This window comes from Pseudomonas sp. URIL14HWK12:I6, from assembly GCF_000514195.1.
Taxonomy (GTDB): Bacteria; Pseudomonadota; Gammaproteobacteria; order Pseudomonadales; family Pseudomonadaceae; genus Aquipseudomonas; species Aquipseudomonas putida_A.
Genome location: NZ_AZVL01000020.1, coordinates 57,672 through 106,558 on the forward strand (window position 1 = coordinate 57,672; position 48,887 = coordinate 106,558).

32 protein-coding genes and 1 riboswitch (1 of these 33 only partly in view) are annotated in these 48,887 nt (G+C 60.9%); of the genes, 17 read left to right on the forward strand and 15 right to left on the reverse strand.

The window, feature by feature from the left end; all coding sequences use genetic code 11:
* From H043_RS0122100 to H043_RS0122115, 4 genes are all read right to left on the reverse strand, one after another.
* Nucleotides 1-517: the start of an SMP-30/gluconolactonase/LRE family protein gene (locus H043_RS0122100; RefSeq protein ID WP_027613687.1), read on the reverse strand. It extends 554 nt beyond the left edge of the window; only the first 517 of its 1,071 coding nucleotides appear in the window; its start codon is at nucleotides 515-517; the stop codon falls past the left edge of the window.
* Entirely contained in the window at nucleotides 514-1,659 is a 1,146-nt protein-coding gene (locus H043_RS0122105) for an SRPBCC family protein (RefSeq protein ID WP_027613688.1), read from the reverse strand. The genes H043_RS0122100 and H043_RS0122105 overlap by 4 nt, the downstream gene beginning before the upstream one ends.
* Nucleotides 1,660-1,771: 112 nt before the next feature.
* On the reverse strand, nucleotides 1,772-2,635 hold the full coding sequence (locus tag H043_RS0122110; RefSeq protein ID WP_027613689.1) for a LysR family transcriptional regulator: 864 nt from the start codon (nucleotides 2,633-2,635) through the stop codon (nucleotides 1,772-1,774).
* Nucleotides 2,636-2,944: 309 nt separating this feature from the next.
* Nucleotides 2,945-4,663 carry a hydrogenase maturation protein gene (locus H043_RS0122115; RefSeq protein ID WP_027613690.1) on the reverse strand — a complete coding sequence of 573 codons (1,719 nt, stop codon included), beginning with the start codon at nucleotides 4,661-4,663 and terminating at the stop codon, nucleotides 2,945-2,947.
* Nucleotides 4,664-4,958: 295 nt separating this feature from the next.
* Here H043_RS0122115 and H043_RS0122120 point away from each other — a divergent pair, with 295 nt between their 5' ends.
* The 10 genes from H043_RS0122120 (at nucleotide 4,959) to H043_RS0122165 (ending at nucleotide 19,154) form a co-directional block, all read left to right on the forward strand.
* Entirely contained in the window at nucleotides 4,959-5,468 is a 510-nt protein-coding gene (locus tag H043_RS0122120) for a sigma-70 family RNA polymerase sigma factor (protein WP_027613691.1), read from the forward strand.
* Nucleotides 5,465-6,412 carry a FecR domain-containing protein gene (locus tag H043_RS0122125; protein WP_027613692.1) on the forward strand — a complete coding sequence of 316 codons (948 nt, stop codon included), beginning with the start codon at nucleotides 5,465-5,467 and terminating at the stop codon, nucleotides 6,410-6,412. The genes H043_RS0122120 and H043_RS0122125 overlap by 4 nt, the downstream gene beginning before the upstream one ends.
* A 90-nt stretch (nucleotides 6,413-6,502) precedes the next feature.
* The gene (locus H043_RS0122130) at nucleotides 6,503-9,424 is read left to right on the forward strand and encodes a TonB-dependent receptor (RefSeq protein ID WP_027613693.1); all 2,922 of its coding nucleotides are present in this window, start codon (nucleotides 6,503-6,505) and stop codon (nucleotides 9,422-9,424) included.
* A gap of 269 nt (nucleotides 9,425-9,693) precedes the next feature.
* Nucleotides 9,694-10,170: an MbcA/ParS/Xre antitoxin family protein gene (locus tag H043_RS0122135; protein ID WP_027613694.1), complete on the forward strand. Its 477-nt coding sequence runs from the start codon at nucleotides 9,694-9,696 to the stop codon at nucleotides 10,168-10,170.
* A complete protein-coding gene (locus H043_RS0122140; protein ID WP_027613695.1) occupies nucleotides 10,167-10,670 on the forward strand; it encodes an RES family NAD+ phosphorylase in 504 nt (167 codons plus the stop codon). Before H043_RS0122135 ends, H043_RS0122140 begins: the two co-directional genes overlap by 4 nt.
* Before the next feature lie 116 nt (nucleotides 10,671-10,786).
* Nucleotides 10,787-13,429, forward strand: coding sequence for a TonB-dependent receptor (locus H043_RS0122145; protein ID WP_027613696.1), 2,643 nt, complete (start codon nucleotides 10,787-10,789; stop codon nucleotides 13,427-13,429).
* A gap of 225 nt (nucleotides 13,430-13,654) precedes the next feature.
* A complete protein-coding gene (locus H043_RS0122150; protein WP_027613697.1) occupies nucleotides 13,655-15,505 on the forward strand; it encodes an extracellular solute-binding protein in 1,851 nt (616 codons plus the stop codon).
* Nucleotides 15,492-16,556: a microcin C ABC transporter permease YejB gene (locus tag H043_RS0122155; protein ID WP_027613698.1), complete on the forward strand. Its 1,065-nt coding sequence runs from the start codon at nucleotides 15,492-15,494 to the stop codon at nucleotides 16,554-16,556. The genes H043_RS0122150 and H043_RS0122155 overlap by 14 nt, the downstream gene beginning before the upstream one ends.
* Entirely contained in the window at nucleotides 16,556-17,578 is a 1,023-nt protein-coding gene (locus H043_RS0122160) for an ABC transporter permease (RefSeq protein ID WP_027613699.1), read from the forward strand. The genes H043_RS0122155 and H043_RS0122160 overlap by 1 nt, the downstream gene beginning before the upstream one ends.
* Nucleotide 17,579: 1 nt before the next feature.
* Complete coding sequence (locus tag H043_RS0122165) at nucleotides 17,580-19,154, forward strand: ABC transporter ATP-binding protein (protein WP_027613700.1); 1,575 nt, start codon at nucleotides 17,580-17,582, stop codon at nucleotides 19,152-19,154.
* Between the two features lie 233 nt (nucleotides 19,155-19,387).
* Here H043_RS0122165 and H043_RS0122170 read toward each other — a convergent pair whose 3' ends face one another.
* Both H043_RS0122170 and H043_RS0122175 read right to left on the reverse strand, forming a co-directional pair.
* A complete protein-coding gene (locus tag H043_RS0122170) occupies nucleotides 19,388-19,705 on the reverse strand; it encodes an SCP2 sterol-binding domain-containing protein (RefSeq protein WP_027613701.1) in 318 nt (105 codons plus the stop codon).
* Between the two features lie 64 nt (nucleotides 19,706-19,769).
* Nucleotides 19,770-20,480 carry a histidine phosphatase family protein gene (locus H043_RS0122175; RefSeq protein ID WP_027613702.1) on the reverse strand — a complete coding sequence of 237 codons (711 nt, stop codon included), beginning with the start codon at nucleotides 20,478-20,480 and terminating at the stop codon, nucleotides 19,770-19,772.
* 204 nt (nucleotides 20,481-20,684) lie between these two features.
* On the opposite strand from H043_RS0122175, the gene sohB reads away from it, so the two are divergent.
* Together sohB and H043_RS0122185 are read left to right on the forward strand one after the other, a co-directional pair.
* Nucleotides 20,685-21,716, forward strand: a complete 1,032-nt coding sequence (sohB, locus tag H043_RS0122180; RefSeq protein WP_027613703.1) for a protease SohB — start codon at nucleotides 20,685-20,687, stop codon at nucleotides 21,714-21,716.
* A 187-nt stretch (nucleotides 21,717-21,903) separates the two neighbouring features.
* Nucleotides 21,904-26,634, forward strand: coding sequence for a DUF6543 domain-containing protein (locus H043_RS0122185; protein WP_027613704.1), 4,731 nt, complete (start codon nucleotides 21,904-21,906; stop codon nucleotides 26,632-26,634).
* A 24-nt stretch (nucleotides 26,635-26,658) separates the two neighbouring features.
* Here H043_RS0122185 and H043_RS0122190 read toward each other — a convergent pair whose 3' ends face one another.
* Both H043_RS0122190 and H043_RS0122195 read right to left on the reverse strand, forming a co-directional pair.
* The gene (locus H043_RS0122190) at nucleotides 26,659-27,153 is read right to left on the reverse strand and encodes a DUF934 domain-containing protein (protein WP_027613705.1); all 495 of its coding nucleotides are present in this window, start codon (nucleotides 27,151-27,153) and stop codon (nucleotides 26,659-26,661) included.
* Nucleotides 27,137-28,795: a nitrite/sulfite reductase gene (locus H043_RS0122195; protein WP_027613706.1), complete on the reverse strand. Its 1,659-nt coding sequence runs from the start codon at nucleotides 28,793-28,795 to the stop codon at nucleotides 27,137-27,139. The genes H043_RS0122190 and H043_RS0122195 overlap by 17 nt, the downstream gene beginning before the upstream one ends.
* A gap of 524 nt (nucleotides 28,796-29,319) precedes the next feature.
* Between H043_RS0122195 and H043_RS0122205 the strand changes: the two genes are divergently transcribed.
* Complete coding sequence (locus H043_RS0122205) at nucleotides 29,320-30,393, forward strand: ABC transporter substrate-binding protein (RefSeq protein ID WP_027613707.1); 1,074 nt, start codon at nucleotides 29,320-29,322, stop codon at nucleotides 30,391-30,393.
* Between the two features lie 6 nt (nucleotides 30,394-30,399).
* Here H043_RS0122205 and H043_RS0122210 read toward each other — a convergent pair whose 3' ends face one another.
* Nucleotides 30,400-30,618, reverse strand: a complete 219-nt coding sequence (locus H043_RS0122210; protein ID WP_007967863.1) for a DUF2970 domain-containing protein — start codon at nucleotides 30,616-30,618, stop codon at nucleotides 30,400-30,402.
* A gap of 177 nt (nucleotides 30,619-30,795) precedes the next feature.
* Here H043_RS0122210 and H043_RS0122215 point away from each other — a divergent pair, with 177 nt between their 5' ends.
* Nucleotides 30,796-37,812 carry an NEL-type E3 ubiquitin ligase domain-containing protein gene (locus tag H043_RS0122215; RefSeq protein WP_027613708.1) on the forward strand — a complete coding sequence of 2,339 codons (7,017 nt, stop codon included), beginning with the start codon at nucleotides 30,796-30,798 and terminating at the stop codon, nucleotides 37,810-37,812.
* A 50-nt stretch (nucleotides 37,813-37,862) separates the two neighbouring features.
* On the opposite strand, the gene metH is transcribed toward H043_RS0122215, so the two are convergent.
* Nucleotides 37,863-41,573 carry a methionine synthase gene (metH, locus tag H043_RS0122220; RefSeq protein WP_027613709.1) on the reverse strand — a complete coding sequence of 1,237 codons (3,711 nt, stop codon included), beginning with the start codon at nucleotides 41,571-41,573 and terminating at the stop codon, nucleotides 37,863-37,865.
* 5 nt (nucleotides 41,574-41,578) lie between these two features.
* On the reverse strand, nucleotides 41,579-41,830 hold the full coding sequence (locus H043_RS30495; RefSeq protein ID WP_177325655.1) for a hypothetical protein: 252 nt from the start codon (nucleotides 41,828-41,830) through the stop codon (nucleotides 41,579-41,581).
* Here H043_RS30495 and H043_RS0122225 point away from each other — a divergent pair.
* From H043_RS0122225 to nfuA, 3 genes are all read left to right on the forward strand, one after another.
* Nucleotides 41,730-44,024 carry a fatty acid cis/trans isomerase gene (locus H043_RS0122225; protein ID WP_027613710.1) on the forward strand — a complete coding sequence of 765 codons (2,295 nt, stop codon included), beginning with the start codon at nucleotides 41,730-41,732 and terminating at the stop codon, nucleotides 44,022-44,024. The genes H043_RS30495 and H043_RS0122225 overlap by 101 nt on opposite strands.
* 182 nt (nucleotides 44,025-44,206) lie before the next feature.
* Nucleotides 44,207-45,232, forward strand: a complete 1,026-nt coding sequence (locus H043_RS0122230) for an acyltransferase (RefSeq protein ID WP_027613711.1) — start codon at nucleotides 44,207-44,209, stop codon at nucleotides 45,230-45,232.
* Nucleotides 45,233-45,289: 57 nt separating this feature from the next.
* Nucleotides 45,290-45,874: a Fe-S biogenesis protein NfuA gene (nfuA, locus tag H043_RS0122235; protein ID WP_003225494.1), complete on the forward strand. Its 585-nt coding sequence runs from the start codon at nucleotides 45,290-45,292 to the stop codon at nucleotides 45,872-45,874.
* Nucleotides 45,875-46,021: 147 nt separating this feature from the next.
* Here the strand turns inward: nfuA and cobM are convergent, their stop codons facing one another.
* The 4 genes from cobM to H043_RS0122255 all read right to left on the reverse strand — a co-directional run bounded on the left by cobM (nucleotide 46,022) and on the right by H043_RS0122255 (nucleotide 48,167).
* Entirely contained in the window at nucleotides 46,022-46,768 is a 747-nt protein-coding gene (cobM, locus tag H043_RS0122240; RefSeq protein WP_027613712.1) for a precorrin-4 C(11)-methyltransferase, read from the reverse strand.
* A gap of 81 nt (nucleotides 46,769-46,849) precedes the next feature.
* Complete coding sequence (locus H043_RS0122245) at nucleotides 46,850-47,263, reverse strand: cobalamin biosynthesis protein (RefSeq protein ID WP_027613713.1); 414 nt, start codon at nucleotides 47,261-47,263, stop codon at nucleotides 46,850-46,852.
* Complete coding sequence (locus tag H043_RS0122250; protein WP_027613714.1) at nucleotides 47,260-47,958, reverse strand: CbtA family protein; 699 nt, start codon at nucleotides 47,956-47,958, stop codon at nucleotides 47,260-47,262. The genes H043_RS0122245 and H043_RS0122250 overlap by 4 nt, the downstream gene beginning before the upstream one ends.
* Before the next feature lie 11 nt (nucleotides 47,959-47,969).
* On the reverse strand, nucleotides 47,970-48,167 hold the full coding sequence (locus H043_RS0122255) for a CbtB domain-containing protein (RefSeq protein ID WP_003225486.1): 198 nt from the start codon (nucleotides 48,165-48,167) through the stop codon (nucleotides 47,970-47,972).
* Between the two features lie 122 nt (nucleotides 48,168-48,289).
* Nucleotides 48,290-48,512: riboswitch (cobalamin riboswitch) on the reverse strand.
* Nucleotides 48,513-48,887: the final 375 nt, after the last annotated feature.

A 48,887-nucleotide genomic window follows, 5' to 3' on the forward strand; every position in this document is an offset into this window, starting at 1 on the left:
CCTCACCGTCATGGCCGTAGCCCCAGCGGCTGCTGGCATCGCTGAAATAGGCGTAGTGCCCGGACTTGTCGATCGCCACGTCGTCGGTAAAACCGAAAGGCAGGCCATTGGCCTCGGTGGTCAGAGGAATCAACTGACCCTGGGCGTCGAGCGACAGCAGACCCTTGACCCCGTCGGCAATCACCAGCAAACCATTGGGATGCCGCGCCAAGCCCAGCGGCCGGCCGCCAGTGTCGCTCAGCACCTTGCGCTCCTTGCCATCGAGGCTCGTGCGGATCAGTCGCCCGTCATGCAGGCCAGTGATCAGGTAATCGCCCTCCAGCAGCAGTGCTTCGGGGCCGTCGATGTCGCTCGGGCCAACCTGTTCGACGGCCTTGAGCCGCTGGTTTTCCGCGTAGACCCCTTCGTTCAGTGACGGCGCCGCTGGCGGTTTCCACGCCACCGGCTGCACCTTGGTCGGCATCAGCAGCAGAAACGCGATGACGAGGATCACCAGCAATAACAGCAGACGCTTCATGAAAGGTGCCCCGTCAGCGTCAGGTGCCTGAGCGCCATGTCGCGCAGGGCCTGCATCGAGGTCGCCGATTCCCGCTCGATACGGCGCTTGAGCAGCAGCAGATTGGCCAGGCGCATGCCAAGGCCATCGAACCGGTAATCCAGAGTGCGCACGAACCGCGTGCCGTCGCCTTGCGCCGCGCACTCGTAGGTCAGCAACAGCGACAAGCCATGATCGCCCCGCGCCTTGGCGCACCAGCGGCGACCGGGCAGATACTCGGTGACCTCCCAGCGCAAATGGCCGGCGCGCCCGCCGGCATGAATGTCTTCTTCGAAACGCGCGCCGGCATGCAGCGGGCCTTGCGGGCCGTCGATTTTCAGCGACGACGGGTGCCACTCGGGCCAGTGGTTGACGCTGGCGGCGTAGCGGAGCACGGCGATCGGTTCGCCGGCGATATCGATCTGGTGCTGCATGCGGGTCATGGGCGATCTCGAATAGCGCAACGGGGCGGGTGGCGGTTCCCAGTACAGGGTGCCGAACAGGTAATCCATCAGCGGAAAAACGATATTGAAATTACGCTCCTGCATGCGCTCGCGACGGTGATGCAGTTCGTGCAGATGACGCATCTGGCGGATCCACGGCAGGTGGGTCAGCGGATTATTCGGCGGTAGATGCTCGCAGGCGTGAAACACTTCGTAGGTCAGATAACCCAGCACCATGCAGCCGCCGAACAGCCCGGCGACATTGGTGTTGAACTGCGCGAGCAGCCACCACAGCGGCAGGGTGAAAACCAGTGTATGCACGACGATCAGCCAGGCTGGAAACAGAATCACCCGCCAGTCGCGGGCGCCGTCGTACGTCATGTGGCCGGGGGTGAAAAAGCTGTGATGGTCGCCGGCATGTCGGGCATAGAACAGCTTGGCGAAAGTCTTTTTGTGATGGCCGAGATGGCGATGGACCATGTACACGCCAAAGTTGAACAGCAGCAGGGTCAGCGGCACGCTCAGCCATTCCAGCGGCTGCACCTGATGCGCGCTGCTCCAGAAAGCGCCGATCGCCAGCACGCCGAACAGAAGCACGAAGGCGCCGTGCAGCCACGGGTTGTACAACGGATGAATGGCCGCACGATAGCGGCTGCGAAATGCCTCGGTGGTCTGCCTCACTGCGTTCACCTGTGGGTATTGTTGTTATACCCGGCAGATTAGCCGATCCGGCCGTTTGTGCAGGCCGCACCTTGAGGTCAGTTGCGCCATGCTCCGGTGTAAAGCGGCCGACTCAGCTCAGCGGGTTCCAGCGTTGCGACCAGTCGTCATCGGTGGCGATTACCTGGCGCAGCAGATCGAACGCCTGTTGCAGCGTCGCCGAGTCGCGCTCGCGTGCATACACCAGATAGGTTGGATAGCCGAATTCCGGGGCTTTGGTGACCGCTTCCAGGGCGCCGGTTTCCAGATAGCTGCGCACCACACGGGTACGGAAGTAGCCACTGCCGCCATGTTCGAGGATGTATTGCAGGGCCAGCGGGCCGAGGTTGAAACTCAGCGCGGCTTTGGCCTTGTCTGGCAGGGCGGCGTCGTGCTGGCGACGGAAGTCCGGCCCCCAGTCGATGTAGACATAGGGATCCGGGCGGTTCGGCGCACGCACCAGAATCAGTTTCTCTTCCAGCACCTGCTCGACTTGCAGGCCGGGCCAGTATTCCGGCTGATAGACCAGCGCGGCATCGAGCACGCCGAGTTCGAGTTGGCGCAGCAGGTTTTCGCCGTCGCGGATTTCCATGCGCAGGGCGTGGCCGGGGATCTTATCGCGCAGTTCGGCGGCCCAACTGAGCATCAACGGGTTGCACAGGCTGACTTCGCCGCCTATGTGCAGCACGTTGTGATAGCCGTCCAGCAGCGGCAGGTCGCGCCGTGCGGCTTCCCATGTCTGCACCAGTTGATTGGCGTAGACCACGAACGCTTCGCCATTGGCGGTCAGTTTCGCCCCGGCGCGGTTGCGCACGAACAGCGTACTGCCCAGCTGACTTTCGAGTTTCTGCACCCGGGCGGTGATCGCTGTCTGCGTGACGAACAGCTTCTGCGCCGCCGCCGCGAGGCTGCCGTGACGTACGATTTCCAGAAAGGTGCGGGCGAGGTCGATGTCCATGGGCGGGCCGGTGTCTGAGGTGCGGGCATTGTAAGTGCCGGCTCGCCACCGCGTCATCGTTCATCGCGAGCGGGCTCACTCCCACAGGGTCCTGCGCTGGCCCATCGATTTCGCGAACGACCCGAAATCCTGTGGGAGCGAGCCTGCTCGCGAATGCGGTCTGCCTGCCAAACCAGCAATGCCTGACCCACCGCCATCGCTGGCAAGCCAGCTCCCACAGGTTTTATGTCGTTCACAAGTTCTGTGAGCGCCGCAGTAACCTGTGGGAGTCTGGCTTGCCAGCGATGGGGCCGTAGTGGGCGGTGAAGCTCAACCCGCCAACTCAACTTTGCGCACCCGCGCCCAGTCTTCCACCAATCGCGCCGGTGTGCCGCAGGCCTTGCGCTTGTAGACGAAGTGGCTGCACTTCTCGGCAAACTGGTTGCGGTTGTAGAGCATGTCTTCCTGCATCTCTTGCAGTTCGCTTTCCCGACATTGCTGGATCAGCACCTGATCAACCCGCAACTTGCGCTCGCGCACGGCAGCGTAGGTCGGGTCGGTCAGCGCCGCGTTGGCCCGTTGCAGCAACCACAAGGAAAACTCATCCGGGCAGCGCGGGCCGATTTCCTGGACCATGCCCAGTTGCAGCGCCTGCGTGGCACTGACCGGCAGGCAGGCCTGGGTCAGTTGCTCGGCCATCGCCGGGCCGACGGCGCGCGGCAGGCTGTAGGTCCAGTATTCCGAGCCATACAGGCCCATGCTCTTGTAGTGCGGATTGAGCACGATGTCCGCGCGGGCAAATACGATGTCGGCGGCGAGCGCCAGCATCACGCCGCCGGCCCCGGCATTGCCGGTCACGCCGCTGACCACCAGTTGCCGCGCGCTGAGCAGTTCGGCGCAGACATCGTCGATTGCCTGAATATTCGCCCAGGCTTCAGCGCCCGGGTCCTGCGCCGCCTGGATCACGTTCAGGTGCACGCCGTTGGAGAAGCTGCCGCGCCCGCCCTTGATCAACAGCACGCGAGTGTCCCGAGACTTGGCCCAGCGCAGCGCTTCAACCATGCGCTGGCACTGTTCGGTGCTCATCGCACCGTTGTAGAACTCGAAAGTCAGCTCGCCGACATGCCCGGATTCGCGGTAGCGGATCGGCTGATACGCCTCGTCGTTGAACGGCTCGCTGGCGATCGACCAGTCGAGGGTCGGCACGCCGTCCAGTTGCCCGGCCAGCACATGCCGCGCCGGTTGCTTGAAGGTCTCTTCGCCGGGCAGTGGTTTGCGCCGCAGCGAGCCGATCCACAGGCTGTGATCGCCGGTCGCCACCAGCACCGCGTCGTCATGCACCGCGAGGATTTTGCCGGGAATGCCAGTGCGCTGATCGAGGTGCGCGTCGTACACGTAATACTGCCCGCCGGCCAGGCTTGCCAAGACCCCGGGCTGGCCGTCAGCGGCGTCAATGCAGCGTTTGATGAACCGCGAGCAGTCGTGCCAGCTGAAGGTGCGGTCGTCCTGCTTCATGTTTGGCTGCAAGCGCCCCCGGACTTTTGGGTCGGTGTAATCCAGTGCGACCGGAACGAAGCCGTCGATGAACTTCTCGACCACTTCGCGAATGCAGCGAATCGCCGCATCGCTGACCCGCCCGTTGTACAGCTCGGACTTGCGCAAGCCCGACGGCAGATTGAATTCGCAGGTGGCCCAGACCGGGCCGGCGTCCATTTCTTCTACCGCTTGCAGCGCGGTCACGCCCCAGCGCGTCAGTTCATTGGTGATCGCCCAGTCCAGCGCGCTGGCGCCACGATCGCCGACGATGCCCGGGTGGATGATCACCACCGGGCGCCGCGCATTGCTCCACAGCGCCTGCGGTACGCGGTCCTTGAGGAACGGGCAGATCACCAGATCGGCGCCGCTGTGTTCGATCTGTTCGCACACCGACGCCTCGTCGGTGAACACCACGACGCTGGGCGAGTGCCCGGCCTGACGCAGTTCCAGCCAGGCGCGTTGAGTCAGGCCGTTGAAGGCCGATGACAGCAGAATAATCTTCAGTGATCGCATGGTTTTCTTCCTTGAAGGGATAGCCGCGGGCTCCCGGTGAGCCGTCCTTGGCGTTCGATGAAGCGCGCAGATTAGAGAGTGGCTGCGCGCTGGCAACTGATCAGGGTCAACGTTGTGTCAGTCAATATTTCTGCGGCGACGGAACGTCTTATTCTCAAAGGTTTGCTTGTCCTGATTTTTAATTACTTCAAATGTCCGCAACGCTATTGCACAGTCGCGCCTGATCAAGAGCCGGACGATCCCGGCAGAACGATGGTTTTTCGCAGCGGGTGGGACCCGTTTCAGGGAGCAAGGCATGGGTGATGTTCAAAACCCGCATTACCGGATGATTGGGCACATGTTCCAAAAGGACTATCGCTGGCTGTGCGCTGCCGTTGGCCGCACGCTGGGTTGCCCGCACAGCGCACAGGACATCGCCTCGGAAACCTTTTTACGGGTGCTGGCCCTGCCGGACCCGAGCGCCATTCGTGAACCCCGGGCGTTGCTGACCACCATCGCCCGGCGGCTGGTCTATGAAGGCTGGCGCCGCCAGGATCTGGAGCGCGCCTATCTGGAGAGCCTGGCGCTGGCGCCGGAACCGGTGCATCCATCACCGGAAGAACGCGCGTTGGTGATCGAGGCGTTACTGGCGGTCGATCGCTTGCTCAATGGCTTGTCGGCCAAGGCCAAAGCCGCGTTTCTCTACCATCAGCTCGACGGTTTGACCTACAGCGAAATCGGCGAACGGCTGGGGGTTTCCACCAGCCGGGTGCAGCAGTACATGGTCGAGGCCTTCAAGCGTTGCTATCAGGCGATGCAGGCATGAGGCCGGACGAAGCGGTGATCGACGAGGCGGCGCAGTGGATGGCGCTGTTGCAGTCCGGCGAGGCCAGCGCTGGCGAGCGTGCGGCGTTCGAAGCGTGGCGCGCGGCTGACCCGAGGCACCAGCGGATCATCGAGCAAATGGGCGGCGGCCTTAACCTGCTGCGTAATCCGACCTTGCGCGGGCTGCCGCGCAACAGTCTGCTGCACAGCCTGAATGCGCCGTCGAGCCGGCGGCGCTTTGTCAGTGGCAGCTTGAGCGTGCTCGGCATCGCGGTGCTGGCCGGTCTGCTCGGGCGCCGCTATGGCTGGCTGCCGGAAGTGGGGGAGTTGGCGACCGGCACCGGCGAGCGGCGCGATTTCACCCTGGAGGATGGCAGTGCGCTGAGCCTGAATGCGCGGACGCGGGTGGTGGCGCGATTCGATGCGACTCAACGCTTGCTGGCGTTGCGCTCGGGTGAGTTGCTGGTGGACGTCGCCAAGGATCCCGCGCGGCCGTTCGTGGTCGAGACCGAACATGGGCGGATGCGGGCGCTAGGGACGAAATTTCTGGTGCAACAGGGCGACGATTCTACGCGGCTGGTGATGCTGCATTCGCAGGTCGAAGCGGTCACTGCCGGCGGTGCGCGGCAAGTGGTGGAGGCGGGGGAAAGTCTGCTGTTCAACGCCCAGGACATTCTCGCCCTCGAACGCAGCAACGGTCAGGAAAGCGCATGGGTGCAAGGTCGTCTGGAAGTGCGCGACCGGCCGCTGAGTGAAGTGATCGACAGCCTGCGCCGCTACCGCCGGGGCATTCTGCACCTGAGTCCCGAAGTGGCCGATCTGCGCCTGAGCGGCCTCTATCCGCTCGATGACAGTGACCGCACCCTGCAACTGCTGGAGCGCTCGCTGCCGATCCGCGTCACTTGGCACAACCCCTATTGGGTCAGCATCGGCGCGCGGTTATAGCGTCATAACTTCTTGGCCTAATCGCCGCCCTATAAAAAGCGCCGGCCCGCTGCTCATTCCCTGCAGACGCCTTCAACAGGGAAGCCCTTGATGATTTCATTCAAACAACAATTACCGCGCCTGACCCTCGCCGCCGCACTGGCGATGGGGCTGGGGCCGATCGCGGTGTATGCGCAGGATTCTGCGGCCCAGGTCTACACCTTCGACATCGCCAGCGGCCCGCTGGATGAGGTCTTGCTGGATATCTCACGCCAGACCGGCGTGCCGATTTCCTTCAGTCAGAATCTGGTGCAAGGCAAGCGCAGCAGTGCGGTGCGCGGTGCGTTGGGCGGGCGTCAGGCCGTCGAGAAGGCCTTGCGCGGCAGCGGCTTGCACGTCGAGCAAAGTGCCCAGGGCCTGAGCGTGCGCGAAGGCGAGGCGAGTACGCCGGTGGCGGCCAAAGTCAGCGCTGTGGCCCCAGCCACCAGCGCCGATTACCGCATGGAAAAAGTCACCGTCACCGGCTCGCGAATCGCCCGTGCGCAGAGTGATGGCGCGACCCCGGTCAACGTCATCACCCATGAAGAAATGGAAGCGCGCGGCTACAAGAACGTCTACGACGCCTTGGCAACGCAGACGCAAAACACCGGCATGACCCAGGGCGAGGACTACGGCAACACCTGGCAGCCAGCAGCCAGCGCAATCAACTTGCGTGGCCTCGGCCCCAATCACACGCTGGTGCTGATCAACGGCCGGCGCGTCGCCGATTACCCGACGCCATACGATGGCAAGGTCAACTTCACCAACCTGGCGAATATTCCCTCGGCAGTCATCGACCGTATCGAAATTCTCAGCAGCGGCGCCTCGGCGATCTACGGTTCGGACGCGATTGCCGGGGTGGTCAACATCATCCTCAAGAAGCAGATCAATGGCATCGACGTCAATCTCAAGGGCGGCACGAGCGAGCGCGGCGGTGGCGACAATCAGCGTCTGCAAATCAGCGGCGGTGGCAGCTGGGGCGACTTCGACGGCTTGTTCGGCCTGGAGCTGACCAACCGCGATCCGATCTGGGCCGATGATCGCGGCTTCATGCAGAGCGGCCCGCTGGCGGATGTCGGTTACCGTCGCGACCTGAGCAACAACCGCTACCTCGGCCCCGGTTGCGGCGCCTATCAAGGCACCTTCGACAACAAGCTGTTGAACAACGCGGGTCGTTGCCGCACCGATCAGATGTACAACGATTACTGGACGATCCAGACGCAAAAGGAAAACTACGACGGCTACACCCGCGGCACCTGGCACTTCAGCGACAGCGGTCAGGTGTTTGCCGACTTGATGTATGGCCTCGATCACATCCAGAACAACACCCGTGGCCCGACTTTTACTTCGCCGGACTTCATCAACCAGAACAGCGGCAATCTCGAGCGCTGGTATCGCCGTTACGGTGAAGAGGAAATCGGTGGTCGCACCAGCAACAACAGCAAGTGGACCGACACTTCATGGACCGGCACCCTCGGCCTCTCGGACAAGATCGCCGACACCGGCTGGAGCTACGATCTGGCGGCCAACCGTTCGGAATATCGCAGCGTCAGAACCACGCGCTACACGCCGCTGTCATCGATTCAGGATTTCTACCTCGGCCCGCAATTGGGCGTGAGTGGCGGTTATCCGGTGTTCGCCCCGGACGCCTCGCGCCTCGATCGCCCGCTGACGCCACAAGAGTGGGAGCAGTTTCGCAGCAACCTGACCCAGCGCAGCAAGTCGGTTTCCACCAGCTACAACGCCTCGATCAATGGCGACTTGTTTGACCTGCCGGCCGGCCCGGTCGGATTCGCCGGCGTGCTGGAAGCGGGCAAGCAGGAATATCGCGTCGACCCGGATGACGCTCTGAATAACGGCACCTTTTATGGCGTGAGCCCGGCGCAAAGCTCCGGCGGTTCGCGCAAGCGCTACGCGGCGGGCGGCGAGTTCAGTATTCCGGTCACCGACACCGTGCTGGCCACCGCCGCCGGGCGTTGGGACCAATACAAATTCAGCGGCCGCAGCGAGCAGCAGAAAACCTATAACCTCGGCCTCGAATGGCGCCCGATCACCAGTCTTTTGCTGCGCGGCAGTTACGGCACCAGTTTCCGCGCGCCGGACCTGAACTACATCTACCAGTCCGACAGCAACGGTTACTACCCGGCGCAGATCGACTACTACGGTTGCAGCCAGGGCGTGCAGGGTGCGTGTGATCGCGGGCGGGTCGACTACACCCAGAGCGGCACCCCGGATCTTGAGTCCGAACGCGGCAAATCCTGGACCTATGGTTTTGTCTGGTCGCCCTCGCGCAACTTCGATTTCTCCACCGATTTCTGGCGTGTAGAGATCGACGATCTGCTGACTACCGTCGACGAAAACCGCCTGTTGCAGCAAGAGAACGAATGCCGCAACGGCACCCAGGACATCAACTCGGCCAACTGCCAGTCGACCCTGGCGCGCATCGACCGCAATCCGGGGAATGCCGCCATCGATCCGAATCAGTTGCAACGAGTGCGGGTCAATGCGATTAACGCCGCCAGCGAGCGGGTCAGCGGTCTGGACTTCAAGAGCAACATCCGCTGGGGCGCCGGGCAGTACGGCGCGTTCAGTTCGGCGCTGGGCTATACCCTGGTGCTTTCGCATTTCTACAAGGAATCCGACGAAGCTCCGACTCAGGACTGGCGCACCTCACGCACCAACTACGACTGGCGCAGCAAGGTCAACGCCAGTCTGACCTGGGATTACCAGAAGGCCACGGCGACGCTGATGGGCATTCGCTACGGTTCCGTGACCAACGGCGCGGGTGACGGGCGTCTGTCGCCATGGACGGTGTTCAACGCCAGCGCGCGCTACAAGCTCAACGACCGCGCCAGCGTCGGCCTGACCGTGAACAACGTGCTCAACCAGATCAAACACGATGACTCGGCTGGCTGGCCGTATTACCCTACCGGTAACTATGACCCGTACGGGCGGCAGTGGTGGCTGGATGTGAGTTATCACTTCGGCAGTTGAGCGCGCGGTATTCGTGGGTAATGTCCTACGGAAACAGGTCTGGATTTCGCAGAAACGGGGATATTTCCGACGACATTCTCAGGTTGGTCGTCGGAAGCGCGATCTATAGCATCGGACATGACATTGAAGTCGTAAACGGCTTGGACGCTCAGGCCTCTGATAACGGATGGATTATGCGAACTCCCCACCTCGAATACGAAACGCCTGCTTATTCCCATCGCCTTCACTGGCGCACCGATCGTGCCAGATGCCCCATGGAGGAGGTCACGATGCCCAGCGTCAAGGTACCCCGGCTGACGGGGGTGAAGAGGGCCGAGGGCAGACCTGTCGACTTGCTCGTGAATGGCCGGAACATAGGTGACGATGCCTTTCTGATCGTTGACCTGACCGACGAAGGTTTTGAGCTGAACGATGTCGTCAACATGCTTTCAACCTCTGAGCTTTATCTGCAAGGCGACATGGTCAAACGCATCACCGGCAAGTCGGTCAGCACCGTACGCCGATTACTGAAGGAAGGTAAAACGGTACGGCTTGACCCGCAGCAGAGCGTCGTCGCCTACCAATATGCCTTGGTGCTGGAAAAGGCCACTCGCGCCTTCGGGAGGCAGTCACGGGCCGAGGAGTGGCTGCGCAAGCCCAGCACCTACCTGAACGGTCGCGTACCGGTGGAGTTTATTCGGCATTCACTGGGGTTTCAGATGGTGGAGCAGTATCTGGGGCAACTGATATACGGGGTTTACACATGAATCCCTTGCCCTGGGACGAGCACTGGTATGCCTGGCGGCTGGACCCCGAGGTTTATGGCGGGACGTGGGACAGCGGGATGGGTTCGAATCTCAATGGTGGCCGATGGAACATACCCGGGCGGCGAGTCGTTTATGCATCAGTCGATCCGTCGTCGGCCATTCTGGAGGTGGCAGCCAATCACAGCTTTGATGCGCTGGACAGTGAACCTTATGTGCTCACGTGTTTTGAGGTCGTCAGCGAAGCAAAAGTGAAAATCGTCCAGCCGGAGGATGTGCCGAATCCTTATTGGTTGAGCCCCGCCAAGCCTTCCCCCAATCAACAACTGTTCGCCGATGCGTTGTTGGCAGAGCATCCGTTTGTACTTATCCCTTCGGCGGCAACCCGGCACTCGTGGAATCTGCTGGTGAGTTGCGAATTGGCGGAGGGACAGTTCAGGATGGTTTCCCAAGAACGGTTTGGGCTGGATACAAGATTGCTGAGGGAGATGGAGCTGGCTTGATCCACACCTGCCATTTTTTGCATAACCTCATCACCCAACGGTCTAAATCGGGCTCTATAAAACCCTGCTGTCCATTGCACATCCCTGCATAAACCAAAACGCAGGGATGGCTGTTCATGATCCATTTTTCACCCGTTAGATCCCGTTTGAGCCTGGCCTTGCTGCTGGCGATCAATACCTTGCCGGCGGTCGCTGCCGAAGAGCCGACAACCCAGTTGCAACGGGTCGAAGTTACCGGCACGGCGATTCGCCGGGTCGATGCGGAAACTGCAGTACCCGTCACCATTCTGCGAGTTGAAGAATTGCGCGAGCAGGGGGTGAGCACCACCGAAGAGCTGGTCAGCCGGATTTCCGCCAACCAGTCCTCGGTCGGCTCCGGTCGTTCGGTGGGTTCGAGCAGCGGTGGGGCGTCGTATGCCGATTTGCGCGGTATCGGCCCGAACAAGACGCTGGTGCTGCTCAATGGTCGGCGGCTGAGCAACAACGCGACCAATGCGATCAATGGCTCCGGGGTTGACCTGAACACCATTCCGTTCGCCGCCATTGATCGCGTCGAAGTCTTGCGTGACGGCGCTTCGGCGTTGTACGGCACCGATGCGATCGGCGGGGTGATCAACTTCATCACCAAGACCAGCCTCACCGAAGGCCAGCTCAGCACCAACTACGACACGCCGACCCATGCCGGCGGTGGTGAAAGTCGTAACTTCAGCGGCAGTTGGGGCTTCGGTGATTTGCAGGATGACCGTTTCAACGTGTTTGGCGTGGTCAGTCATGACAAGCAGCAACGCCTGGCTGCCGAGGATCGTGGCTACACCTACAACTATCAGCCGGGACGTGGCCTCGATTACACCTCGGGTACCGCATCACCGGCCAACTGGAGTCAGGGCAGCAACGCCACCAATCCACTGGCCAGTTCCGCTTGCAATGCACCGGGGTTGCTGGCGCGCAATGGCATCTGCCGCCAGAGCCTGTGGAACTACCTCGATCTGGTGCCGGAAACCGAGAAGACCTCGGCTTTCGCCAAAGCCACCGGCAAGCTCGCGGATGATCACAACGTCAGCCTCGAATACTTCTGGGCACGTAACGAAAACCGCACGCAGATCGGCCCCGGTACGCTGATGGGCAATCAGGTCAATCCCGGCACGACGTTCTATCCCGGTAACGGCATTACTCCCGGCCCCAACGGTTTCGCCCTCGACCCGACGCAACCGGTGGATGTGAACTGGCGCGAAACCGCCGTAGGCGCGCGCCAGCACGAAGACGACAACACCGGCCAGCGTTTGCTGTTGAGTTTCGACGGCAGCGTGGTGGGTTGGGACTACAACGTCGGTGCGTCGTACAACCAGAACAAAGTGGTCAATAGCATCGAGGCCGGCTATGTCAACGACCGCGCCGTCAGCGCCGGCATTGCCAACGGCATCATCAACCCGTTTGGCGCGCAGACCGCTGCCGGGCAGGCGCTGCTGGCGGCCAATGCGGTGGACGGCGATTACTCGACGGCAGTGGGGCGGGTGAAGGCGATTGATGGACGTGTCAGCCGCGAGATCGGTGACTGGTTCGGCGCCGGCCCTTCGGCACTGGCGCTGGGTGGCGAATACCGCAAGGAAGATTTCCATCAGGACTTCGCCCAGTTCGCCGCCGATGTGCAGAGCCTGGGTGTCGACCCCAATGCCAGCGTCACCGGGGATCGCAGCGTCTCGGCGCAATACGCCGAGGTCAACGTGCCGGTACTCGACAGCCTGGAATTGTCCGCTGCCGTGCGCCACGACAAGTACAGCGATTTCGGCAGCACCACCAACCCGAAGTACTCGTTCCGCTTCCAGCCGTTCAAGGAACTGGTGGTGCGCGGCGCCTACAGTGAAGGTTTTCGCGCACCGTCGTTGTATGAGCTGTACAACCCGAACTTCACCACGTTCACCGTCGCCAACTACAACGACCCGCGACTGTGTGCCGGTGGCAACCCGAGTAACGGCGGCATCGCCAACCGCGACTGCGCCCAGCAGTTTTACAGCCGCACCGGTGGCAATACGGACCTCAGTCCGGAAACCGCGCGTAACGTCACCCTCGGTTTCGTCTATCAGCCATTCGAGCGCCTGAGCACCGGGCTGGATTTCTGGTGGATCAACATCGCCAACCAGATCGCCGAATTCCCGGAATCGGCGGTGTTCGAGAACCCGGAGCTGTACCCCGAGCGCCTGGTGCGCAAGCCGGACGGCTCCATTGATCACATCGTCACCGGGCTGGCCAACCTCGGCAAGATCAAGACCAGTGGTGTCGATGTCAGCTTTGATTACCGCTTGCCGAGCACCCCGTACGGCAACTTCGGCATCGGCCTGCAAGGCACCTATGTCAGCCGCTACGAGTACCAGCAGCAACTCAAGGGCGACTATATCGACAAGCTCGGCGATTTCCGTGGCGGCGACTTTTCCTCGGCCGGCGCCGTGGCCCGCTGGCGTCACAGCCTGACCGGCAGCTGGAACTATGGCCCCTACGGTGTAGCGCTGACCAACCGCTACACCAGCGGCTACCACGATTCCGACCGCGAGACCCACGATTATGTTGGCTCTTACAACGTCTGGGATCTGGCCGGCACCTACACCTGGCGCAAAACCCTGAGCGTGACCCTCGGCGCGAAGAACCTGTTCGACCGCGAGCCACCGTTCAGCAACCAGACCTACACCTTCCAGAGCGGCTACGACCCGAAATACGGCGACCCTTTCGGGCGGACGTTGTACACGCGGGTCAATTACAAGTTCTGAGAATGCCCAGAGGCGGCGGGTTTTAGTCACTTATTGATCTAAGCCTGCCCTATAAAAATCGCCGGCCTGTTGCACATCACAGGTAGGCAGGGTGTTTGGTGATTGTTCGGGCCTCATCGCTGGCAAGCCAGCTCCCACAGGGATTTGTGAACACCGCAAAACATGTGGGAGCTGGCTTGCCAGCGATGAGGCCATAAACAGCACCGTGCAAAAAAGGATCTGCCAATGCTATCCAGGCTCATTCTGCTTAGCGCTTTTGCGCTGCTAAGCCCATTCAGTTGGGCCGCCCCGCAACCCGCGTTAACGGTCTACGGCGAAGCCCCCAAATACGCCCCGGACTTTCAACACCTGGCCTATGCCAATCCAAACGCCCCCAAGGGCGGGACGCTGCGCCGCTCCTCGCTGGAAAGCGGCCCGTTCGATCACTTGATTCCGTACATCGATAAAGGCACCGGCGTCGCCGACATCGATGGCTGGCTCTACGCGCCGCTGGCCTATCGCAGCAAGGATGAACCCTATAGCGTCTACGGTCTGGTGGCGAAGCAGATGGAACTGGATGCGGATCGTCGCTGGTTGCGCTTCTACCTCAATCCGAAGGCCCGGTTCGACGACGGCACGCCAATCACTGCCGAAGACGTGCGTTACACCTTCGAACTGTTCACCACTCAGGGCAGCCTCAAATATCGCCAGCAGTTTCGTGACGTCGCCGACGTGGTGGTGGAGTCGCCAACGCAAGTGCGCTTCAACTTCAAGAACAACGACAGCCGCACCTTGCCGCTGGATCTGGCGACGCTGCCGGTGCTGCCCGAACATTGGTGGCGTACGCGCAACTTCGCCGAGGGCGCCGGTTTCGAGATCCCGCCGGGCAGCGGCCCGTACCGGATCAGCGCGGTGGATGCCGGGCGCAGCGTGAAATTTCAGCGCGTTGCCGACTGGTGGGCCAAGGACCTGCCGATCACTCGCGGCCTCTATAACTTCGATCACTTGAGCGTGGAGTTCTTCGCCGACACCGATGTTTCCCGGCAAGTGCTCAAGGCCGGTGGCTTCGATTACAACCGCGAGTTTTCCGCGACCAGTTACACCATCGGCTATGCCGGGGCGGCGCTGGAGCAGGGCAAATTGCTTCGCGAACATCTGGCGCCGGGTGCTGCGCAAGGTTCGCAGGGTTTCGTGTTCAACCTGCAAAAACCGATGTTTCAGGATCGTCGGGTGCGGCAGGCGATCGCCATGCTCTGGGATTTCGAATGGAGCAATCGGCAAATGATGCGCAGCATGTACCTGCGACAGCGCAGTTACTTCTCGCACAGCGCATTGGCGGCCACCGAGTTGCCGGACGCCGAGGAACTGAAAATCCTCGAACCGTGGCGCGGCAAAATCCCCGATGAGGTGTTTACCCAAGTCTTCGAAGCGCCGAAAACCGACGGCAGCGGCAACATCCGCGCCGAGCAGTTGCAGGCCTTGAAGCTGCTGGAAGCCGCCGGCTGGAAACCCCGTGGTGATCAGTTGGTGAATGCCAATGGCGAGCCGCTGCAGTTCACTTTTCTCAACGGTCAGAAGGGCTTTGAACGGCTGCTGCTGCCGTTCAAGCGCAACCTGGCGCAGATCGGTATCGGCTTCGATATCCGCCAGGTCGACACCGCGCAATACACCAACCGCGTGCGCAATCGCGACTACGACATGATCGTGGTCGGCTACCCGGTAAGTCAGGCGCCGGGGCGCGAGATGTTCAATTACTTCGGCTCCGACGGCGCCGACGATCCCGGCTCGAACAACTACATGGTGCTGCGTGATCCTGCGGTCGATGCCTTGCTCGAAGGGCTGGTGCAGGCCGATAACCGCGAAAGCCTGCTGCGCCATGCCCATGCCCTGGATCGGGTGTTGCAGTGGGGCTATTACTGGATTCCCAATTACTACCCACCGGGAATTTCCACGGTGTGGTGGAACCGTTTTGGTCGTCCGGCGACGGCGCCGTTGTATGACGCCGGACTCGATACCTGGTGGGAAATCAGCCCGACCGCGCTGACCGCCACGCAGATGCAGCAACAGCAAAAGGAGTACGCCCATGTTGGGTTATAGCCTGCGGCGTCTGCTGCTGATCGTGCCGACGTTGCTCGCCATTCTGCTGGTCAACTTCGTCATCGTGCAGGCCGCGCCGGGTGGCCCGGTGGAACAGGCGATTGCCCGGTTGCAGGGCATTGGTGTCGGCGCGGCGGTGGGCGGTGGTCATGTCGAAACCATCGGTGGCGAATCCCGCGCCACCCGGGGGCTCGACCCGAAACTGGTGGCCGATATCGAGCGTCAGTACGGCTTCGATAAACCCGCCGGCGAGCGCCTGTGGCTGATGCTCAAAAGCTACGCGCAACTGGATTTCGGCCAGAGCTTTTTCCGTGGTGCCAGCGTCACCGAGCTGATCTGGCAGAAGCTGCCGGTGACCTTGTCGCTGGGCTTGTGGGCCACGTTGATCACCTATCTGGTGTCGATTCCGCTGGGCATCCGCAAGGCCGTGCACAACGGTTCGGCGTTCGATGTCTGGAGCAGCGTGGCGATCATCATCGGCTATGCGATGCCGGGGTTTCTGTTTGCGCTGCTGTTGATCATCGTGTTTGCCGGCGGCTCCGCGCTGGACTGGTTTCCGGTGCGCGGACTGGTCTCCGACAACTTCGCCGAGCTGTCGCCGTGGGCCAAGGTCGCGGACTACTTCTGGCATCTGGTGTTGCCGGTCACCGCGCTGGTCATCGGTGGATTCGCCACGCTGACCATCCTCACCAAAAACAGCTTTCTCAACGAGATCTCGCGGCTGTATGTGGTGACGGCGCGGGCCAAGGGCCTGAGTGAACGTCAGGTGCTGTACGGCCATGTGTTTCGCAACGCGATGCTGCTGGTGGTGGCCGGCCTGCCTCAGGCACTGGTGACGGTGTTTTTCGGCGGCTCGCTGCTGATCGAAGTGATCTTCTCGCTGGATGGCCTCGGTCGCCTGAGTTACGAAGCGGCGGTGTCCCGCGATTACCCGGTGGTGTTCGGTTCGCTGTTCATCTTCACCCTGTTCGGCCTGCTGATAAAACTCCTCGGCGACCTGTGCTACACGCTGGTCGACCCGCGCATCGACTTCACCGCGAGGACTGCCTGATGCTGACCTTATCTCCCATAGGACAGCGCCGTTGGGCGCGATTCAAGGCACATCGACGTGGCTGGTGGTCACTGTGGCTGTTTCTGCTGCTGTTTGGCCTGAGCCTGGGCGGCGAGCTGATCGCCAATGACAAACCGTTAATGGTCGAGTATCAGGGCCAGTGCTACTTCCCGGCGTTCAAGCGCTACACCGAGCAGGATTTCGCCGGTGAACTGCCGTTCCAGCCGGACTATCGCAGCGCACAGGTGCGGCAACTGATCGAGGGGCAGGGCGGGCGGATGTGGTTTGCGCCGATCCCGTTCGGTTTCGATACGGTGAATTACGACCTGACTGAACCGGCACCGAGTCCACCGAGCGGCGAGAACTGGCTCGGCACCGACGATCAGGCGCGGGATGTGCTTGCGCGGGTGATCTTCGGTACGCGGGTGTCGCTGCTGTTTGCCCTGGCGCTGACCGCTGCCAGTGCGCTGATCGGCATTGCGGCCGGTGCCTTGCAAGGTTATTACGGTGGCTGGGTCGATCTGCTCGGGCAGCGATTGCTGGAGGTGTGGTCGGGGCTACCGGTGTTGTATCTGCTGATCATCCTGTCCGGGTTCGTCGAGCCGAATTTCTGGTGGTTGCTGGGGATCATGGCGCTGTTTTCCTGGCTGAGTCTGGTCGATGTAGTGCGTGCCGAGTTCCTGCGCAGCCGCGGTCTGGAATACGTGAAAGCCGCGCGGGCGCTGGGGGTTGGCGATATGCAGGTGATCTATCGGCACATCCTGCCCAACGCCATGAGCGCGACCCTGACCTATCTGCCGTTCATTCTCACCGGGGCGATCGCGACCTTGTCGGCGCTGGATTTTCTCGGTTTCGGCATGCCCGCCGGCAGCGCCTCGCTGGGCGAATTGATCGGTCAGGGCAAGAGCAATCTGCAAGCGCCGTGGTTGGGGCTGACGGCGTTTTTTGCCCTGGCGCTGATTCTTTCTCTATTGGTGTTCATCGGTGAGGCCTGCCGAGATGCTTATGATCCGAGGGCTTGAGATGAGCGATAACCTGATTGAAATCCGCGACCTGCGTGTGGCATTCAACGGCCAGCCAGTGGTGCATGGCATCGACCTCGATATTCGTCCGGGCGAATGCCTGGCGCTGGTCGGGGAGTCTGGCTCCGGCAAATCGGTGACCGCCCACAGCATCCTGCAATTGCTTGACCCGAACATCACGCGGATCGATGGCAGCATTCGTTATGCCGGTGAAGAGCTGCTCGGTGTGCATGAGCGCTATCTGCGCCAGTTACGGGGCAACCGGATCGCGATGATTTTTCAGGAGCCGATGAGTTCGCTGAATCCGCTGCACACCATCGAACGGCAACTCGGCGAGAGTCTGGCGCTGCACAAAGGCCTGGCGGGCGCGCAAGCCCGTGAACGGATTCTTGAACTGCTCGAACTGGTGGGGATTCAGAAACCGCGCGAACGGCTCAAGGCCTATCCGCATCAACTCTCTGGAGGTCAACGCCAGCGGGTGATGATTGCCATGGCGCTGGCCTGCGAGCCGCAACTGCTGATCGCCGACGAGCCGACCACGGCGCTGGATGTGACGGTGCAGCGCAGGATTCTGTTGCTGCTCAAAGACTTGCAGCAGCGCCTGGGCATGGCGCTGCTGATCATCAGCCATGACCTGAATCTGGTGCGCACCATTGCGCAGCGGGTGGCGGTGATGCGCAGTGGGCGGATCGTCGAGCAGGCGTCGTGCGAGCAGCTGTTCCGTGCGCCGCAGCATCCTTACAGCATCGAATTGCTCAACGCCGAGCCCGGGGGCGAAGCGCTGTGCCGGGATGTCGCGCAGGACTTGTTGCAGGTGCGCGATCTGAATGTGCGTTTTCGCCTGGGCGGCGGTTGGCTGCGGCCGAAGAATTGGCTGCAGGCGGTCAAGGGCATTGATCTGAACCTGCAGCGCGGCAAGACGCTGGGGATTGTCGGCGAGTCGGGCTCGGGCAAGTCGACCTTGGGTCAGGCGATTTTGCGCCTGATCGACGCCGAGGGCAGCATTCGCTTTGCCGGTGAGGCGCTGGAGCAATTGAGCGGCAAGCAGCTGCGGCCGCTACGCAAACGCCTGCAAGTGGTGTTTCAGGATCCGTTCGGCAGTCTCAGCCCGCGCTTGTGTGTGGAGCAGATCATTGCCGAGGGCTTGCAGGTACACAGCGACTTGAATGCTGCCGAGCGTGAACAGGCGGTGATCGATGTGCTGCGCGAAGTCGGTCTCGATCCGGCGACCCGACATCGCTATCCGCACGAGTTTTCCGGTGGCCAGCGCCAACGGATTGCCATCGCTCGGGCGCTGGTGCTCAAGCCTGATTTGATTCTGCTCGATGAGCCGACCTCGGCACTGGATCGCACGGTGCAGAAGCAGATCGTTGCTTTATTGCGGCGGCTGCAGGAAGAGCATGGGCTGACTTATCTGTTCATCAGCCATGACCTGGCGGTGGTGCGGGCGTTGGCTCATGACCTGATAGTGATGAAGGATGGCGAAGTGTTGGAGCGTGGCGAGACCAGTGCGCTATTCAGCGATGCGCAGCATCCGTATACGCAGGAGCTGTTGGCGGCATCATTTGCTGGTTGATGACAGCTCCAATGTAGTAGAAGGTGCATGCCACGGTTTATGGTGCGCCACGTGACCAATGTGGGAGGGGGCTTGCTCCCGAAAGCGGTGTGACAGGCGGCAAAACTTGTGGCTGATCCGACGTCTTCGGGAGCAAGCCCCCTCCCACCTATGACCTGTTTATGACGAAACCTGGGAGTCAGACGCAAAAATCCCGCCACAGGGGCGGGATTTTCTTCAAACCGAACCAAGTCTTACGACGGGAACAGCTCGGACAGCTTCATCGACAGCATCATGTCGCCTTCAACGCGCAGTTTGCCGCCCATGAACGCTTGCATGCCGTCGGTTTCACCGCTGACGATGTCTTTCAGGGTTGCACTGTCCAGTACCAGGGTGCAGTTGGCGTCCGGGTTTTCACCTTCCTGGATGTCGCAAGTACCGTCTTTGACGATCAGCGCGTAGTGCTTGTCTTCGTCGGTGATGTTGAAACCGAAAACCAGATCCAGACCGGCAGCAGCGGCTGGGTTGAACTTGGCTTGCATCGCTTTTACGGCATCAGCTACGGAGGTCATGGTTCGATCCTTTCTTGGGTAATAGGCGCTGGTTGATTACAGCAAGGGTCACAATTATCCGGACTCAGCGGAAAGTGATGAGTTCCGGAGCCTTCAGCAGTTGCAGGTGTGCGTGACTGTTGAAGGAGGCCAAAGCCACCTCGCGACCGCGGAACTTCAGCTGGTTGAGCGAGGTGTTGACGATTTGCCAATTCAGTTCAAAGGCCTGCCGGGCAGGCATCTGGGTAATCAGGTGGAGCAGGGCGGTGATGGTGCCGCCGGAGGTGAACACGGCGATTTTCTGGTTGCCGTCGGCCTGTTCGAGGATCCGGTGCAGTCCGGCCTGTACCCGCTCGACGAAACCCAGCCAGCTTTCCAGCCCGGGGGTGTCGTAGGTGCCTGCCAGCCAGCGCTCGATGACCAGGGCGAAGATACGCTGGAATTCGGCGCGGTTCTGCGCCGCGTTGCGCAGGATGTCGATGGCTTCCGGCTCGTCCTCGAGCATGGCCGGGATCAGGGCGCGGATGATCGCGTCGGCATCGAACTCGTTGAACGCAGAGTCGGTCTCCAGCGTCGGTACCGACAGGCCCTTGGCGCTGAATTGCTCCAGCGCACTGCTGGCCGTGTGCTGCTGACGACGCAGGTCGCCGGCCAGGCAGCGATCAAAGCGGATTCCCAGCTCGGCGAGGTGCTGGCCGAGGACTTCTGCCTGGCGCACACCGATGGGCGACAGGACGTCATAGTCGTCTGCACCAAAGGAGGCCTGGCCATGTCGAATCAGATAGATGCTGCCCACGTCCGCGTCATCCCGGTACGTTGAAGGTTTGGCGAGGTTATGAGGATGAAAGAGTGCTGTCAATGAAAAAACATACGCTTGTTTGAAATGCTCGTTACAGGCCTGTTGCCAGAGGTTTCACGGCTGGCCGACGAGGCGGCGCATGGGTATGCTGGAACCATCCCGCGCGTGTTTTGCATCCGCGCATTGTTTTAAGGAGTCTCTGTGGAGTTTTTCACCGAATACGCCAGCTTCCTGGCCAAGACCGTAACGCTGGTGGTCGCCATCCTGGTGGTGCTCGCCAGTTTTGCTGCATTGCGCAGCAAGGGCCGGCGCAAGTCGGCGGGGCAGTTGCAGGTCAGCAAGCTCAACGATTTCTATAAAGGCTTGCGTGAACGTCTGGAGCAGACCCTGCTCGACAAGGATCAGCTCAAGGCTTTGCGCAAGGGCCAGGCCAAATCGGAAAAATCCGAGAAGAAGCAGAAGAACAAACCCGAGAGCAAATCCCGGGTGTTCGTGCTCGATTTCGACGGTGACATCAAGGCCTCGGCCACCGAGAGCCTGCGTCACGAAATCACCGCACTGCTGACCCTCGCCACGCCAAAGGACGAAGTGGTACTGCGTCTGGAAAGCGGCGGCGGCATGGTGCACAGCTACGGTCTGGCGTCTTCGCAACTGGCACGTATTCGCGAAGCCGGCGTGCCGTTGACCGTGTGTATCGACAAGGTCGCGGCCAGCGGCGGTTACATGATGGCGTGCATTGGCGAGAAGATCATCAGCGCGCCGTTCGCGATTCTCGGCTCGATTGGTGTGGTGGCGCAGTTGCCCAACGTCAACCGTCTGCTGAAAAAGCACGACATCGATTTTGAAGTGCTGACCGCCGGTGAGTACAAGCGCACCCTGACCGTGTTCGGCGAAAACACCGAAAAGGGCCGGGAGAAGTTCCAGGAAGACCTGGACATCACCCATCAGCTGTTCAAGAACTTCGTTTCCCGTTATCGCCCGCAACTGGCCATCGACGAAGTGGCCACCGGTGAGGTCTGGCTTGGTGTTGCAGCGCTGGACAAACAACTGGTCGACGAACTCAAGACCAGCGATGAATACCTGGCAGACCGGGCGAAGAAAGCCGAGGTTTATCACCTGCATTACGCCGAGCGCAAAAGCCTGCAGGAGCGCATCGGCATGGCTGCCAGCGGTTCAGTGGATCGCGTGCTGCTGAGCTGGTGGAGCCGCTTGACCCAGCAACGCTTCTGGTAAGAAAAGGCCAAAGAAAAACCCCTTTCACCGTAACGGTGGAAGGGGTTTTTTTATGGTGGCGGTATATATGTATAGTTTGAGTTTGAATAGTTGATTCGAACTTGAAGTTTTTCATCGGCAATTCGCGCTTTTATAAAAAGGCCTGCTCGATAAGCTGTTGCTACTTTCGGTTTTCGAGATATTCAGTATGTCTTCCTTACCTGTACAGGCTGTCGCGCCTGTATTAACACCCGAACAAAAAGGCATGTTCTTTGAGTTAATCAAGAACAATGCTCCCGGCTGGCTGCTGTCGGCATCGGATGAACTGCGTCAGAAACTTTACCAAAGCATGATGGCCAGCCATCGCGCCCAGAGTGAAATGGACCCGTTTCTGAAGACGCTCAAGTCGCCCGAAGCGTTTTGCGCCCCGTTACTGACCAGCGCCATGTCGCAAAAGCTCGGCATTTCGCTAGATATCAGCGGAGTGATTTTTCAGCACGTGCGCTCCACTTCCAGTCTGTTGGGCTTGCGCAGGAAGCTGGTATTGCCGATCGATCGGGATCTGCTGATGGCCGCCTGCGAGAATTTCGAAATCAGCGAGACCCAGGCGGCAAATTACAACGACACTTCATTGATCTATATCCCCGAAAAAGTCACTGGTCGGGAAGCTCGTATATTACCGATACAACCCCATGAGTTTGCGCGATTGTGTCGGACGCTGGATTTGGGAAAACAGTATCAGGAACACCTTCGTGCGGTGTTCAACATCAGCGCCGATGATCATCCATTACGCAGCAAGTTTGTTGCGAACTTGCAATGTCGCTTCGAGGTGGATCGGCATATAGCAGTAATGAAGAACCATATCAGTGTCGAAGTTCATCGGATGTTACAGGGAGTAAAGGAGCGCGCGGGCCGGATCAGGCTGGGAAACAACACCCTGGGTTATCAGGCCTTGCGGATGCTTGGCGCCACACTCAACGGTGCGCTGTTTATCGGCCCGGTCAGCGAGCACGCCGACAACGACTACCGTTGCGTTGTTTACCTGCCAGGTGATCCTCTGCACCCACTCAAGGAGTACTCGTCCTTCAGCAATTTCGAGAAAGAGCTGAGCGAGCGATTGAAAGACAGGGGATTTCGCCAGTTCTTCATGCGCTATATCAAGATCGGCGAACGCGCCGCGTGGGTGACGGACCTCGAACAGCGCCTGTATCCACGCAGTCACTCGATGCTGCCTCCTACGGTTTTGTATGTGACATTGTCCGGTGTCGATTTCGCGGGTGATCCGTTCAATCTGATGTATCGCCAACACGCCGAACAAACCATGGCGGACGCGCGGCTCATTGTGGTTCCCACGGACGATGAGGACGAAAAAAGCCGACTTGCCCGACTGGACACCTACAAGGCGATCGGCCTGGATCTTTTACTGGTGGCCGCATCGTTCATCCCCGTTGCCGGTGAGTTATTGCTGGCGGTCACGGCGGTGCAATTGCTTTCGCAGGTTTACGAAGGGATCGCCAGCTGGTCCAGAGGCGAGCAGGAACAGGCAACGGATTATTTTTTCGATGTCGTCGAAAACCTGATTCTGATGGCGGCTTTCGCCGCCGGTACGCGAGCGGTGAGCAGCGCGTTCAAAGTCGTCCGGTCATCGGCGTTCATTGAGCGCTTGCGCCTCGTCAACCTGGCTTCAGGGCAGCCTCGCCTCTGGAAGCCCGACCTGCGCCCCTATCGGCTGCGTCGAGCACCGCCTGCCGGAGTGCGACCCGATGAGCGAGGCTTGCGCTGGGTCGATGGCCAGGCGTTTCTGACGCTCGATACACACCATTATGCGGTGCGGCCCGAACCGCAGACCGGATTGTGGGAGGTGATGGCGCCACCGGCGTCTACGATCCGCTATTCGCCGCTTCTCGAAACCAACGACCGGGGGGCCTGGCGGCATGATTCAGAACGGGTTCAGGACTGGGATCGATTAAGACTGTTTCGCCGCTTCGGCTACGCGCGCGAGGACGTGTCGGACGCCGTCGCGCTGCAGATCCTGGACGTCAGTGGCATCGAGGACAGCGTGATGCGCCAGGTTCATGTGGATCGTGGCCATCCGCCGGCGTTGTTGGTCGACACGCTCCGGCGGTTTCGCGCCGATGCAGTGGTGACGGATTTCATCGATCAACTGCAGATTCCGCTGTCGGCGCCCTTGGCAGACCCTGACCTGCAATTACACTTGTTGACCACCTCGACTGCCTGGCCGGCCGACACTGTGGTCAGTGTCCTCGATGCTGCGGGCGCGCAACTGAGCCGTTATGGCGCGCCAACCGCGACCACGACCCTGACCATCAGCCAGCAGGACTTGAGCGGAGGGAAACTCTACCGGTCTCTGCTGGCGGCCCTCGGTAACCGGCAGCGCGAGAGCCTGCTCGGGCTGACCTCCCTGGACCCGGCCGTTCAGGCCCGCAGGCTACAGCAAATCGTCGATGCACAGGCGCAAGGTCATCGGGTGCAGCTGTTCCAGCGAATCTACAGGCGCACCGAAGTGGCGGGTAATGGCAGGGTGTCGTTCCTTCAGCACTCCTTCGCCGATCTGCCCGCCAGTGTTGCCGAAGAATTGGTGGAGGGTGCGTTGAGTGGCGAGGCGCAAGAGCTGGATGCGGGTCGCGTACCGTTGCGACTGGCGCAAGAAGTCCGTCGATATCAGCGGGCGATCGCTGTCTGTCGGGCCTATGAAGGGTTGCACCTGGATAGCGGCGGTGGTCAAGACACCCACCGCGTGGTGCTCGATGCCCTTGAGCACTTGCCGGGTGGGTCGGGAACGTCATCGTCGCAGATACAGGACGCAGCGGTCAGTCACGACGAGCGTGCGGCGACGGGATCAGGCAAGCCTTATTTTCAGGTGCTATGGCAGGGGATGTCGACGCATCACCGATCCGCGCTGGGCCTCTCGGGCGAAACAACTTCGCAAGCACTGCGGGAGAAAATCACTCAGCTTGCCTACGAACGTCGAGCGACGTTCGCCAGGACGATTGGCGAGCGCCCCGGCGCTGTTTCGCCCCTGAGGCGGGCACACCGTCCACAGGCAGGGGCAGGGACACATTCCGGTACCGATATTTCGGTGATGATACGCCGTGCCCAGGAACTCTATCCGGCACATTCCCCTGCGCAGATCCATGCGCTACTGAACGCCCTGGGCAGAAATGAGATATCGGTGTTGATGAAGCTGGAGATGCTGCGACGGGAATTTCTCGGTATCCGCGAAGCCTTGAACCGTTGGGTGACACGGGACACCTGGTGCAATGGCGTTGATGGTTCATGGCGTGAAGTTCCACGGGCGGCCAAGGTTCGTGCGATGCGCGCGATCATCCGTTGTTGGCGCAGAGAGCCAGGATCTTTTGACGATGCCTTGCCCGATACCTTGAGCTTGGCCCCGGAGCCTTTGGGCGAGTTGCCATTGGTGGTCGGCGACTTCCGCCATGTCACGCATCTGGTGATGGACGGCATTAATCCGACATTGGGGCTGACGGCGTTTCTGCATAATTTCAGCAACCTGCGAAGTCTCTCCCTGAGGGGAAATCAACTGACCCGGCTACCGTTGGCGCTGGAGCGTTTGCCCTGGTTGACGCATCTGGATCTGAGTGACAATCGGATTCGGCTGCCGTCTGCATCGGCGCCAGCGCTGGTGCAGCTGACCCACCTGCGGGTACTGGATCTGGATTTCAATCCGGACCTTGTGCATGCCCCGGATGTCAGTCTGCTGCCGAACCTGGAAATACTGCGCTTGCGTGGCTGCGCCATTGATCGCTGGCCTGAAGGGATTGTCGGTTTGAACCGACCGCAATTGCTCGATTTGCGCGATAACCAGATAACGGCCATACCGCAGGCGGTGCTCGCGGGGCCGCCGGCGTTGAACCGCGCCATCCGGCTCATCGGCAATCCCTTGGCGCCTGACGCCTTGCTGAAGATTGTTGCGTACCAGCAGGCGAACGGTGCCAGTTTAGGAGTGATCGGCCGGGCCTATCGTCATCAGCCAAGACCGGGTGTGCAGCCTGAGGGCCAGAGTGCTCCCTGGTTGACCGGCCAGCCTGCCGCCGTAGCGACGCCGCGCAGCGTGATGTGGGAGGCCGTGAGGGCCGCGCCTGGCTCGCGGGATTTCTTTGTCGTACTTTCGCAATTGATCCATACGGCTGATTACACCAGGTTGTACCCGTATTTCAGTGAGCGCGTGTGGAATGTCATCGAGGCAGCGGCTGAAGATACATGGCTGCGCGGCCGGTTGTTCAGCACGGCCCGTGTCGGCACCACCAGCGTCGATGGCTACTCGGCGGTGTTCAGCGAAATGGAAGTTCAGGTGTTGTGCTATCGGGCCATGGTCGCGTCCGGAGTCGGCGGCGCATCGCTCGAACGGCAATTGACCGGGCTGCTCAGAGGCCTGTTCCGCTTGCAGGCTTTGGAGCAGCAGGTCGTGGCGGATATCAATGCCAGCGCCCAACCGAGGGTCTACGAGCACGCACTCGAATTCAGTCTGGCCTATCGGGTGGGACTGGCGGGACGGCTCGATCTGCCGGGACAGCCAAGGGCGATAAGCAGCCCTTTGAATGTCGAGGTATCGCAGGAGAACCTGGATCAGGCCTATCAGGCCGTCATGCGTATGGAAAGCTCTTCAGCGTTTCCTGACTGGTGCGTCAGTCAGCGATTCTGGGTCGAATTTCTCGAATCAGTCCACCCTGATGCTTTCGCCGTCATCAATGATCGGACCGCACGGGCACTGGCGCGTCTTGACGGGCAGACCGAACTCGCGCGCGATCAGGCAGCGGTGCAGATGAACGCGATTCACGACAATTTCAGAAATGAACGTCAGGCGCTGATTCGCCAACTCACCGATCAGGCACTCGCGCGCCATCCGGCCAATGAGCTGGCCAGTTCGGATACAGAAGAGGAGGGAAGTACGCCTTGAGCAGGTGCTCAAGGCGTATTCGAGTCAGCGGCGACGGAACAGCGGCAGCGGTTCGTCAGTGGCGGCCTGGTAGGTCACCGAGAAGTCTTTCAGGCTTTCCAGTGCCTCGTACGGGTCCTTGTCGGCGCGCAGGGCGAACGCATCGAAACCGCAACGGTGCATGTAGAACAGCTGGTCGCGCAGCACATCGCCAATCGCCCGCAGTTCACCTTTGAAACCGTACCGGTCGCGCAGCAGGCGGGCGTTGGAGTAGTTGCGGCCATCGGTGAAGGCCGGAAAGTTCAGGGCAATCACCTGAAACTGATCCACGTCGTCACCGATTTCCTCGGCTTCTTCATCGGCGTCCAGCCACACACCCAGCCCGCCGTCGCGGGCCTTGAGCGCGTGAGCATGATCGCGCCACAGGGCCAGCGGCACGATCAGGTCGTCGCAGTTGGAGATGCCGTCGAGGGTCGCGTCCTTGGGCAGCAAGTGCCAGGTTTCGTCGACCACCTCGTTGTTCTTAATGATTCGCTGCATAGACGCGTTCCTTGAAGAGGTCGATGCCAATACGCTGGTAGGTGTCGATGAAGCGCTCGTCTTCGGTACGTTGTTCAACGTACACGTCGATCAGCTTCGAGATCACGTCCGGCATGTCGTCCTGGGCGAAGGACGGGCCGAGGATCTTGCCCAGGCTGGCGTCACGGCTGGCGCTGCCACCGAGGGACACCTGGTAGAACTCTTCACCTTTCTTGTCCACCCCAAGGATGCCGATGTGGCCGACGTGGTGGTGACCACAGGCGTTCATGCAACCGGAGATGTTCAGGTCCAGCTCACCGATGTCGAACAGATAGTCCAGGTCGTCGAAACGGCGCTGGATCGATTCGGCGATCGGGATCGACTTGGCGTTGGCCAGGGAGCAGAAATCACCGCCCGGGCAGCAGATGATGTCGGTCAGCAGGCCAATGTTCGGCGTGGCGAAACCACCTTCACGCAGCTCGCCCCAGAGGGTGAACAACTGGCTCTGCTCGACGTCGGCGAGAATGATGTTCTGCTCGTGGGAGGTGCGCAGTTGACCGAAGCTGTAGCGCTCGGCCAGATCGGCGACGGCATCGAGCTGCTTGTCGGTGATGTCGCCCGGAGCAACGCCGGTCGGTTTCAGCGACAGGGTCACGGCCACATAGCCCGGCTTTTTGTGCGCCAGGGTGTTGCGCGAACGCCAGCGGGCGAAACCCGGATGCTCTTTGTCGAGTTCGGCCAGGGCGGCAGTCTGGTTCTCCAGCGCCTTGTAGTCCGGATCGACGAAGTGCTTGGCGACGCGATGCAGTTCGGCTTCGGTCAGTGTGGTCTGGCCACCGCGCAGGTGTTCCATCTCGGCATCGACTTTCTGCGCGAACACTTCAGGGGTCAGCGCCTTGACGAGGATCTTGATCCGCGCCTTGTATTTGTTGTCGCGACGGCCATAACGGTTGTACACACGCAGGATGGCGTCGAGGTAGCTCAACAGGTCCTGCCATGGCAGGAATTCGTTGATGAAGGCGCCGACCACCGGGGTACGGCCCAGGCCACCGCCGACCAGCACCCGGAAGCCCAGCTCGCCGGCGGCGTTGTGGACCGGCTCCAGGCCGATGTCGTGGACTTCGATGGCCGCACGGTCAGCGGTCGAACCGTTGACGGCGATCTTGAACTTGCGCGGCAGGTAGGCGAATTCCGGGTGGAATGTCGTCCACTGACGGACGATTTCGCACCATGGGCGTGGGTCGATCACTTCATCGGCAGCGACACCGGCGAACTGGTCGGTGGTGACGTTGCGCAGGCAGTTGCCGCTGGTCTGGATCGCGTGCATCTGCACGGTGGCCAGTTCCGCGAGGATGTCCGGGATGTCTTCCACCGCCGGCCAGTTGAACTGCACGTTCTGCCGGGTACTGATGTGGGCGTAGCCCTTGTCGTAGTCACGGGCAATCTTGGCCATCATGCGCACCTGACGGGAAGTCAGTTGGCCGTAAGGCACCGCCACGCGCAACATCGGCGCGAAACGCTGGATGTACAGGCCATTTTGCAGGCGCAGGGGGCGGAATTCTTCTTCGCTCAGCTCACCTGCCAGATAGCGTCGGGTCTGATCACGGAACTGCTTGACGCGGTCCTCGATGATCCGCTGATCGTACTCGTCGTATACGTACATATAAGTCCTGTTCTCAGGCTTTGGGCTACTCGGAAAACGCTGCGTTTTCGCTTGCTGGAGTCCGATGGTGCCTCGGCAATTACGCGCGCACGGCCGCGCACTCCCTAACGGAGCCGGGGCAATATACCCGTTTGCAGTTATGCGCAAAAGTGATGTTTGAGTATATGTAAAGAACCAAATCGCCTAACGAGAATAGTTGTTGATTAACCCACATTTGTCGCGGGGACAATCATCGTCTTAACTGTGATCGAGTCTTTCTGCAATCACCGATAAAACCGACAAGAGGCGATGCAATGAGCAATCCGACCAAGGCAAGAAAAAGCGATAGCAGTGTCGATGCTTGGGCCATTCTGTTCCTGATTATTCTGGTAGTAGGGACGGCGGTATTCTGGGTCAGTCATCAGTAAACGACCGATCCGGGTCCGCTTCCGACGATTGTCGGACAAAAAACGGGATCAGGCGTCAATAGCCGCTGATTAGGGGGCTATAATGCGCGGCCATTTTTCCTTGGGCCCGGATCATTCATGTTGAAGTTTTTCCACCTCAGCCTTCTGCTGTTCGGTGCGGTTTTCGGCTCTGCGGCCCGGGCCGAGTCGGTGCTGTTCCTCAATCCTGGGTCAACTCAGGAAGCCTTCTGGGTCAGCTATTCGCAATTCATGCAGGCGGCCGCCCGCGACCTGGGCGTCGATTTGCAGATTCTCTATTCCCAGCGCCAGCCGGAATTCACCCTGGCTCAGGCCAGAGTTGCCCTGCAGGGACCGAATCGTCCCGACTATCTGGTATTCGTCAACGAGCAGTACGTGGCGCCGCAGATCCTGCGTATGGCGGAGGGCAGCGGGGTCAAGCTGTTCATGGTCAACGCGGTGCTCACCCCCGATCAGCAGGCGCTGATCGGCGAGCGTGCCGATCGCATCGGCAGCCTGGTGCCGAATGACGAGGAGGGCGGCTACCTGATGATGAAGGAGCTGATTCGCCTGCATCCGCCGGTGGCGCGGGGCGAACAGATTGAAGTACTGGCGTTTTCCGGCCTGAAGATCACCCCGTCAGCGCAATTGCGCGAGCAGGGCATGCAACGCGCCTTGGCCGAGTATCCGCAGGTACGACTGCGGCAACTAGTGTACAGCGGCTGGACCCGGCAACGTGCCTACGAGCAGGCGCGGCAACTGGTCAGCCGTTATCCGAAGGTGTCGCTGGTGTGGGCAGCCAATGATGAAATGGCCTTCGGCGCCATGCATGCGTTTGCCGAAGCCGGCAAAGTCCCTGGCAAGGATGTGCTGTTCAGCGCGGTCAATACCTCACCCGAGGCGTTGCAGGCGGTGGTCGACGGGCGCTTGAGCGCGCTGGTGGGCGGTCACTTCACTCTCGGCGGGTGGGCGCTAGTGGAGTTGCACGATTATGAGCAGGGCGTCGATCTGGATCGTCATGGCGGACGTGACCGGCAACTGTCGCTGCTGCAACTGATCGACAAGCATCAGGCACAGCAAATGCTGGCCATGGGCGCCGCGCCGGATTACGGCGTGAGTTTTCGCAAGTTGTCGGCCAAGGGCCACCCCACGTCGTATCGCTACCCGTTCAGCCTGCAGATCCTGATGCACTGAACCCTGTCAGACCCCGGCGAAATGCAGTACCAGCTTGACGATGACAAACAGCGTCAAGGCGAACACGGCGGTGAAGCCGATCCCCAGGATCACAAAATGGCTGGGCTTGCCATGGGTGAAGTCCCTTGCCCGGTTCTTCCCGCTTTGCACGCCGAATGCCGCAGCCATCACGCTGTGCAGCATCTGCCAGAAGCTCGGTGGCTTGTTGTCGACTGGATCGTCCATAAATCCCCCGTCCGAAAGGCTGTCCCGACAGCATAGTCAATCCAGCGGGTTGTGCCGTGGTCGCACGCGGGTTCCAGACTTGTCCGGTAACACGTCCATACCGATACGATAACTATGTACCGCAGATCACCGCGGCGGACATGGTGTCCTGTCCTCCCATTTTTCTGGAGAGACAGGATGTCCACTCATCCCCCGACATTGCCCCGCGCGCCAGTCAGTGCCAGCCTTCACGGCAAGCGGCTGGAGCAGATGATCCCCGATTGGCTGATCGCCGCTTCACCCGAGCGGCGAGCCGCGATGAAAGTGGCCAGTACCCGGCCAGCGCACGGCTATCACCATTTCCCTAATGATCAGCAACAAGCCTTGAAAGACCGGGTCACGGCGGCCTTTGTCGCCCAGAGCCGACTCGACAAGACCATGGCCGGCCTTGAAAGCGTCGATGCATTTGCCCAGGCGCTGCTTGGCAAGGCACTCAAGGATCAGTTCAACGTCACGGTCGATCTCGGCAAAACCTTGCTGTGTCTCAGACGGCCCCTCGAACTCGGGGTGCTGGAAGTTGAAGTTTCCACGTTCGAAGTGTTGAAGCTGCCCTTGCTGCAAGCGGCATTGCACAACTTCGAGGCTTCGGAATGTGAAACAGGTGCCTATCACGCCAGATCCGGTTTCGTGGTCGAGACGGCAACCCCGGGAGAGTTTCAGGCAGTAGACATCGGCATCACGGTCAGGCAGTTTCTGACGCTGTGTCGTTCGCTGGACGTCGGTGCCCGTTATCAGGCAAGGATCAAAGCGTTTTTCGAGAAAACCGACACCTTGCGCCGGCACTTCATTGCCAGCCAGAAAACCGCGTTTCGTGCCGCCGCTGAATGGGCGCTGCTGAAACAGGACATCGAGCCCGCCGACTACCGGATGATTCTGTCGGTGGTGGACGGCCAGATCCATCCGCAGCTCGGCGGCAAGGCCGTGTGGTTTCGCGACCTGAGCCTGATGAAGCGGCGGATGACCGGTTGCGTGGTGTTCAGCATCAGCGAGCGCTACCGCTACACCAACGAGTTCATCGTCTACATTCCCCATGACCCGCAACACCCGCTCAAGCGCTACACCATGGCGCAGATGCGTGAGGTGTTCAAACGCAAGTTCACCGCGACTGATCCTACGACTCCCGCGCAAGGACCGACTGCTTACCAGCAGTTTTTCAGTCAGTTCGTGGCCTATGCCGACCGTCCTTACTATTTCAGTCAGTTCACCCAAAAGGCTGCGGACTCCCCGAGTGACCCGTTGCATTCGATCTGGGTCAAGGTTGCACAGCTGATACCGCCACTGTCGACCATCGCGCGAATCAAGGAGCTGCCACCCGAAGCCCCCGGCAAGCGCGAGCCGCAGCCTGACCCGTATCTCGACCCGTTGCCGACCACGCGCAAAGGCGTGGCCGGGATCTGGGCCGACAACACCGATCTGTGGCAGTACCTCTATGAGCAGCACCAGGCCAAATTTATCGCCGATGCGAAGGCCCACGCCGTCCCCACAGCAGACGTCGACGCCCGGGTACGGGCAGAAAAACTCAGTCATCTGCTCGAGCTCGGCATGATGGCGTTGAACCTGGTGTCGATGTTTGTCCCGGTACTGGGCGAAATCATGATGACCGTGATGGCCGGGCAACTGCTCTATGAATCATTCGAAGGCGCCATCGAATGGTCGGAAGGTGATCGCCAGGCTGCCAAGGCGCATCTGGTCGATGTCGCGCAGAACCTGGCGCTGATTGGCGTGATGGGCGCGGTCGGCAAGGGTGCAGGCCGTCTCCAGGCGGCCTCCGCCGAGCCGGTGATCGAGCACTTGCAACCGGTCGAGCGACCTGATGGCTCGGTCCGCCTGTGGAAGCCTGATCTTGATGCTTACGTCAGCGACAGTGTCCTGCCGGCGAGTGCCGTGCCTGATGCGCAGGGCGTGTATCGATTCGACGGCAAGACCTTCATTCGCCAGCAAGGCAAGTTCTACCAGACGCACTACGACGAGACCCTGAAAAGCTGGCGCATCCGCCACCCGCATGATCCTGCGGCCTATCAACCGATCCTTGAGCACAATCGACTGGGGGCCTGGCGCCACAGCCTGGAGCGACCGTTGAGCTGGGATCGACTGACCCTGCTGCGGCGCATCGGGCATTCGACTGAGGCGTTTTCGGATGCGCAACTGCTCGAAATCGCCGATGTCAGTGGTGTCAGTGATGAGGCCCTGCGTCAGATGCACCTCGATCATCAGCCGGCGCCACTGGCCCTGGCCGACACGCTGCGCCTGTATGAGGCGGAGCAGCAGGTCGGGCGGCTGATTGATCAGGTCGAGCGAGGAACCAGCCTGGATGATTCGTATCTGCTGACGCTGCCGATGCTCACACAAATGCCGCGCTGGCCGAGCGGGTTGGTTCTGGAAGTCTTCGACGGAACGCAGCTGTCCGGCCCCAGCCGACTGTTCGGCGCGGAATCAGGCTTGATCGAGGGCCAGACGCGTACGCCGATCCAGGTGACCCGCGCCGAAGTGCTCGACGGCCAATTGCCTGAGCGTATTCTGGCCGCGCTGGATGAGCCGCAAACACGTTGGCTGCTGGGCGCCGAGCCGGCGCGCGTGGTCGAATCGCGGCCGCTGGAACTGCGCAAACAGATCGCCGATTACCTGCGAACCCGGCAGCCGGCGATGTTCGACAGGCTCTATGACGAGCCCGCGTTGAACGACCGGCGAATCGCCAGGCTACAAGCCGCCACACCGGGGTTGGGCAGCTCGGCGGCAATCCGCGTGCTGCTGGAGGCGAACGCCGAGGAACTGACGCGCCTGCAAAGCGGTGAGCGGGTACCGTTGCGGTTGCTGGAGATCTCCCGTGAATTTGCCCGGCAACGCCGCTTCAATCATGCGGTCGCCGGCCTGCACATGGAGAATTCGGGTGGCAGCGAAAGCCAATGGCTGGCCTTGCGCGCCCTGGAACGACTGCCGGGCTGGTCGGACGAGGTGCGTCTCGAGGTGCGCGAAGGCAGCCTCGACGGGCCGTTGATTGACAGTGTCGGCAGCGAAAGTGCCGGCCAGACCAAGTATCTGGTCAAGCGCGGGCCGGTCTATCAGGCGTACAACGAGCGCGGCGAAGCGCTCGACAGTGTTCCGCGTCACGGCGACAACTTCCTTGCCTCAATCCTCCATGCGTTGCCCGATCAGTCGCGGCAGGCCCTGGGTTTTACCCAGGTTGCGCGTAGCGCCGGACTGCGTCGGGCACTGATCGGGTATGTGGCCCGACACCGTGCCGAACTGGCTCGACTGGCGAGCAGGCGCCATGGCCACAAGCAACGCTTCAAGGCGCCGGTGCGGGTACGCCAGCACGGGCTGGGTTATTACGCCAGCGGTCGCGGCGAAGGCGTCAATCCGTTGCTGGTGACGCGCGTGCAGGACGTGTATCCGGCGCTTACCGATCAGCAAGCGGGCGGGTTCATCCTCAAACAACTGGCCGCCGGGCGGACTGACGCGCAGATCTACGAGCTGTTGCAAAGGCGCCTGCGTGAATGGCAGGAACTCGAATCGTCGCTGGCGCAATGGGAAGGTGTGCCGGCCCCGGAGTCGACATTGCAATCGATGATCGGCGGCCGATCCAGCGTAGTGCGCAGCCTCAAGCAGAGCTGGCGCAATTCGCCGCTGGCTGATAGTCACGCGAGTGCCGCACGCCTCGATCTGACCTGCGACGACCCGTTGCCGGTGCTGACCGCAGATTTCTCGCATGTGCGCGATCTGCGAGTCAGGGGGCGGTGCATCACCGATGCCAACGTCGATGAACTGTTGGGCAGTTTCCCCAGGCTCAAGGCACTGCGCATCAACGCCACCGCAGAAACGTTCACCAACGTGCCGGCAATGTTGCAGAACCTGCCGGAATTCACTTACCTGACGCTCTACAGCGCAATGCCCTATGCCGCCGATATGCCGGCTCGCCTGGCTCAACTGACCCGTCTTGAAGCATTGAGCGTCAGCACCTCGAGCTATCAGCCGCTGGCCTTCGACGTCAGTGGCATGCGTAATCTGCACACGCTGGAAATCGTCGCCTATTCATTGTTCAACTGGCCTGCGGGGGCGCTGGAGTTACCGGCCCTGGAACGTCTGAACCTCAGGGACACCGGAATCAGCACCGTGCCGGCAACACTGTTGCAGGGGCATGGAAAACTCTGGTCGGGGCTGTCGCTGGACTGGTCAAGATTCTCCCGGGAAAACTTCACGGGCGTGTACGAATACGTCAAGACCCATCCAGAACACCTGATCGATCGAGAGACGATGGTCAGGGATTATTGCCGCGGCGAGTTGCGGCGCCTGGGTGAGGGCGTGAATCAGTCGCCCGAGGGGGTGTTCAATCGTTTCTTCGAGCAATGGCCGGATGAGCAGCAGCGTTTCACCGCGATCAATGCCTTGAGCGATCAATATGCTGCGCTGGATAGCCAGCTCAGTCAGTGGCAGCAGCGCGTGGTGGTGTCGGAAGAATCGCTGCGCGAACTTGTCGCGCGATCAAACCTGGCCCATGTCCTGAAAACCAGTTGGCGCAAGGGCATGTTCAAGCGCTATGGCGCGACCATCAGTGCTTCGACCCTGGACTTGTCGGGGCTGATGCTCAGCGAACTGCCGGCGTTACCCGCTGACGCATTTGCGCATGTACGCACGCTGCTGCTCAACGGCCAGCGCGTTGCAGCCGTGCAGATGCGCGGTTTCCTCAGTGCGTTCAGCGAAGTACGAACCCTTGATCTGAGTGACAATGCCTTGCACGAATGGCCGATCGAGTCGCAGAGCCTTTCGCGCCTGGTGCACCTGGATCTGGCCGACAACCAGTTGACCGACGCTTCAGGCCTGGAGCGCGGATTGAGTGAATTGCCTGCGCTCGAACAGTTGAATCTGCGGAACAATCCGCTGAGCGAGATGAACGTTGGCAGCCTGCAGCGCTTGAAGGCCCTCGACCTGCAGGCAACGCACCTGCAACAGTGGCCGACAGGGGCCGAAGGTCTGCCGCAACTGGCGTGGCTGGATCTGCGCGACACCCGTATCAGCACGCTGCCGCCTGCCGTGCTTGAAAGCACCGCACTGCTCAATACCAACCTGACCGGTACGCCGCTGACCGCCGCGGCGTCGGCTGAACTGCGTCTGGCCCAACGGCGGCTCGAAGACACCCTCGGCCTGCCTGCCGGCGCACTGGATGCGTTTGCCCGGCAGCCGGTGCCGGCGACCTTTCCGCCGGCAGAGAACGGTGTATCAGTGGCCCGCCAGTTGCTGCCGCTGACGCAGGCGCCGGTCAGTACCGGGCTGACACGGATGCGCCAGGACCTGCAGCGAGTGCAGCCGGCCCTTAGCGATGAACAAGCCACGCAAATGATCGAGGCGCTGCGCAATGAGGGTGCGACCGAAGTGCAGATCAGCGAGCGGATCACCGGTTGGAGTCAGACCTTTGAAACCCTCGTTCGCCAACTCAATGGCTGGCTGTATACCCGGGAAACCCGTGGCGTCGACTGGGTCATCTCCTCGCAATCACGCAGCCTGGCGGCGTGGCGCATCCTCACCTGCTGGCGCGCACGGTTATCGGTTGCCGGGGGCGATGCGGTTCTGGATCTCAACGGCCTGCAATTGGGTGATCTACCGCCGCTGCCCGAGGACTTCGGGCATGTCAGCAGCTTGAACCTGACGGGCACACGAGTGACGGCCGAAGGCAGCAACGGCTTTCTCAAGTCCTTCACTCACCTGCGCGATCTGACCCTCAGTGGCAATGAACTCACCGCGCTGCCTGATGGCGTCCGGCAAATGCCGCAGCTCGAGCGACTCGAGCTTGCCAGCAACAACTTCAGTGACAGCGAGCCGCTGTATGCCGCGCTGTCCGGCCTGCAGCATCTGCAGGCACTGGACCTGAGCTACAACCATCTCGAGGCGTTCGACGTCAGTTATTTCGAGCATTTGCAAAGTCTGGATCTGCGCAACAACAACCTCACCGAATGGCCGGCCGGGACGCTGGATGCGCAGCACCTGCGGACACTCAACCTCAGTCGCAACGACATCACCGCCATCCCCGATCAGGCGCTGGACGGTCAGCACGATGAGCTGATGGACGGCACCGACCTGACTGACAACTACAACCTCTCGGAGGAATCCCTCGAAAGGCTCAGAACCTATCAGGCTGCGGGTAACCGCCCGCGAGTGCTCGGTTTTTCCAGTTCCGATCTGGAGGAAATGGCTGACGACGTTGCCGGCGGGCTCAGTGAAACCACCGACAGCATCGAGTCCGACGAAACCCTCCCGGGCGAACAGGCCCATGCGCAACAGAAAGCGCCGTGGCTGGCGAATCTGCCGGCGGATCAGGCGTTGGCACGCGACAAGCTCTGGGATCAACTCGCTGCCGAACCGGATAGCGCGGCATTCTTCCATTTGCTTGATCGATTGCAGGACACCCAAGAGTTTCGCGTGGCCAACGCCGATCTGACCCGACGGGTGTGGATGGTCATGGAAGCGGCGGCGGCCAACAGTGAGCTGCGCGAGGTGATTTTCGCCGGTTCGGCCACACACGGGACTTGCGTGGACGGGCGCATCCTTACGTTCAGTGGTCTGGAGAGCAAGGTCTTCACCTACAACGCCTTGCTCGATTTGCCGGCCGGCCGCCCGGGCATCCGCGGCGAGGCCTTGTTGTCGCTGTCGCGGCAGCTGTTTCGGCTGGACAAGGTCGATGAACTGGCAAAAGCGGCGGCGGCGCGCAGTGGTTTCGACGAAGCCGAAGTCCGCCTCGGTTATCGGATCGGTCTGACCGGGGGCTGGGACGATGGACTGGAATTGCCCGGGCAGCCGAAAAACATGAAATTTGCCTCCGGTGTCACCCCGCAGCAGTTGGTCAATGCGCGGGCCGAAGTGGTCAGCGCGGAACGCTCCGAGAGATTTCTGGAGGACCTGATCCAGCGCGATTACTGGCTGGACTATCTCAAGGAGCAGCAGCCCGAAGCGTTCAGACAAATGGATGAACTGCAGTTGATGGAGGGGGGCGAGGACGAAGGTCTGAGTGCTGACGATCCGCTGTATCTGAGCAGGTTGTTCGACCAGGCGGCCGCGCGAAATGCCAGGCTCATCGAATTGTCGCGACAGGAGATCGAACGGATCGGTTTGTCTGCCGGCAACGCACAAATGCCCGGTACGTCCGGGCAAATGTCAGGCGAGTAAAACCCGCTGAACGGTCAGTCCCCGGGAGGTTCGGGGACTGAGCGTTGCGCTTATTCGTCGTAACCGAGGTTCGGCGCCAGCCAGCGCTCGGTCACGCTCAGTTCCTGACCTTTGCGCGAGGTGTAGCTCTGCACCTGATCCTTGTCGACCTTGCCGACGGCGAAGTATTGCGCCTGCGGATGGGCGAAGTACCAGCCGCTGACCGCCGCTGCCGGGAACATCGCGTAGTGTTCAGTGAGGAACACGCCGCTGCGGCCCGCGCGCATTTCGCTGGCTTCAGGATCGAGCAGGGTGAACAGCGTGGCTTTCTCGGTGTGATCCGGGCAGGCCGGGTATCCCGGTGCCGGACGGATACCGGAATACTGCTCTTTGATCAGCGCGTCGTTGTCCAGCACCTCATCCTTGGCGTAACCCCAGTGCTCTTTGCGCACTTGCTGGTGCAGCCATTCGGCGCAGGCCTCGGCCAGACGGTCGGCCAGTGCCTTGACCATGATCGAGTTGTAGTCATCGCCAGCGTCCTGATAGGCCTTGGCGACTTCTTCGGCGCCGATGCCGGCGGTGGTGATGAAACCACCGACGTAGTCGGTCACTTCGCTGTCTTTCGGCGCGACGAAGTCGGCCAGCGAGAAGTTCGGCTTGCCGTCGGTCTTGATGATCTGCTGGCGCAGGTGATGCAGGCGCGCCATAGGCTTGCCGTCATCGCCGTACAGTTCGATGTCGTCGTCATGCACCTGGTTGGCCGGCCAGAAACCGAACACCGCCCGGGCGCTGATCAGCTTCTCGTCGATCAGCTTGGTGAGCATCTCGCGCGCGTCCTTGTACAGCGCGGTGGCGGCTTCACCGACCACTTCGTCTTCGAGGATGCGCGGGAATTTGCCGGCCAGGTCCCAGGAAATGAAGAACGGCGTCCAGTCGATGTACTCGGCCAGAACGTTGAGGTCGATGTTGTCCAGCACGCGGGTGCCGGTGAAGGTCGGTTTGACCGGCGTGTAGTTGGCCCAGTCGAACTGTGGCTTCTTGGCAATCGCCGCCGCGTAGCTCAGGCGCTCGGTACGGGCGCTGCGGTTGGCGGTGCGCTCACGCACATCGACGTATTCCAGTCGGGTCTTCTCGACGAAACCGGCCTTGAGTTCCTTGGACAACAACTGCGTCGCCACACCGACCGCACGCGAGGCGTCGGTGACGTAGACCACCGCATCGTTGCTGTACTTCGGCTCAATCTTCACCGCAGTGTGCGCCTTGGACGTGGTCGCGCCACCGATCATCAGCGGCAGATGGAAATCCTGACGCTGCATTTCGCGGGCCACGTGGACCATCTCGTCCAGCGACGGAGTGATCAGCCCGGACAGGCCAATGATGTCGCACTTCTCTTCCTTGGCCACCTGGAGAATTTTCTCCGCCGGGACCATCACGCCGAGGTCGACGATGTCGTAGCCGTTGCAACCCAGCACCACGCCGACGATGTTCTTGCCGATGTCGTGCACGTCGCCTTTTACCGTGGCCATCAGGATCTTGCCCTTGGCTTCCGGTTTGTCGCCTTTTTCCAGTTCGATGAACGGGATCAGATGCGCCACGGCCTGCTTCATTACGCGGGCGGATTTCACCACCTGCGGCAGGAACATTTTGCCGGCGCCGAACAGGTCGCCGACGATGTTCATGCCGGACATCAGCGGGCCTTCGATGACTTCGATCGGGCGGGCGAACGACTGGCGCGACTCTTCGGTGTCTTCGACGATGTGGGTGGTGATGCCCTTGACCAGCGCATGCTCCAGACGCTTGTTGACGTCCCAGCTGCGCCACTCTTCGGTCTCGGCTTCCTTGACGCTGCCGTCGCCCTTGTACTTGTCGGCGATGGCGAGGAGGGCGTCGGTGCCTTCCGGCGTGCGGTTGAGGATCACGTCTTCGACGGCGTCACGCAGCTCCTGCGGGATCTGGTCGTAGATTTCCAGCTGACCGGCGTTGACGATACCCATGGTCAGGCCGGCGCGGATCGCGTACAGCAGGAACACCGAGTGAATCGCTTCACGCACCGGGTTGTTGCCACGGAACGAGAACGACACGTTGGACACGCCGCCGGAACTCAGCGCATACGGCAGCTCGTCGCGGATGTAGGCACAGGCGTTGATGAAGTCCACAGCGTAGTTGTTGTGTTCTTCGATGCCGGTGGCCACGGCGAAGATGTTCGGGTCGAAGATGATGTCTTCCGGCGGGAAGCCGACTTCGTTGACCAGAATGTCATAGGAGCGTTTGCAGATTTCTTTCTTGCGCGCCTCGGTGTCGGCCTGGCCGGCTTCGTCGAACGCCATCACCACTACCGCAGCGCCGTAGCGTTTGCACAGTTTGGCGTGATGGATGAACTGCTCGACGCCTTCTTTCATGCTGATCGAGTTGACGATGCCCTTGCCCTGAATGCACTTCAGGCCGGCTTCGATCACTTCCCATTTCGAGGAGTCGATCATGATCGGCACGCGGGAGATGTCCGGCTCACCGGCGATCAGATTGAGGAAGGTCACCATGGCCTTCTTCGAATCGAGCATGCCTTCGTCCATGTTGATGTCGATCACCTGCGCGCCGGCCTCGACCTGCTGCAGGGCGACTTCCAGGGCTTCGGTGTAGTTGTCTTCACGGATCAGACGGGCGAACTTGGCGGAACCGGTGATGTTGGTGCGCTCGCCGACGTTAACGAACAACGAGCTGCGATCGATGGTGAACGGTTCCAGACCGGACAGGCGGCAAGCCTTGGGAATGTCCGGAATCTGCCGTGGTGCGTAACCGGCTACGGCTTTGGCGATGGCTTCGATGTGGCCCGGGGTGGTGCCGCAGCAACCGCCGACGATATTGAGGAAACCGCTCTGGGCGAATTCTTCGATGACCTTGGCGGTTTGCGCCGGCAGTTCGTCGTACTCGCCGAACTCGTTCGGCAGGCCGGCGTTCGGGTGCGCGGAAACGTGGGTGCTGGCCTTGTTCGACAGCTCTTCCAGGTAGGGGCGCAGCTCACTGGCGCCGAGGGCGCAGTTGAGGCCGACCGAAATTGGCTTGGCGTGGGCCACGGAGTTCCAGAACGCTTCGGTGGTCTGGCCCGAGAGGGTGCGACCGGACGCATCGGTGATGGTCCCGGAAATCATGATCGGCAGTTCGATGTGCAGCTCTTCGAACACGCCTTGCACGGCGAAGATCGCGGCTTTGGCGTTGAGGGTGTCGAAGATGGTTTCGATCAGGATCAGGTCGACGCCACCTTCGATCAGGCCCTTGGTGGCCTCGGTGTAGTTTTCCACCAGTTCGTCGAAGGTGACGTTGCGGTAGCCGGGGTTGTTCACGTCTGGCGACAGCGAGCAGGTACGGCTGGTCGGGCCGAGCACGCCGGCGACGAAACGTGGCTTGTCCGGGTTTTCGGCGGTCTTGGCGTCGGCCACCTTACGCGCCAGTCGTGCGCCTTCTACGTTTAATTCGTACGCCAGCTCTTCCATGCCGTAGTCGGCCATGGAAATGCGCGTGGCGTTGAAGGTGTTGGTTTCCAGAATGTCGGCGCCGGCATCCAGATAGGCCTTTTCGATGCCGCCGATCACGTCCGGACGGGTGATCACCAGCAGGTCGTTGTTGCCCTTGACGTCACTCGGCCAGTCAGCGAAGCGTTTGCCGCGATAATCCTGCTCCTCGAGCTTGTAGCTCTGGATCATCGTGCCCATGCCGCCGTCGAGAATCAGGATGCGCTCTTTGAGGGCTTGCTTGAGAGCTTGAAGGCGGACGCTGCGATCGGACATTGGGACTACTCGAAAAGACCATGACGAAGGGCCGGGATCATAACAAACCTGTGCGCTTTTGGAGCACGTGCTGCTTTTGCATGAATATCGTTCATGTTGGTACGAGCGTCATACTGTAGAATCGCGGGCGTTTTTTTCACGATCGGGATCATGGGCATGTCGTACCGCGTCATCAGCATTTTCTTGCTGTTCTTAAGCTGGGGCGCCATTGCGCAGGAACCCGCGATCTCACCTTCTATTTCATATACGCGTGACATCCAGCCAATCTTCACCGAGAAGTGTGTGGCCTGCCATGCCTGCTACGACTCGGCGTGCCAGCTCAATCTGGGCAGCGGCGAAGGCGCAGGGCGGGGCGCAAGCAAGATGCCGGTCTACGACGGCGAACGCACTCAGGCGGCGCCGACCACGCGGCTGTTCTACGACGCCTTCGGCAAACGTGCCTGGCAGCAGAAAGGCTTTTATTCGGTACTCGATGCCCAAGGCAGCCAGGCGGCGCTGATGGCGCGGATGCTCGAACTGGGGCACAAAACTCCGCTAACCCCCAACGCCAAGCTGCCGGAAGACATCGTCCTCGGCCTGCAACGGGAAAACATGTGCGCGATGCCCGCCGAGTTTGACGGCTATGCCGGCGCTCACCCGAAAGAAGGCATGCCGCTGGCGGTGACCGGGCTGACCGATCAGCAATACCAGACCCTGCAACGCTGGCTGGCGTCCGGTGCGCCGATCGACGAGCAGGGGCTGGCGCCGAGCACCAGGGAAGCGCTGCAAATCGTCCAGTGGGAAAACCTGCTCAATGCGCCGGGGGCGCGGCAGAGTCTGGTCGGGCGCTGGCTGTTCGAACACTGGTTCCTCGCGCATATCTATTTCAAGGACGGTGAGCCGGGGCACTACTTCCAGTGGGTGCGTTCGCGCACGCCGACAGGGCAGCCGATCGACCTGATCGCCACCCGCCGCCCGAATGACGATCCGGGCACTCAGGTGTATTACCGGTTGTGGCCGGTGCAAGGGGTGATCGTGCACAAGACCCACATCACCTATCCGCTGAGTGCGGCGAAGATGGCGCGGGTCAAGAGTCTGTTCTACAGCGGCAACTGGCAGGTCAACGCGCTGCCGGGTTACGGCCCGCAGAGCCGAGCCAACCCGTTCGCCACCTTCGAGGCGATTCCGGCGCAGGCGCGTTATCAGTTCATGCTCGATAACGCTGAATACTTCGTCCGCACCTTCATTCGCGGGCCGGTGTGCCGTGGGCAGATTGCGACGGATGTGATCCGCGATAACTTCTGGGCGCTGTTCCAGGCGCCGGAACATGATCTTTACATCACCGACCCCAACTATCGCGGCCAGGCCACGCCGTTGCTGGCAATGCCTGGGCAGAACGATGACGTCGGCAGTGTGCTGAGCCTGTGGCACAACTACCGCAACAAGCGCAACGAATACGAAGCCCTGCGCCGCGACAGTTACGCCGAACTGCCGGCTCCGAGCTGGTCAACCCTGTGGGCCGGCAACGACAACGCGCTGCTGAGCATTTTCCGCCACTTCGACAGTGCGTCGGTGACCAAAGGCCTGATCGGCGAAGTGCCACAGACCATGTGGCTGTTCGACTATCCACTGCTGGAGCGCACCTATTATCAGTTGGCGGTCAACTTCGATGTGTTCGGCAACGTCTCCCATCAGGCGCAAACCCGCCTGTATTTCGACCTGATCCGCAACGGCGCCGAGCAGAACTTCCTGCGCCTGATGCCGGCCGATTCCCGCGAGGACTACCTCGACGATTGGTACCAAAGCAGCGGCCAGTTCAAGATGTGGCTCGACTATGAGGCGATCGACGACGACAAACCGACCGCGCTGAAACTCGATCCGAAGGACCCGAAATACGACTTCGCCATGCAGTTGCTGGCGCGTTACGGCGACCTGAATGCGCGGCCGGATCCGATCAATCGCTGTGACGGCGCCTATTGCTCGCGACCGAATATCGACCCGGCGCTACAGAACGCCGAGCAGGCGCTGAGTCGCCTGACCTCGCGTCCGGCCGGCGGTTTGAAGGTGATCGACCAATTGCCGGAAGCAACCATGCTGCGCATCGAATCTCGCAGCGGCAAACGCGAGATGTACAGCCTGCTGCGCAACCGTGCGCACAGTAACGTGGCGTTCCTGTTGGGCGAGTCGCTGCGCTATCAGCCAGGGCTGGACACCTTGACCATCTACCCGGGCGTACTGAGCAGCTATCCGAATTTCATCTTCAACATTCCAGCCGAACAAGTGCCGGAGTTTGTCGATGCCATGGAGAATGCCAAGGATGCCGGTCGTTTCGAGAAAATCGTCGAACGCTGGGGGATTCGCCGCAGTCATCCGCAATTCTGGTTCTATTTCCACGACCTGAGCCAATACATCCACGAAACCGATCCGGTGGAAGAGGGCGTGCTGGACATGAACCGCTACCAGAATCTTTGATCGTTTAATACAGGCCGACTGTCACAGCTTCAGGTAACACACAAATCCCCTGTGGGAGCGAGCCTGCTCGCGAAGGCGGAGTGTCAGGCGCCGAATACATTGAACTTGCCGTCGCTTTCGCGAGCAGGCTCGCTCCCACAGGGTGAGGTGGTGTTTTTTGCAATTGTGATCGGGAGCGGCCGATGTTGATTTCAGTGCAGGCCCTGCGAGCGCTTGCCGCGTGGACGGTGGTCTGTCACCACTTCATGCAGATTTTCTTCGACTTCAAGGCGCGCGGCCCGGTCGGGCAGTTCTTCATCGACAAAGGCGCAGTCGGCGTCGATGTTTTCTTCGTCATCAGTGGTCTGGTGATTTTCCTCTCCACCGAAAGCAAAGCGCTGCCTCCGGCGCGGTTTCTGCTGTATCGGTTGTTTCGCATTGTCCCGGCGTACTGGCTGTACACGCTGTTGATGGCGTTGCTGGTGCTGTTCGCCCGGCCAATGTTGCCGGATCAGACGGTGGACTGGGCGCATTTCCTCGCGTCGCTGTTATTCATTCCTGCGCAAAACCCCGGCGGCTACGGGATTTATCCGACGCTGAATGTCGGCTGGACGCTCAACTACGAAATGCTCTTCTATGTGTTGTTTGCATGCGCGCTGGTGTTCCGTTGGCAGGTGCGCTTGCTGGTGGTCGCCGCGTTGCTGTTTTCGGTGTGTCAGGCGTTCGGCTGGCTCAACGAGTTTTACCGTTCCGACATCGTCTACGAGTTTCTGCTGGGGATCGGCATTGGCGTGCTCTATCGCCGGGGCTGGATTGGCGCCGGCCTGTGGCTGCCGCTGTTGGCGATGGGCGCTGCGATGATGGCGATCTATCACCTGGCACCGGCGCCAAGGTTATTGAACTGGGGCGTGCCGAGCGCGGTGCTGGTGATGGCTTGCATGGCGCTGGAGCGCTACGTCGAGCGCAATCGGGTGATGAAATGGCTCGGTGACTGTTCCTATTCGGTGTACCTGATGCACGTGTTGGTGTTGTCGGTTGGTGGTTTTATCGCGCGACGCTACGGAATCAACCCGTATCTGATGTTCATCGTCTGCGCTCTGGCGATTGGTGTGGGGTCATGGTTGAGCTACGAATGGGTGGAAAAACGCAGCTATCAGTGGCTTAAAGCGCGGATCGATGGCGAACCGGTCAGCGCACCTGTCGAGAATCTTTCCCGACAAAAATACTAGGACTTTGTCCGGCGCAATGATTGGCGTAAACTGCGCCCAAGCCTGCGAGGAGTTTCCATGACCGCTATTACCATTACCGACGCCGCCCACGATTACCTGGCCGATCTGCTCTCCAAGCAGAACACCCCGGGCATCGGCATCCGCGTCTTCATCACCCAGCCTGGCACCCAGTACGCCGAAACCTGCATTGCCTACTGCAAGCCGGGCGAAGAAAAACCTGAAGATACCGCGCTGGGGCTGAAAAGCTTCACTGCCTATATCGACTCGTTCAGCGAAGCGTTCCTTGACGACGCCGTCGTCGATTACGCCACCGACCGCATGGGCGGCCAGCTGACCATCAAGGCGCCAAACGCCAAAGTGCCGATGGTCAACGCCGACAGCCCGGTCAACGAGCGCATCAACTACTACCTGCAAACCGAAATCAACCCGGGGCTGGCCAGCCACGGCGGTCAGGTCAGCCTGATCGATGTGGTCGAGGACGGCATTGCCGTGCTGCAGTTCGGCGGCGGCTGCCAGGGCTGCGGCCAGGCCGACGTGACCCTGAAGGAAGGCATCGAGCGCACCTTGCTCGAGCGAATTCCAGAGCTCAAAGGTGTGCGCGACGTGACCGACCACACGCAGAAAGAAAACGCCTACTACTGAGTAAGGTGTTCACTGCGAACACGAAAAACGGCGCCCCGTGAGCGCCGTTTTTTTTGCGTGAAATTCAATGATGCCTTCGCGAGCAAGCCCGCTCCCACATTTGAGCGCATTTCAAATGTGGGAGCGGGCTTGCTCGCGAAAGGGCCTTCATGGGCGATAGAGGTGTGCATGCCCCGCGCGATACAGCGACGACTCGCTAAACACCTCACTGCCCAACACCCGCCCGACCAGAATCAACGCTGTGCGCCGAAACCCCTTGGCCGCAACTTTCTCGGCAATATCTTCCAGCGTCCCCACCACCCAGTCCTGATCCGGCCATGTCGCCCGGTGAATCACCGCAATCGGGCAATCCGCGCCGTAATGCGGCAGCAGTTCAGCGATGATTTTCTGCAGATGATTGACCCCCAGATGAATCGCCATGGTCGCGCCATGCTGCGCCAGACTGCTCAACTCCTCACCCGCCGGCATTGCGGTCTTGTCCGCGTAGCGGGTCAGAATCACGCTCTGCGACACGTCCGGCAGTGTCAGTTCCGCGCCTAGCAAGGCTGCACACGCTGCGGTCGCGGTGACGCCGGGAATGATCTCGAACGGAATATTCAGCTCGCGCAGATAACGAATCTGCTCGCCAATCGCGCCATACAGGCTCGGATCACCGGAATGCACCCGCGCTACGTTCTGGCCCTTGGCATGTGCGGATTTGATCAGTTCAATGATCTGCTCCAGATGCAATTCGGCGCTGTTGACCACGGTTTCAGCCTGATGCCCCTCCAGCACCGCAGCCGGTACCAGCGAGCCTGCGTAGATGATCACCGGGCAACTGCGGATCAGCCGCTGGCCTTTGACGGTGATCAATTCCGGGTCGCCGGGGCCGGCGCCGATGAAGTAGACGGTCATGAAGAAATCCTGTGAAAAACGGGGCAGGGCAACGCTTCAGATGAAGATTGCTCATGATCAAACGGGGGGATTATCGGGAATTTACGCAGCGCCGGCCAATGCCAAGGTTGCCTGAGCGTATTTTTGCCGGGAAATCAGCAGTTTTGCCGGTGCTTGAATCAACTGTTCGGCAAGGGCCAGGGCGGCACTTTCCGCCACGCCGTAGCAACCGGTACGCTCGTAGGCGATCTGCGAATGGTGGCTCAGGCGTTGCTGATAATTGGCCAGTTCGTCGCTGCTGAAATACAACAGCGGCAGCGCCAGTTGACTGGCCAGTTCCTGCAGGCCGGGTTCATCGCGTTTAAGATCGATACTGGCCAAGGCCTTGACCGCTTTAAGTTCTATACGATGCGCCTGCAACGCCTGATCGAGTAACGCGCGCAGCGTGCTGGCAGGGCAGCCGCGCTGGCAGCCCAGGCCGACCACGAAGGTCGGCGCTGCGCGGTCATCGGTCATGCGTGGTACTGACCATCGCTTTTGCGGCGGAACAACCAGGCGCTGATCAGGCCCAGGGCCAGCCAGAACGCCACGTTGGTCAACTGCGAAGCGATTTTGAACTGGGCTTCCAGCGCCTCCGGGGCGAGCATCGAATGCACTTCCGGTTGCGGTGCGCCGATCACGTGCGGCACGGCGAGGATCGCCACGCCGAGCAGCTTCATCAACCAGTGGCGGCTGAACACAATCAACGCCAGGCCAACAGCGGTGGAAGCGGCGGTGCCGATCCACCAGGTTTGCCGCGACGCCAGATCGGCTGCAGCGGTGCCCGGCAGTTCAGGCGGCAGGCCCAGGGTCGGTGCGAGCACGAAGGTCGCGTAACCGGCCAGGCCCCAGAGCAGGCCTTGCGAGGTTTTGGTCGGTGCACGCAGGGTGTACAGGCCAGCGAGCATCAGGGCGAACCCGACCGCCACCACCAGATTGCCGCCGGTGGTCGAGACCACGCGTTGCCAGCCGTCTTCCGGCTCCCAGGCTTCGGCGTCATGGGTGTGTGCGGCCGTGCCGGCGGCGTGTTCGTGAACGGCCACCGGTTCGGACTTCTCGAAGGTTTCGGCCTGCAGAATCAGCGGCGAGACCCAGAAGCTTTGCAGCAATGTCAGCAGCAGGGCGGCCAGCAGGCCGGTGAAACCTGCGGTTTGCGCGATACGCTTGATCATGTCGGCAGGTCTCAGTGGCACGGGAACGCGGCGCTGTGGCGGGTATCGTGAGCGGCGTTGTGCACCGCTTCGATGTGCGAGAAACCGGCGAAATAAACGAGGCTGGCACCGAGGATCGACGCGAAAATCGCGGCGGTCAGGCGTTGGCTCAAGGTGGCGGTGCTGGAGATTTTGTCGGTGTTGCTGCCGGTGCTGCTGATGATCGACATGGCGCTTCCCTCTGGAGTGTCAGCGGGTGATATAGAGCGCATGAAAACCCCTGCGAGTCGGGCACGCAGAGGTTCGAACAGCGCCCGCCCACCGCGGGTTTGTTATGTTCAGCGACGCAAACTGCGTACTGTGTGTTGCGGGCCGGTCTCCGGGCTCACGAGGGGTTGGCGTCTGGCCGACCTGCAAGCGTCACCTTCCCATGCCGCGTTGGCACAGTGGATCTGACGCTTCGCTCGCTTACCGTTGCGGGGGCAGCACCGGACTGACATGGCTTTGAGTAAAGCACATGATTCACCGGTTTCCCGTTTCACCCTGTGAAGGGCACCCGTAACAAGTTGTGTAGGAGAGCATGGGTTGGGGATTTGAGTCAATTGAGTGGGGTGGGTATATCCGGTGCTGCGGTAACGGCCACTTAGGGTTCCGCCCTTACGGCGGGTCACTTTTTCCAGACGCCGAAAAAGTAACCAAAAAGGCTTTACCCTGACGTTCGGCCCTCGCCTAGGCTCGGGTTCCTTCGCTCCGGGATTCATCCGGGGGGCAGCGCCTACGGTTTGCTTCGCTGCACCTCCTCTCGCTGTGTTTGGCTGCGCCAAACGGTCGCTGCGCTCCCACCCCCCGGATAAATCCCTCCACTCAGCCTGCCGACGGGCCCTCAGATCAAAAGCTTTACTCGAGCTAACGCTCATTGTGTTGAGTGGGGCGGTTGCGCCGCATGGGGC

Bases quoted from the DNA above. Each gene is read 5' to 3' on its own strand.
- H043_RS0122110 (WP_027613689.1), bottom strand. From the start codon at position 2,635: ATGGACATCGACCTCGCCCGCACCTTTCTGGAAATCGTACGTCACGGC.
- H043_RS0122115 (WP_027613690.1), bottom strand. From the start codon at position 4,663: ATGCGATCACTGAAGATTATTCTGCTGTCATCGGCCTTCAACGGCCTG.
- H043_RS0122120 (WP_027613691.1), top strand. From the start codon at position 4,959: ATGGGTGATGTTCAAAACCCGCATTACCGGATGATTGGGCACATGTTC.
- H043_RS0122125 (WP_027613692.1), top strand. From the start codon at position 5,465: ATGAGGCCGGACGAAGCGGTGATCGACGAGGCGGCGCAGTGGATGGCG.
- H043_RS0122130 (WP_027613693.1), top strand. From the start codon at position 6,503: ATGATTTCATTCAAACAACAATTACCGCGCCTGACCCTCGCCGCCGCA.
- H043_RS0122135 (WP_027613694.1), top strand. From the start codon at position 9,694: ATGCCCAGCGTCAAGGTACCCCGGCTGACGGGGGTGAAGAGGGCCGAG.
- H043_RS0122140 (WP_027613695.1), top strand. From the start codon at position 10,167: ATGAATCCCTTGCCCTGGGACGAGCACTGGTATGCCTGGCGGCTGGAC.
- H043_RS0122145 (WP_027613696.1), top strand. From the start codon at position 10,787: ATGATCCATTTTTCACCCGTTAGATCCCGTTTGAGCCTGGCCTTGCTG.
- H043_RS0122150 (WP_027613697.1), top strand. From the start codon at position 13,655: ATGCTATCCAGGCTCATTCTGCTTAGCGCTTTTGCGCTGCTAAGCCCA.
- H043_RS0122155 (WP_027613698.1), top strand. From the start codon at position 15,492: ATGTTGGGTTATAGCCTGCGGCGTCTGCTGCTGATCGTGCCGACGTTG.
- H043_RS0122160 (WP_027613699.1), top strand. From the start codon at position 16,556: ATGCTGACCTTATCTCCCATAGGACAGCGCCGTTGGGCGCGATTCAAG.
- H043_RS0122165 (WP_027613700.1), top strand. From the start codon at position 17,580: ATGAGCGATAACCTGATTGAAATCCGCGACCTGCGTGTGGCATTCAAC.
- H043_RS0122170 (WP_027613701.1), bottom strand. From the start codon at position 19,705: ATGACCTCCGTAGCTGATGCCGTAAAAGCGATGCAAGCCAAGTTCAAC.
- H043_RS0122185 (WP_027613704.1), top strand. From the start codon at position 21,904: ATGTCTTCCTTACCTGTACAGGCTGTCGCGCCTGTATTAACACCCGAA.
- H043_RS0122190 (WP_027613705.1), bottom strand. From the start codon at position 27,153: ATGCAGCGAATCATTAAGAACAACGAGGTGGTCGACGAAACCTGGCAC.
- H043_RS0122195 (WP_027613706.1), bottom strand. From the start codon at position 28,795: ATGTACGTATACGACGAGTACGATCAGCGGATCATCGAGGACCGCGTC.
- H043_RS0122205 (WP_027613707.1), top strand. From the start codon at position 29,320: ATGTTGAAGTTTTTCCACCTCAGCCTTCTGCTGTTCGGTGCGGTTTTC.
- H043_RS0122210 (WP_007967863.1), bottom strand. From the start codon at position 30,618: ATGGACGATCCAGTCGACAACAAGCCACCGAGCTTCTGGCAGATGCTG.
- H043_RS0122215 (WP_027613708.1), top strand. From the start codon at position 30,796: ATGTCCACTCATCCCCCGACATTGCCCCGCGCGCCAGTCAGTGCCAGC.
- metH (WP_027613709.1), bottom strand. From the start codon at position 41,573: ATGTCCGATCGCAGCGTCCGCCTTCAAGCTCTCAAGCAAGCCCTCAAA.
- H043_RS0122225 (WP_027613710.1), top strand. From the start codon at position 41,730: ATGTCGTACCGCGTCATCAGCATTTTCTTGCTGTTCTTAAGCTGGGGC.
- H043_RS30495 (WP_177325655.1), bottom strand. From the start codon at position 41,830: ATGTCACGCGTATATGAAATAGAAGGTGAGATCGCGGGTTCCTGCGCA.
- H043_RS0122230 (WP_027613711.1), top strand. From the start codon at position 44,207: ATGTTGATTTCAGTGCAGGCCCTGCGAGCGCTTGCCGCGTGGACGGTG.
- nfuA (WP_003225494.1), top strand. From the start codon at position 45,290: ATGACCGCTATTACCATTACCGACGCCGCCCACGATTACCTGGCCGAT.
- cobM (WP_027613712.1), bottom strand. From the start codon at position 46,768: ATGACCGTCTACTTCATCGGCGCCGGCCCCGGCGACCCGGAATTGATC.
- H043_RS0122245 (WP_027613713.1), bottom strand. From the start codon at position 47,263: ATGACCGATGACCGCGCAGCGCCGACCTTCGTGGTCGGCCTGGGCTGC.
- H043_RS0122250 (WP_027613714.1), bottom strand. From the start codon at position 47,958: ATGATCAAGCGTATCGCGCAAACCGCAGGTTTCACCGGCCTGCTGGCC.
- H043_RS0122255 (WP_003225486.1), bottom strand. From the start codon at position 48,167: ATGTCGATCATCAGCAGCACCGGCAGCAACACCGACAAAATCTCCAGC.